Here is a 57,671-nt window from a genome sequence, read left to right as displayed (position 1 = left end):
GAAAGCGCGTGTGTCGATGCCGTGGAAGGTGATGGCTTCCGTGTCCAAAGATAACGGATTCCCTCAGGCTCATCCAGAGCTAGAGCAAGAAATCGCTGCGGTTGCGAACCAGGTTCCTGCACTGCATTACACGGGGCACCAGGGTCAGATTGACAATGTTTTGACGGCTATAGAGAACGGTCTGACGGATGTACTAGTCACAGGCCAAGAAGGCAGAAAAACACTCGAGCTCATTACAGCCATTTATCAATCTGCCAGCACGGGTACATCCGTACAGCTCCCGCTTAAGTCGGATAGCCCGTTCTATTCCCGCGAAGGAATTATGGCGAACGCTCCACGCTTTTATGATAAGAAAAACTCGGTTGTCGGTTTCAGCTCGAATGAAATCACAGTCAGCGGAGAGAAGAGATAAGGAGCTGGAAGCATGACCATAGAGTCAAAAATGAAGTTCTCCGTTACTTTAGATCATTCTGTTACGTCGCTGCCAACCGTGTTGAAGGTCGAATTGGACGATGGAACCTATAACAGGATTGCAACATGGGCCGGAGAGGCGGACATTTATGCCGTTGATGAGACTAACGGGGTTGAATTTGCTTGCCAGCTTAACCGGTTCGGTAATTCTGCAACACCATGGGAAGTAAAGCAAGAGCGGGCTCTCTATATCCTCTTAAAAGAAGCTCAATTGCAAACGAAGGCGATAGATTGTTTAATAACGAAGCCCCTCAGTCAAGGGACGCCCAAAGATCGGCAGTATAATCCTTGGCATGAACTACCGGGCGTTTATTTGGATCATCAGGAAGAGAACAGCCGGGTCGTTGTAAGCATTGAGGGCAAGCTGTTCACCCGCTATTTATATTCGCCGCAAGTTGGCAAGCCGTACTACTATCCCTTAATTGGGCCCCACGGCAAAACGCTGATTCAGGATGCGCCGGACGATCACCTGCATCATCACGGGCTTTGGTGGGGACACGACGATGTAAACGGGCATAAGCTTTACCATGAGTTTCGTGGCGAGGGCCGCCAAGTGCATAAGGCATTTATGGTCATGTCCGGCGGCCCGGTCTTTGGTCAACTGACAACGCTGATCGATTGGCAGGATGAGCACGGCAATCTTTTGCTGCAGGAGACTCGCAGTATGAGAATATACAACCTGCCTCCCGAATCAAGATATGTAGATCTAACGACACAACTTCATGCTGTTAACGGTGATGTGAAGTTCGGCGACACGAAAGAAGGAGGCTTCCCTTTCATTCGCGTTAACGAGCAAATCAACGGTCATCATACCGGGGTTATATCGGCTGCCAACGGAAAAATGGGGGAAGCTGAGATTTTTGGAACCGTCACGGAGTGGGTGGATTACAGTGGCAAGCTGTTTCGCAGTATGCGCAGCAAAGAGGGGACGGCTGTCAAGGAATATGCTGAAATGGGCATTGCCGTGTTCTCCCACCCAGAGAATGAGACTTATGCTTCCCAGTGGTTTGTTCGCGACTATGGCCCGTTCACGCCTGCCAACTTCCATTTCTGCGGCGGGAAAGTGCTAAGCAGCGGTGATAACATGACCATGAATCACAGGCTATTTATCCATCAAGGGGATGCGGCCGAAGGGAAGGTAGCGCAGCGGTACAAGGAATATGCCGCCGAATCTGTACAAGGAAATCTAGCATTTTATGAGCAAAAGACATGATTAATTTAAAATAAATGTGATGAGTCTGTCATGATGGCAGGCTCTTTTTCATATTGCGGGAACAATAATCCGCTATTTGCTAAGCAGGGAGCCATTTGGCCATTCAAAGGGAACTCCGTTCCGCTAATTTGCTCTTTTGAACCAGTAGGAAGGCTGTTCGGGGCAAATAAGACCCCCATAGTTCCTCCACCAAGCAGAAAATAGCCCGCCCAGCCCGAATAGCGCCCTGTAGTTCCCTATCCTTTGGGAAATTAACAAGAAAAAAATGCTGCAAAGTATGATATATTAGAAAAGCGCCAATGGTTCGAGTCATGTTATAAACCGTTTAGGGGAGAAACTAATGGTCAAGTGGAACCGCTTTCACTTACTCTTGTTCGCAGGCATTTTTCTTGGAACATTGCTTACTTCGTGCCTACATATGAACCCCCAACCCCAACCAAAAGATCAGCTTCCTCAGGGGGAAAGCAAAGTCAAATTAAGGATCGCATGGTGGGGCTCCCAAGAACGCCATGAGGCAACCATGTCCGTTTTACGCTTATATACACAGAAATTTCCCAACATTACGTTCGAACCGGAGTATTCCGGTCTGGAGGGCTACTTAGATAAGATTAATACTCAAGCCTTAGCGAAAAATCCGCCCGATATTGTGCAACTCGATGCAGGCTGGATCTCGGATTGGGCAAGCCGTCAAATATTGATTCCGCTGGACCCCGGCGTGAATTTGTCCAAGGTGGATCAGAAGCTTTTGTCTTCCGGGCAGTACAAAGGGATATCCTACGCGGTGCCATTAGGCTCTGTTGCTTATGGAATGATTTATGACCGTTCAGCCTTGGAGAAGCTAGGCATAGAGGCGCCGCAGAACGGATGGACTTGGGATGACTTCTTCCAAATGGCTAGGGAATCAAAGCCCAAGCTGCCGAAGGGCGTATATTTCACGAAAGATTTTGCCGGGGATTACTTCGCCTATTCCGCCTTTCAATACAGTAAAGGGAAGGATAAAGTGATGACGGACGGCGGGAAGTTCAACGTTGACGAGAATACTTTCCTGGAGTGGACCCAAACATTTGAGCAAATGCGCAAGGATGGCATTGTTCCCCCGCCGGAAATCAATCTCTCCGATAAGGAATTTGATCCCGGTCTGGATTTGATGGTGGCAGGAAAAATCACGATGAGAATGTCCTTCTCGAACAATTTGGGCGGCTGGGACAGTTTAAAAAGAGGCACATATGCGCTTGTCACCATGCCCAGGTCGCAGCAGGCGGGAGGCTGGCTCAAGCCCTCCATGTTCTTCGGAGTTTCTTCTGGCAGCAGTTATCCTAAAGAGGCTAAAAGGTTTATTGATTGGTTTATCAACGATCCGGAAGCGGGAGCCCTATTAAAGACAGTCCGTGGACTGCCGGTCAATCGTGAGATTGCCGCTTCTATTGAAAAATATATGAGCGAAATCGACAAGGCTGGACTCAGCATGTTTTATACGACTTTAACAAACGGTCAAACCTATAGTCCCGGTCCAAACGGCTGGATCAATTATGTTGACAGAGATTGGCCGCTGGTCAGGGATCAACTCAGCTTTGGCAAAATCACGCCCAAAGAAGCGTTTGAACAGCTGAAAGCCGCCGCGCATAAGTACGAGAAATAATGCTATATAGTATTGAAATGGCATTTCTAATCTTATATACTATACAATATATGCACTAGTATTACTAGTAACATCAAAATTTCAATATCTGCAAAGCTTGGCCGCTGTGAAGGGGAAGGTGAAGTATCTCCTTTGATGGGTTTCGCGTATCTGGTAGATTAATCATATTAGAGAACTCAAGAGGAGTGCTGCACTGTGGACATGAAACTTTCCGTTTCTTCGCGTGATAACAAAGGTCTGCTGATTAGGGATCATGTGTACAATACGCTGAAGAACAACATTATGGAGTTAAAGCTTGAGCCCGGCCGTCTCATTTCGGAGAAGGAAGTTATCGAGATGCTTCAAGTAAGCAAAACCCCCATTCGAGAAGCATTGGTTTTATTGGCTCAGGAAGATTTAATCGAGACCGTTCCTCAGAAGGGGACTTATATTTCACTGATTGATCTCGGTCTTGTGGAAGAAGCCCGTTTTGTACGAGAAACGATGGAAAGGGAAATTGTGCGAAGAGCTTGTCAAGATCTGAAGACCGAACAGGTTATGCAGCTGCAGCATCTTCATTCCCTTCAGCAGTTATGCGTCGACGAGAAAAATTATGAACGCTTTTTTGAATTAGATGAAGAGTTTCATAAGACCATTATTGTAGGCTGCGGTAAAACCCATACCTGGAGCATGCTGGAGCAAATGAACGTACATTACAACAGAGTTCGAATTTTGCGTCTTGCGGATGACGAAGACTGGGGGCTTATTCTTGAGCAGCATCAGGCGATTATCCAAGCGATTCGCGAGCGAGACCCGGATCGTGCGGAAACCGTTATGGGCGAGCATTTAAGCAAAGTGCGATTTGAAAAAGAAGAACTAAAGAAAAAATATCCAACTTATTTTAAATAACATGCTTACCTCGAAGACCTGTCGATCATCGGCAGGTCTTTGATTGCAAATAGCGTGAATTCCGAAGGAAGGATGGTCATCTATGCACAATCCGTTTAAAAAATATAGAATCGATCGATTGTTCTTTTACAGCTTTGCCACGCTAATCGTCATTGTGTTGGCTTCCACGGTCCTGATCAGCTTCCGAATGTCGTCCAATGAGCTGGCACAAACGACATCGCATTATCAGCATAAACTTCTTGTGGAGTTGAATAAGGAAATTTCCTCCCGGCTTCAAACGATTGAACAGATTTCCCTCTCGTTATCTCGGGACGAGCAGCTCATTTCATACTTAAGAGTGCAGAAGGATGAGTATCAGCGATATCAAGAGTCCAGGAACGTGGCGCAAACCTTGGCCAATGTTACCTACTCCATCCCCATGATTCAGGAAATTGATCTGTATATGGATCAACCTGTTTTCGGCGATTCCAAAAGTTACATCCAATTTATGGAGAGATCCGAGGCTTCCGGCCGAATATGGTTCGATGCTTTGCAAGATAATGATACAACTTGGTCTAGTGAGCATTTGATTCCCAGCTTCCAAGGGACGGTTCCTGTTATGAGTTATGCAAGGAAAATTATATATGATAACAAATATTTAGGCATTCTAGTTATCCAAATTAAGGCCGAAAGCATTCGATCTACGCTGGCAGGACAATCAACAGAGGCTAACCGTCTTATCCTGAGCGATACCGGCAAATTATTACTACATACGGGGGATATCTCCAACCATGTACAGTTATCTGAGTGGCTGGATCATAAAATAGAAGATTCCGGGTATACCCGGATTCGGGGCGAAGCCGGATTAGCAGATAATTTACTTGTGTATTCCAAGTCTCCAAACTCACAGTGGGTTCTGGTCGAGGTAACGCCATGGGAGCAAATTTCGGCCGGTGGATATAAGCTTGCTGAAGCAGTAGGAATCATAGGCGTAGTAGCTATTCTGCTGACTTTGATCCTTGCACTGTGGCTTAGCAAGCAGTTTACTAAACCTATCAAATATTTAATCAGTATGATGTCAGCCTATTCGTTAGGGGGAAAGAAAATTAATGTGCCCCAGGATTACGAAAATGAATTTGGGTATTTGTTTTTGGGATATTCCAAACAAAACGAACGGATAGAGGAGCTGTACGAATCGCTGCAGCGCCGTCATGAACAGCAGCGCAAAGCGGAGATTGAGGCCTTGCAAGCGAATATCAACCCTCATTTTTTATATAACACGCTGGATCAATTAAACTGGATGGCCATTACCCGGGGGCAGCATGAAATCAGCCGAATTATCGAACTCATGGGGCGAATGTTCCGCATAGGCCTTTCGAATGGAGAAAGCTTCGTGACACTGGCCGAGGAAGTGATGCATGTGGAAAGCTATTTGGAGATCCAGCAATTGCGCTGGAAAACCGGCCTGGAGTACTCCATTGCGATCAATAGCGACATCAAGCAGTTGTTCCTGCCCAAACTGATCTTGCAACCTTTTGTAGAGAATAGCATCATACACGGTTTTGCCGTTCGAAGTGAAGGACATATCCATATCCGCATTGAAGTAAACAATGATATATTGAGCATTGTTATTGAGGATGACGGGGTTGGATTGCAAAATCAAATGAAGCCGGACAGTCCGCACCAACGCCATACGGGAGGTTATGGGGTTCGGAATGTAAAAGAACGCATCAAGGTATACTTCGGGAGCAGGTACGGAGTTGCATTGACCCCCCGTGATGAAGGGGGAACGCGCGTTCACATCACATTGCCGACACTGACATCGCGTCCTGATCCGGCAGCATGGGGGAAGAACAATGATTAATCGGAATGGATTTTATAATAATTTGTGCATTAGCCGCATTTAAGCGTGTGTTAGATCATGTTATCATTCGATTAGGAGGACGCCGAACTATGTGGAGAATCGCAATCATCGATGACGACCGCCAAGTGCTTCAGGGCATGAAGTGCGCGATACCTTGGGAAGAGCTGAATGCAGAATGCGTCGGGGAAGCCCTGACCGGAGCAGACGGCCTGAAGATGGTATTGGAGGTTCAGCCGGATATCGTCATTACGGATATTTATATGCCTGTCATGAACGGTATTGATATGATTGAGCGGCTGAGAGAAGATGAATTTCGAGGCAAAATCATCATTCTGAGCGGATATTCCGATTTTGAATTTGCAAGGCAAGCCTTACGGTTTCAAGTAAGCGATTATGTATCCAAGCCCATTTCATTGCAAACGCTTAACTCTGTTCTTACCAAAGTGATTCGCGAGCTTACAGATGAGGAAGAACAGCGTATGAAGCAGGTTGATCTTGCGCAGAAACTATCGATGTACGAACCCTTTGTCCAAAAGGAGTGGGTGCAATCCGCAGTAGCGGGCACACTTAGCAGCAAATGGAACGAGTCTATGCTGCCGCCGCAGTTTCGTAATTGGCAAAATCAAACGCACCTTGTACTGGGAATCGAAATTGTCCGTGATTTACGTGCAAATGAAGTATTGTTGACCGATTGGAACTTATTCCGGTTTGCCGTTAGCAATATCGTGTCTGAGTTAGCAGGGGAGCAGTTTGAAGGATTCGAATATACCAATCTGCACAGCACACGCTCGGCGCTGCTGCTGCATCTGGAACCGGATGAAGAATACACCGACTCGTTAGAGAAGCTGAGTAAGCTCTCAACCCGAATCATTGAATCCATAAGAGCTCATTTAAAGTTGACCGTTCGGGTCGGTATTGGAACCATCAAATCGAATTGGACGGATATCCCTGATTCGACCGAAGAAGCATTCCGTGCCATGGATCTGAAGGAGCAGCGCCCCACCCCCATCTATGATGTATTCATGTATAACAGCGCAGCCAAAGGCGAAAAGGAAACTGCCAGCATTCGCCCGGTTAAATTTTATTCCGAGCTGGCCGGGGCGATTAAGGTATCTCAAGAGGTTAGGGCCTACGAGATTATCACGGCATATTTAGAAGTCATCAAGAGGGATATGGAGTCAATCACTCCGGATTATTTGCAGATGCTGGCCGGGGAGCTTTGGGGTATTTTTGCTTACTGCTTGTACGAAGTGGGGATGGTGCTTGATGATATGTTCCCCAACGAGCAAGTGGTGATGGAAATGGCCGGAATCACGAAGCCGGAGCATTTGGCGAAATGGCTTAACGATAAGATTTCGGTTATTTGCACAAGCCGAGAATTCAAGGGGAACAGCAAACATCAGCAAGTCGTCGATTCCATGATTCAGTATATCCACGAGCATTACATGGATGATATTAATCTCATTGATTTTACAAGCAAGGTGTACATTTCACGCAATTATCTCGCGATTATATTTAAAAATGCAACAGGAGAAACCTTTAACAATTATTTGACGCGCGTACGTATCGAGAAGGCTAAGGAGCTGCTCATGGAACGCAATATGTTGGTCTATGAAGTGGCCAAACGAGTCGGATACAAGAACGTTCCTTATTTTAGCAACTTGTTTAAGAAATATACCGGCATGAATCCAACCGACCTAGTGAAATGAATTGAAGCAATCTATCTTTTCTTAGGGGTGAATCCAATGTTTCTGCAGACTAATGATTTAAGCGGTTCCGCTCGAGACCAAGTATATGAAGCGCTGAAGGAAAACATGATTCAGTTGATATGGAAACCGGGTATGCTGATCTCGGAAACGATGGCAGCGGAAATGATGCTCGTAAGCCGCAGAATGATCCGCGAAGCTTTTGCCAGACTTTCCAAGGACAAATTAGTTGAAATTATTCCCCAGAAGGGCTGTTATATTACGAAAATCGATTTAGCGCATGTAGATGAATGCGGTTTCATACGGGAGCAGCTGGAGGCGGAAGTCATCCGTTTGGCTTGCATGCGGATGACCTCGGATCAAATTGCCATGCTGCAAACTTTGCTGGGTCAGCAGATGCGTGCCATCGAGGCGAAGCAATTTAACAAATTAATAGAGCTCGATGATCTGTTCCATCAATGGATTTTCATCGGAGGGAACATGGAGCGGACTTGGGCTGTGCTGCAGCAAAAATCAGTGAATAGCAACCGTGTCCGTTTTTTGATGGAGCCGAATGCAGGCTTCTGGGAAAGCATGGTAAGCGAGCATCAGGTAATCCTGCAGGCCATTCAAAGCAAGGACCCCGAGCAAGCGGTATGCATCATCAGGAAACATTTCAAGCTGCCGGGTTTTGATAAGCTTGCTTTATTACATAAATATCCGAACTATTTTAGTTCGTAAATGCGTATCTCATAAGAATCCATGCTTTACGAGGAGGGCGAGGGTAAGTAACTGGAAAATTTCCCTCTAATTGCTCGGATGATGACCACCTGACAAGCTTCTGCGGTCCATTTAGAGGGAAATTTTCCTGTATTTTTACAGAGCAGGAGCATAACTGCTGGGAAGGCTGTCCCATAAGTCATAGAAATGATTGGGGATAGCAGCTCATTTTTTTGTGAAAAACTCACCGGCTATGTCCAAATCTTCTAATGAGAGGCTGTTCCGCGGTCATTTTATGACTATTGGGACAGCCTCATTTGCGTCCGTTGATATTTCGCAACGGTGGCGATGACACGGATTGGCAGATTGCGACGTTTCAAGAGCGCACAGAACACGATAAGAAAAGATACCAAAAAATACAGACCAAATCCGAAGTTTCTTGCCTTTCCTTTATCTTGAAAGCCCTTACAAATGTTGAGACGACGAAGGCACAAAGGAGTTAAGCCGCTTATGTGCTTAACTCCTTTGTTACTGGCATCCATCGCTGCCTTCTTTATCTAGTGGCGACCCTTGGGCAGTGTGTTTGTGGGAACTATGATCCTCTATTTTCCGGGAAATCAACATTTCTGCAAACTGGAGAGAACTATGATCCGCTATATGATGTAAATTGGGCGAAATGGAAGTTTTCAGAGCTATTAAGACCCTGTAGTTTCCGTCTGCAGCCGAAAAACAGCCCGTTTAGCTCAAATAGCGCCCTGTAGTTCCCATTCCACAAACCATATACAAAAAGCAGCCCCTTTAAGCATATCGAAACGGATGCACATCCGGTCCGGTTATTCTCCCCCAATATCCGCAATAATGGTGCGGTTCCTACCGGATTCTTTAGCTTTGTACAAGGCCTGGTCGGCCAAATGAATCAGCTCTTCAGCCGAGTCTGAGTGGGAAGAATAATGGGCGATGCCCTGCGAGACCGTAATGGGCTTCCCTACAGGATTATCCCTATTTTGCAGCGTAATGCGAATTCGTTCGGCCACAAGATAAGCTTCTTCGGCATTCGCTTGTGGAATAAGGGCAATGAACTCTTCGCCTCCGAATCGGCAGCACACATCACTAGGCCGAACGGTTGAAGTCACTATTTTCGCGAAATGCTTCAACACTTCATCCCCTGCTTGATGTCCATACGTGTCATTAATTGATTTAAATCGATCAAGATCCATGATAATGACAGAGAAGGAAGTTCCTTCCTCTATCCACTTATGCATGATGGCTTCGAGCGTTCTGCGGTTTGTCAACCCGGTTAACGGATCTGTCATGGCATCGAGCGTCAATTGATCGGTCTGTTTTTTAATAGCCGTTAATGCATATCTGACTGCTGTCGATAACAAATCGACCTCACGGTTCCAGTGTTGCTTTCCTTCAGGCAGATCGACATGTTCCCGACCGATTTTGCCAACCAGATCGGCTAAGGAAATGAATGGCCGTGCTAACCTGCGCGCAAGCCCGATGACGATTAACATGAATATCGAGAACGGGAGCATCATGTACAACAGCATGGATTTTATATGACGTATTAATTGTTCATACACGACGCTGATTGGGGACACGACAACGACGCCCCAGCCATTTTCCGGAACCTTGACGTATCCCGCCAGCAAAGATTCGCCATGCAAATTGACCATCTGTTCATAGCCGCTTTGTCCTTGAATAAGCTTGCTAACGACTTGATTAGCGCTTATATTCTCGCCTAACCGTGTTGTGTCGCGATGGAACAGCAGATGACCGTCCGATCCGACGATGTAAAAATAGGAGCCTACTTTATCTGTCGGGTTGCTCCCGAAAATCATATTCAATATATTGTACTCCTGCAGGTAGAGCGTGCCCCCGATGAAACCGCGGTAAATACCTTCTTTGTCGAATAACGGCTCGCTCATAAAGACGATGAGGCGATTGGTGCTTGCAGCGATGTACGGTTTGGAGAGGTAGGGCTTTTGCGATGCCAATGCGGCTTTCGCCGCTTCTGTTGTAATATATTTTCCAGCAGTGCCAATGGACGAGGGAGACACATTCCGAACAAGGCCCGTCTCATCCACGATTGAAATGGAATTAAAGTAATTGCTGCTGTGACGCATTAATTCGAGACTAGCGTATACTTCATCTGGATTCATAGCGTTTACATTTGAAAAGATGCTCGACGAATATTGCAGACTGCTTCGCATGGATTTAAACAATGAGTTGATCGTCTGGCTCATTTTGCTTGCGCTTGAAAAGTTCAAAGTGAGCGTAGTGTCGATCAGCGATCTTTTTTTGGATTGATAGGAAGCAACGAGCAGAATGCTTACAGTCAAAAGGACGGAAAGGCAGACCAGCCCTGTCAGAAGCGTGGCTAAGCTGATTTTTTTCCTTTGGTTTGCTTTGATTTCGTGCAGCATAGGTACTGGATAACTCCTTTGGACTAAATAGACAAATATCGACGAGAAATCGACAAGTTTCGCCACATTTGAACTTCTATTATATACCAAATTTCCTGTAAAAACAGTACCCTACCACACGTAGTTTTCAAGAGTCCGTTAATGAAGATTTCATTACAGAGCTTAGTTAAGCTCTTTCAGCGGCTCAAAGTTCGGATAAATATAGGGTGAGCTTGGTGCTGCGATCTTTTCAATGTTAGTAGCTTTGATGACGAAAATATCGTTGTCATTGTAGCTGCCATTTTGAATAGTACCGGTGACCTTGACCCACATGTCTTTGGGGTAAGTCTGAGCTGTAGGGAAGTCGATCATGACACCGTAGGGCGTAGCATCCGCGGAACAGCAGCTAACGGCAAACCGCCCAACGACAAATTGATTGCTTGGCATGTTGTCTTCACGATAGACAAAGCCGGAGAGTTCAATTTTTTTACCGATAAAATTTTGTTTAAAAAGGTCAATCGACGAAAGGATTTCCATGTAGATTTCCGGTTTTACGACGATGGTATCCTTTTTATAAAGAATCATGCCGATTTTGGCAAAATCTTCGTCCCATTCGTTGTCCGCGTGGAATAATTTCTGCAGGTCGGCATCTGTTTCCGCGACAGCTGGCGTCTCCGAATTGGAAACGGATGGGGCTATTGCAGGCGCAGGCGTGGAAGCGGGAGCAGCCGTTTCTCCTTGGCCGGACGGATTTTCACCTGAGGGTATACTTGGCTTCGTGATCGATGTTTTGGCAGCGGAAAGATTCATCCCTTTGGCAGCAACCATCGCAGAGCTTAAGGCCGTATCCGGGAGCAGAAAGCCAATTAACAGCGGCAAAATTAGCAGCCCATAGGCAGCAGTATTACGCCATGCTGAGCGGGAAACAGGCTGTTCACATTCACAGGTTACCGGTTTCCCCCAATAGGCACGCAATGCCATATAACCTTGAAAGCAGGCAATGATATATAACACGACAGCAGCAACTTTTACAAAAATCATCATTCGCGGTGCTATGTAAAATTGGAGAGCGTCTGATTTGGCAAGGACCACGATATAGCTGGAAAATCCGAGCAAAATCAAGGTGCGAAAAAAATAATGAAAACTGATTAAGCGAACCTGACTCATGGGCATTCCTCCATCATAGCAAAAATAAATGTTCAAAAAGCAGTGAGCAAGCGAGCACCGTGATGATAATGAGCACAGAAAGAATGAGCACAAATTTGGATTTAAATACGGAGAGCAGCATGAGCGTGCTTTTGAAATCTAACATGGGACCAAATACTAAAAATGTAAGCAGAGAGCCGGATGTAAACGATGTCTGAAAAGATGAAGCTACGAATGCATCCGAGGTAGAGCATAAAGAAAGAATGTAGGCGAAACCCATCATAAACAAATGAGAGCTGAGCGGACCTTGGCCGATCGCAAGGAGACTTTCGCGCTGCATAAAAATTTGAATGAGTGCCGTAAGCATGGAACCGAAGACAAGATATTTGCCCATTTCGAAAAACTCATTGGAGGCATGTACGAAAAAGGTGTTGATTTTGCTGGAAATGCCTCCTCCTTGATGCTGATGACCTTCCCAATCTTCTTGATTCGAAAAGTTGGCGCGGCTGTTGCGCAGCGGATTGCGTTTGATAAACCGGTAGAGGATAAGTCCGATGATAACAGCCGCGGCAAAAGCCAGCCCCATCCGGGAATAGGCGATAGTAGGATGATTGCGGAATGCCATGAATGTCGCTGCAAAAACAACAGGGTTAATAATAGGCCCCGTAATAATGAAGACGACGGCAATGTAGACAGGCATTCCTTTGAGTATAAGCCTTCGTACAACGGGAATCATACCGCATTCGCACATCGGGAAAAGGATGCCGAGCAAGCAGGCAAACAAAATGCCGAGGATAGGGTTCTTCGGAATAAACCGGCGAATGGTTTGTTCAGATACAAACGTTTGCAGCAGCGACGAGAGCAGCACGCCAAGAATAATGAAGGGAATGGCTTCCAGCAGGATGCTGACAAAAATAGTTTTAAATGATTGCATTTGTTCGGTTTGCAGGAAATGAGCCAGAGAAACACTTGGCATAATGAGAAAACTCCTTACTGATAATTATTCCAGTCATCTTCAAGAGAATGCCTGTCCAGATCAAGGCCTATGAGGATCAGATAAGGCGTCCCTTGAAAAGCAGTCGGCTGCCAATGGGTGCGGTTGCCTGCAAATTGCATAAGATAAGCTTCGCGTTTATCGCCATTGCCGATTCGCAAATACCCTTTAGCCCGCAGAAGCGTCTTCCTCCATTTTGCCAAATAAAGTTCCACGGAGCGTTTTGTAATCAGTCGATCATCCTCAATGGGGATGGCAAGGGTTTGGATACGTGAGAAAGAAGCTGGACGTTCGGCCGTCTTGTTCGGTTCTTTTATCGTTTTCACAGCCTGCAGGCCCATGTTTTTGTTAAAAACGAGTGAGCTTGACGGCTGCTGCTGCCTGGATGACAGACCGCCGAAAATAAAGTTTAAATCAAACAGGCTGTGCGTCGTGTGCAATAATAGGGAGCGTTCATTGGATTTACGAACTGTTTTTTCGATGGACTTTAACTGCTTGTCTGTGACCAGATCGGTTTTATTAAGCAAAAGCAGGTCGGCCACTTCCATCTGTCTTCTAAGCGTATGAACGAGCTCCCGGTCCGATGCGAAAATACTGTTATATTCAAGCACGTGCTCAGCATCAAGCACAGTGACTACCTGATGAAGCTTCACATGAGGAAGCAGCGCAGGCTCAGTTAGCGCATCGACGATTTCTTCCGGGTTCGCGACACCTGTCAGTTCGATGAGAATGACGTCCGGTTTGCGCATTAACAGTTGTTTAATGGAACCGCTAATATCGCTTTTTTTGCTGCAGCAGATACAGCCATCGAGCAGTTTGGCCAGGTTAAGATCGGGAGAAGCCTCTTGCAGAAGGTGTCCGTCGACATCTTGCTTCCCTAACTCATTCATCAGAACCGCAGGCAAAAGTTGAAAGGCGGCGGCTTCCCGGAGCATGCGAAGAAGCAGGGTCGTTTTACCGCTGCCTAGAAATCCGCTGATTACGATGACGGGCACTTTACTCATAGAGGACTCCTTTGCTATCATTTATAAATGTAATTATTACGAATTAAATTGTAGTATAAAAGATGAATCCCTGCAAGGCTAAAGATTTCGTTGTTGACATCGTCATACAAAGAGGATATATTTGTCGTTGTAAACGTAAATATTACTATTAACGGCTGTTGTTCGTAAAAATTACAGGTGGCAATCATCGATTAGCTGCTGAGGGCATTCTTTTTTTGATGTTAATTCGTAATTCTTACATATAAATCAAAGGGGTTTGTGCGAATGTTAGTTGCTTCATTAAATCAGGTGGAATTTGGCTATAACGACATTCCCTGTCTGGAAGATGCTAATGTGGAGATCCAGTCCGGCGAGTTTGTAGTCGTGACGGGTCCTAACGGCGCAGCGAAGTCAACGCTGCTGAAGCTCATGTTGGGTTTAATTGAGCCATGGAAAGGGAGCGTCTTTCTTTCGCCAAAGAATATTGAGGGGAAGAAGCTTCGGGTAGGCTACGTTTCGCAGCAAATTGCAGCTTTTAACAGCGGGTTCCCAAGCACGATTCTTGAGTTTGTTCGTTCAGGCAGATACGCAAGCGGACCGTGGCTCCGTAAACTTTGTTCGGAAGACGATATGTTGACAGAGGCGGCGCTTCGGCAGGTAGGCATGTGGGATTTGCGAAAACGCAAAATTGGCGAGCTTTCTGGCGGCCAGAAGCAGCGAATATGCATTGCCAGAGCTCTTGCGCAAGAGCCGGATATGCTGGTGCTCGACGAACCGACGACGGGAATGGATCAAGATAGCCGGTTCAAGTTTTACGAACTGATGCATGGTCAAGTGAGAGATCACATGCGGACCGTTGTTATGGTGACGCACAATCTTGCCGAAGTAGCCCCTTATCTGGACCGGATGATTGAGTTGGAGAGAAGGGAGGAAGGCGGATGGAAATGCTGCACTACGACTTCATGCAGCGGGCATTTTGTGCCGGTGGGTTAATTGCCGTCATCGCTTCAGTTCTCGGTGTGTATTTGATGCTGCGGAGACAAGCGCTCATGGCCGACATGCTTTCCCATGTCTCCTTGGCCGGTGTGGCGGGCGGCGCTTATCTGCACATCAACCCTACCATAGCCGGATTTGTCGTAGCGACCTTGGGAGCGATAGCCGTTGAATATGTGAGGAGGTCCTATAAATCGTACAGTGAGATTTCTGTCGCGATTATTATGGTTGGAGGCTTGTCTTCCGCTGTGATTATCATGAGTCTCAACCAAAGTATCAACAAGGGATTTTCCGCCTACTTATTTGGTTCTGTTGTCGCCGTGAACGAAACGGAGCTTGGGCTCATGCTCGCCGTTGCCCTCGTCGGCGGTTTGTTCTTCGTGCTGTTTCGCCGGCCGCTGTATCAAATTACGTTCGATGAAGATACAGCCAAAACGAATGGACTGCCGGTGAAATGGATCTCGCTTGGCTTTAGCGTCATAACCGGCATGATTGTAGCCGCAGCTATGCCTATCGTTGGCGTGCTGCTGGTTTCCGCACTTATCATTCTTCCTGCTGCACTAGCTATCCGCATTGCGCCTAGCTTCACTTCGTCCCTGTTTATCGCGATGGGGATCGGACTGTTTGGCGTGTTTTCCGGGCTCACGGCTTCTTATGAACTGAGCACACCGCCGGGCGGGACGATAGCGATTCTATTATTAATCATTTTGCTTGCCGGCTTAGGCATCAAAAAATTCATACCTAAATGGAGGATTCAATAACATGAAACAATCTTGGCTAGTCAAATCACTCGCTTTCACCGCTTTATCAACGCTGCTGTTATCAGGCTGTGCCGCTAGTTCTTCTTCAAGCAATGGGAAACTTAGCGTGGTGACAACCTTTTATCCGATGTATGAATTCACCAAACAAGTAGCCGGCGATCATGCTGAGGTCATTGCCTTAATCCCTGCCGGTGCGGAACCGCATGATTGGGAGCCCAGCGCCAAAGATATGAAAAAAGTGAAGAATGCAGATGTGTTCGTTTACAACGGAATCGTTGAAGGCTGGGCGGAACAAGCGCTTTCGAGTGCAGGAAATCAGAAGCGGGTTGTCGTTGAAGCAAGCAAAGGCATCGAACTAATGGAAGGATTACCGGAGGAAGATGAGGATCATAAGGACAAAGACCATAAAGAGGCGGCTGAAGGCAAAAAGATGGATCCCCATGTCTGGTTAGATCCGGCGCTTGCGCAAAAAGAAGTGGAATCCATTGCAGCCGGCTTGTCTCAAGCGGATCCAGCGCACAAAGAGGATTACCGAAAAAATGCGGATGTATATATCGGGAAGCTTAAAGCATTGGATGAAAACTACCGTACAAGTCTTGGACAAGTGAAGCAGAAAGATTTCGTCACACAGCACGCGGCATTCGGTTATTTGGCCAAACAATATGGACTTACGCAAGTGCCAATCGCCGGACTTTCTCCTGAAGAAGAACCGTCCCCTGCCCAAATGGCCGATATTATTACATTTGCGAAAGCAAACCAAGTGAAAACGATTTTCTTTGAAACTTTAGTCGATCCGAAAGTAGCCCAAACCATCGCCAAAGAACTCAATGCGAAAACGGCTGTGCTGAATCCTTTGGAAGGATTGACGGATGAAGAAAAGAAGCAAAACTTGGATTACATCGGTATTATGACCAATAACCTGGAAGCATTAAAGAAAGCGTTGAATGAATAAAAGATACATCAGCAAACCGTCGGTTTGCTTGTTAATTCCGTATAAATCGTAAGAATTACAAATTAAAAGGAGAATCACGATGTCAGACCATAAAATTCCCGTCACCGTTCTAAGCGGTTATTTAGGAGCAGGCAAAACAACCTTGTTAAACCATGTCTTACATAATCGCGACGGCCTGCGAGTTGCCGTAATTGTCAATGATTTAAGCGAGGTCAATATCGATGCGGGGCTGATTCGGGAGGGCAACGGATTGTCACGGACGAATGAGAGCTTGGTTGAAATGTCCAACGGCTGTATCTGCTGCACCTTGCGCGATGATCTGTTGAAAGAAGTGGAGCGGCTTGCCAATGAGAATAAATTCGACTATATCCTGATTGAATCGACCGGTGTCGGCGAGCCGCTGCCGGTAGCCCAAACTTTCACGTATCAGGATGAGGCGCAGGGCATTGACCTCTCTCAATTTTGTCGTTTGGACAGTATGGTAACCGTTGTAGACGCCTACCGCTTCTGGACGGACTATTCCTCGGGAGAAACGCTGCTTGATCGAAGCCAAGCCGTTGGCGAAGAGGACACAAGGGAAGTTGTGGATCTTCTGATTGATCAAATTGAATTCTGCGACATCCTGATTTTGAATAAATGCGATATGTTGGATGAAGATGAACTGAACGAGCTGGAAGGCGTTCTGCGCACGCTGCAGCCTAGAGCCAAATTTATTCGTTCCGTCCATGGGCGGGTGGCGGCTGCGGAAATTTTGAATACGCATCTGTTTAATTTCGATGAGGCTAGCACATCCGCCGGCTGGATGAAGGAAATGGCGAAGGAAAGCCATACGCCGGAAACCGAAGAATATGGCATTTCCTCCTTCGTCTACGAAAGAGTTCGGCCCTTCGAGCCTTCGCGGCTGATGAGATGGATGGAAGATTGGCCTGCGGAAATCGTTAGAGCCAAAGGGATGATGTGGCTGGCTACCCGAAATGATTATGCGCAGAACCTGAGCCAGGCAGGACCTTCTGTTCGCTTCGGACCCGCAGGATATTGGGTGTCTGCACTTCCCGATGCGGAAAGAGAAGCTGTACTTGAAGAGGATGCTGATCTCATTACGCATTGGGACGCTGTTTATGGGGATCGCATCAATAAAGTCGTATTTATCGGCATGGAAATGGATCGGGCTGAAATTGTGGCTTCTTTGGATGCCTGCTTATTAACCGATGACGAAATGCTCGGGGATTGGAACCGTTTTGAAGATAAACTGCCGAATGCCATTATGGAGTTAGAGGAAGCTTGTCCATTGCCGTAATGCGAAGCCGGGAAAAAGTGAATAGAGTGTTCAAGGAGCTAAGCAGCTTATACGTGCTTAGCTTCTTTGTTTTTTGGCCTCTTCTGGGGGATTTCAACAGTTTTATCGGGTTTGCATTATTTTGTTTTGGGCGCAAACAGCGTGTTGGAAAGGCTTACAAAAATGTCCGATTGGCGGAAAATGCGCCAAGCCGCATACTGAATCTACACCGCTCGCGAGGCGATCAACTACTTGGAGGTGAAGAGGATGAAACGGGCAGCTGCACCTCATCCATTAGAAATTGCGCAACCCGCTACCCGTGAGCAAGCAATGCGCCGTTCCACGGTAATGGGACGATTGATCAAGGACAAATGGTTGTACTTGCTCTTAGCTCCGGGGTTGTTATATTTCATCATTTTCAAATATGTCCCGATGTGGGGCGTACTGCTTGCTTTTAAAAACTATCAGCCCTTCATAGGCTTTTGGAAAAGCGACTGGGTGGGGTTGGAGCATTTCCGTGTTTTTTTCACAAACCCTGAATTTTTCATGCTGCTTCGCAACACGCTTTTGCTTTCGTTATATAATTTGCTGTTTTTCTTCCCGGCACCGATCGTGTTGGCGCTGCTCTTAAATGAAGTGCGCTTGGCGATTTTCAAGAGAACCGTTCAGACGCTGATCTATGTGCCGCATTTTATATCCTTAGTTATCGTGGCCAGCTTGACGTATGTGTTTCTTACCACGCAAGGCGGGATTGTCAATGAAATGCTGCAGGAGCACACGGGTGCGAAAATCGATTTTCTGGCCAGTCCCCAGTGGTTCCGACCGATGATTATTATTCAAACGATATGGAAGGAATGCGGATTCGGCACGATCATTTTCCTTGCGGCTCTGGCGGGTGTTGACGTCGAACAATACGAGGCTGCCGTTATGGACGGGGCAAACCGCTTTCGCCAGATGTGGCATATTACGCTGCCTTCCATTCGAAGTACGATTGTCATTCTCCTCATTCTACGGATGGGGCAAGTCATGGATAACGGTTTCGAGCAAATTTTCTTGATGCTCAATCCTTTGAACAGGGAGACGGCGGAAGTATTCGATACTTACGTCTATATGATGGGGATTACGCAAGGCGCGTTCAGTTACAGCACAGCGGTGGGCTTATTTAAAGCTATCGTCGGCGTTATCCTCGTTCTCGGCACGAACTGGCTGGCAAAGCGCTTCGGCCAACCCGGGATTTACTAGCTGAAGGAGGAGAGGCACATTGTCTAAAAAATACAGAAGTTTCTCAGGAACCCTATTCGATGTAAGCAACTATATCCTGCTCGGTATTATCGGTATCGTGGCCATTCTACCCTTCATCTATGTGGTGGCCGGTTCGTTCGCTACGGATACGGAGTTAACGCAAAGAGCGGTCTTTCTGATTCCCAAAACGTTTTCCTTATCGGCTTACCAGTTTATTTTTTCAACGGATACGATTCTGAAAAGTATTTGGGTGTCGCTTTACGTAACGATCGTAGGTACAATCGTCAACCTGTTTTTTACCGTAACCATGGCCTACGCTCTATCCAAAAAAGGGCTTATGGGCCGAAATACTGTATTAAATATGATTGTTTTCTCGATGCTCTTCGGCGGCGGTCTGATTCCGACTTATATCGTTATTCGCGAACTGCATATGCTCGATACGTTTTGGGCTTTGATGATTCCCGGAGCCATCAGCGCCTTTAATTTGATCATCGTCAAAAACTTTTTTCAGGAGCTCCCGCAAGAGCTGGAGGAAGCGGCCAAAATCGACGGCTGCACGGAGCTCGGTCTGCTCTGGCGCATTGTTCTTCCGTTATCCATGCCGGTGCTGGCCACATTCACTTTGTTTTATGCGGTCGGCCACTGGAATAACTTCTTCTCGGCCCTGCTGTACATCAACGATCCGGCCAAATGGCCGCTTCAGGTCATGCTGAGACAAATCGTGCTGCTGTCGCAAATGGCGGCCGGCGATATGAGCACGGTCGATCCGCAGTTCGTGAAACAACAGGAGCAGCCGATCAAAATGGCGGTTATCGTTGTCGGCACCATCCCTATTTTGCTCGTCTATCCGTTCCTGCAAAAGCATTTTGCCAAGGGGGTCCTTATTGGATCGGTCAAAGGGTAAACGGATTGCGATAATGTATTAGTTTCTATTTTAAAGGAGGAGCGATCACATGAAAAAGAACTCAAAAAAATGGATTTCCGTTGCAGCAGTCAGTACGATGGCAATGACAACAATAGTAGGCTGCAGCAGCGGAGGGAAGGAAGCAGCAACCACTCCTTCGGCAGCGGCATCGTCCGCTCCGGCAGTCGCTACTCCTGCACAGCAGCAAGCACCGCTGGATCTTACGCTCATGCTCCCGATTTTCAAAACGAACTTCCCGAAAGACGATGGTCCCGTTGTAACGGAAATTGAGAAAAGGACCAATACGAATATCCACCTGGAGTGGGTGCCGAACGCATCTTATCCGGATAAATTCAACATCACACTCGCTTCCGGCAAGCTGCCCAGCATCATTTATGTGCCTGATGTGAAAAATCCGAGCTTTGTGAATGCGGCGAAGTCCGGCGCGTTCTGGGAAGTCGGCAAGTATTTGAAGGATTTCCCGTCCCTAAGTCAGGCGAACTCCGTCATTATGAACAACTCCTCCATCGATGGCAAAAACTACGGTGTTTACCGCGGACGCGCGCTTGGCCGAAACGGCATCAACTACCGTAAAGACTGGTTGGAAGCGGTCGGCATGCAGCCGCCAAAAACAATCGACGATTTCTACAACATGTTGAAAGCGTTTAAAGAGAAAGATCCGGATAAGAACGGCAAGGATGACACTTACGGTATGGTCATGGTGAAATGGACCGGTCAGTGGGCAAGCAGCTTTGACATTATTAAGCTTTGGTTCGGTTCTCCGAACAAATGGGGTGTTGTGGATGGCAAGCTGATGCCGGAGCATCAAACTGCGGAATATCTGGAAGCGTTGAAATTTATGAAAAAGCTGTATGATGAGAAGTTGATCAACCAGGACTTTGCCGTATTCGATTCGGCGAAATGGAACGATCCTGTCGTCAATAATCAAGCCGGCGTTATCATTGACGTTACGGACAATGCGGCGCGATTGGACGATAAAATCCACCAGGTGCTTGCGAAGGAAGGCAAGGACAAGCCGGACGTTCACTATATTGATAACATGATTGGCGTCACCGGCAAAGCAGGTCTCAAAGCACTGCCTACTTCCGGTTTCGCAGGCGTGCTCGCCATTCCGAAATCGTCCGTGAAAACGGAAGACGATTTGAAGCGCGTGCTGAAATTCCTGGATCAAATGAATTCACCGGAGCTCACCACAATAGCCGGATACGGTTTGGAAGGCAAGCACTATACGAAGGAAGGCGACGCCATTGTGCCTAGCAAAGATACAGCGCTTCTGGAGTCTGAAGTTGAAGGCTTGAACCAAATGCTGCCGTTCATTCCGGAAGATCGCGGGCTGAAAGTGAAACAAACGCCGCTTCGCCTGCAAACGACGAAAATTCAAAAAGAAGCGGAGCAGTTTATCGTGGCTAACCCTGCGGAGCCGTTTATTTCCCAAGTATACTCGCAAAAAGGCCAGCAGCTCGATAACATTGTCAACGATGCGCGAATCAAATTCATCGTCGGTCAAACGGACGAGGCTGGGTTGAAAGCTGCATTTGAGACTTGGAAGAAATCGGGTGGAGACGACCTTGTGAAAGAAATGAACGAACTTTATGCCGCTGTGAAAAAGTAATAGCCGAATAGTCTAGGCGAGGAGCCGCATTCAGGCACTCAGGTTCCGCTTGTTGACTGGCGGGACTTGGGTGCCTTACTTGCAGGATACAACAGTAAGAAGTCGGAAAAGTATGGGAAAAACTCTGAAATTTAACTTCCTCCCGTCTTGTTTCCGTTATAAGCTCGAAGTTATAGCGTCATTCGCTTGAAGGTAAACTAACGAATGGGTTGGTGAGAGCATGCTCCTAAGCGCCGTAAAAGCAAGATTCGGTAAAATGCAGGGCCGGACGGATGGCGGAAAAGGCCGCTTTTTTAGAAAAAGCCTGATCATGATTTTTATCGTTTCCGGCATTCCGGGACTCATTATGGGCGCATTGGTGTATTGGATCGCCGGCGGGCGCGTTGAAAGCGAGCTGCTGCAGCTGCATTACAGGCAAATCGAACAACGTTCCCAAAACATGGACGACCAACTGAGCAACCTGGAGCTGCTGCTATCCCACTGGGCGTTTGACAATAAATTCGATTACAGCTTGAACGGTTTCAACTTCGTGAGAAATTTCGAAAGAACGCAGGATATTACGAGAACGCTTATCGCGATGCAGGGCTCCAATGCGCTGGTGAAGAAGGCGGAGCTGTATATCGGCGGTTCGAGCTCCGTTCTTTTTAATCCGGAATATACCGTGCTCGATAACCAGACTTCATCCGGCATGTACGATAAGCTGATTCACGGCAAACATATTACCTACTGGACACAGTGGGCATTCGATACGAGCCACCCCGATACGAAGGATTTAACGCTTGTTCACCATATTCCGGGGGGCAGCTTGCAGCCTTTTGGCGTGCTGGTGTTTCGATTTGATAATGAGAAAATTGCTAACCTGCTGAAAACGATGACGCCATACGATGATGGGGAAACCTTTTTGCTGCAAAATGCCGGCGAGCTTTATGTCTCTGCTAGCGGAAGCGCTTCCAATTCTCCTTTCGTCATGGCCTTACGGGAAAAAATCGACTCTTTGGGCTCCCCCAAAGGCTCCTTCTTTTTAGATTATAAAGGGACGACCTACACGGTATCCTATGGCAGCTTGTCCAGAATCGCGGACGATTGGACGTATGTATCGGCATCTCCGATTACGAGCATCATCAAGCCTGTGGTGTTTATTTCCAAGCTGATCATCACCGTAAGTCTGGTCGCGCTCCTGCTGGCGGCTCTGCTCTCCTGGCTGGCGTCGCGTCGCATTTATTTGCCTGTCAAACGGCTCGTCACCCTGCTTGGCAGCCATGCGAACTGGGCCGGCCGGGAAGATGAGTTCAGCTTGATCGAAAAACAGTGGCAAAGCCTGCATAAAGAAAGCCTTGAGCTGAACACCAAGCTTGCGGAGCAGCTGCCACACGTAAAAGACAGCTTTTTGCACCAATTGCTGCAGGGCTACCTGAACGATTACTCCGAGGAAGATTTGCTGCGCCGCATGGAGCGGTTTAAATGGGATGTGAGAAATCGGCAATTTACTGTGCTGTATGTCCAGTTAGTCGGTATGGCCAGTATGGATGCGACATTCCGCCATGGCGACGAGGGGCTTGTAACGTTTGCGGCTGTCAACATGATCAAGGAACTTGCTTCCTGCCATTTCGAGCAGTGCGACACGCTGAATTTTCATGACCTCACAGCCGGACTCCTGCTCATCACACCGGAAAATCAATCCCTCGCGGGAGCGTTTGAAACGTTCAGTGAAGAATTGACGCAGTCTATCAACCGCATTCTGAAAATGCGCGTAACCATCGCGATCTCTCGTCCCGTTTCGTCCGTTTCGGATGTTCCGCTTGCTTTTGACAGGACGAAACAGGCAGTCAGCTACCGCTATTTTGAAAATGCAAACCAGATCATCGATATGGAGAAGGATTATCTCGAAGGCGATGAGGCTGCGGAGCCGCAATACCCGTTTGCGCTGGAGCGGGAGCTGATTCAGGCGCTTCGTACTGGCCGGGACGACGATGCGCACGCCATGCTGGCATCGTTCCTTGAAGCGCTTTCCTGCAAAGGAGCGAAGGAAATTGACGTGCAGCAAGGCATGCTGCATTTGCTTGGCAATGTCCAACACGCCATTATGGTGTCTGGCATTAACCCGAACCGGCTGTTTAAAGGGGCAAATTTGTATGAGCAGCTTTCCCAGATCCGGGAGCCTCAACGGATTCTGAAATGGTTCCAGGATAAGGTGATCGTCCCTTTCCAGAAGGAGCTGACAGGCCGCTCCGATGCACAGGTCAAGCGCATGATCGAGCAAGCGATGATTTATTTGCAGCAAAATTATATGAACGATATTTCTCTCGACAACTGTGCGGATCATACCGGCACCAACCCTTTTTTCCTCAGCAAGACGTTCAAACAGGTCACGGGAAAAAACTTTATCGACTACTTAACGGAGCTGCGTTTGGAGAAAGCGAAAGAACTTTTGCGCGAGTCTGAAATGAGGATCAGCGATGTCGCCGATCAAGTCGGCTATCAGCATAGTTATTTTAACCGGATTTTTAAAAAGCTGGAGGGCATGACGCCGACCCGCTACCGGGAGCTTAGCCGAAGCTCCTGAACCGATGAATCATAAGGGAGATGCATATAGATATGGCAACGGAAATGAAAGTGAAGCTGCACTGGTTATCGAAGGACACTATGGCGTCCATGCCGGTCGGCGTGACTTGGGGAATACCGTGGAGGGAGGGCGAGCTGCGCCGGTCGGAGTCCTTGCTTCTAGCGGGAGCAGGCGGCGAGAGCATCATCCCGCTGCAAAGCTGGCCGACAGCTTATTGGCCGGATGGCAGTGTCAAATGGTCGGCCCATGCGGCGGCAGTTCCAGACGGTTCGATAGACAACTTCTCCATTGTCAAAGGAAGCGGGCCTGCTCCGGACAGCGGTGTCATCGTTCGAGAGACGGACGATACGATTACGCTGGATACGGGAGTTATGGTTTGCACGCTGGGCAAACAGGGTGGGTATTGGCTTCGCAGCATTGTCCGCCAAGGAGCCGAAGTGTGCAGCGGAGGCGATTTGATCTGCTTGAAGGAAGCTCGCACAGAAGTGTCCGGGACTCGGACGCTTACGGAGGAGCCGTTCGAGAGCCGCATCCATCAGGCGGTTGTGGAGCAGGACGGCCCGGTCCGTGCCGTGGTGAAGCTCAGCGGCAGGCACCGCGCGGTGAACGGATCGCGGGAATGGCTGCCTTTTTCGCTGCGGCTGTATGTCTACGCAGGCCTTGAGTCAATCCGGCTTGTTCATACGTTCCACTATGACGGCAACCCGAACGAGGATTATATCAAAGGGCTTGGCATCCGTTTCAAGGTGCCGATGCGGGGTGCTCACTATAACCGGCATGTCCGCTTTGCCGGGGATAACGGGTACTTCAGCGAATCGCCGAAGACGCTGCATACGCGGCGGACGAAGGGGAAGTACCGGGAGCTTTTTGAGCGCCAGACACTAGGCAAGGAGGTTGTCTTTGACCCGCAGGATGACGCTTATTTCTTAAGCTTGCTGGATGATTCGGCAACGTGGAACAATTTTAAGCTGGTTCAGGATTCGTCGGACCACTACCGGATCTGGAAGCAGACGAAAGCGTCCTGCAGCTGGGTGAAGGTGACGGATGGGCGGCGTGCAGGCGGGCTCGGCTACGTTGGCGGTGAAGGCGGCGGCTTGGCTGCCGGGCTGCGCAACTTTTGGGAGAAGCACCCATCCGGCTTTGATGTGCACGGCATGGCAGAGGCGGAAGCGTCATTGACGGTGTGGCTGTGGTCGCCGGACTGTGCGCCGATGGATCTCCGCCATTACGATACCGAAACGCATGTGGAGTCGTCCTATGAGGGCGCGGAGGAGCTTCGGGCCACGCCGTACGGCATCGCGAATACGAGCGAGATGACGCTGTGGAGCCTGGCTGCCGCACCAAGTCCCGAGCTGCTGGATAGCATGTTGGCGCAGACGCAAGACCCATCTATGCTCGTCTGCGAACCGGAACATTATCATGCGGCTCATGCCTTTGGCTATTGGAGCCTTCCTGATCGGAGCAGCCCGGTGAAGGCAGCGCTGGAGCAGCGATTGGATGGCATCATTGCCTTTTACCAGGATGAGGTGGAGCAGCGCAAATGGTACGGTTTCTGGGACTTTGGCGATTATATGCATAGCTATGACCCGGTCCGGCACGTATGGAACTACGATCTCGGCGGCTGCGCCTGGCAAAATACCGAGCTGGCGCCCAATATGTGGCTGTGGATCATGTTTCTGCGCTCGGGACGGGACGATATTTTCCGCATGGCGGAGGCGATGACCCGGCACACGAGCGAAGTCGATGTGTACCATTTCGGCGAATATGCCGGGCTTGGCTCGCGGCATAATGTGGTTCATTGGGGCTGCGGCTGCAAAGAAGCCCGCATTGCCATGGCGGGGCTGCACCGCTATTACTATTATTTGACCGCTGACGAGCGGATCGGGGATATGATGGACGAAGTGAAGGATTCGGACTTCACGACGGTCAATTTGGACCCGATGCGGGCCTACTTTCCGAAGGATGAGCACCCGACCCATATTCGTGTAGGCCCCGATTGGGCGGCCTTCAGCTCCAACTGGATGACCCGTTGGGAGCGTTATGAAGACACCGCATACCAGGATAAAATTATGGTGGGAATCGAATGCATCAAAGGCGCGAACTATGGGTTGATCTCCGGTCCAACCTATGGCTACGACCCGAAAACCGGCGTTCTGACGCCGCTTGGCGATGATAACTGGGGGCGGCATTTGGCGATTTGTATGGGCGGCCCGCAGGTATGGTTTGAACTCGCCGGCATGCTGAAAGATCCGAAATGGGAGGAAATGCTAGCCGATTTCGGTGTGTATTATAACAAGTCGCAGGAAGAGAAGGATGAGCTGACGAAAGGAGATATCAGCACCAAGCATTTCGAACACCCTGTGCTTAGTGCGGCGATCGTTGCTTATGGCGCCCACTATAAGCAGGACAAAGAAACAGCACGTACATGCTGGTCCATTCTGCTGGGCAACCCGTTTGCCCGTGTCGATCTGCAAAAAGATTCCGCTGTTGTCTCGCATGTGGATAATCTCAAAGAGATCGATTGGATGAACACGAACGAGGCGGCACAATGGTCATTGAACACGATTATCGCGCTGGAATTCATTCCGGATACGATTCCGGAGGACTATCGCTAGTGGAAGGGGCGAATGACTCCTACTTTCGGCGATGTTATCCGGCGCAGCGACGCGATGAGGAGGATTTATCCATGAAAAGAGTCGTCATGTGTTTTCCCGAAGGGCGTCATAAAGCGCTGACCATGAGCTACGACGATGGCCGAAACGCCGACAAGCGGCTGGTGGACATTTTTAATCGCAGCGGTATTAAAGGTACTTTCCATATCAATTCAGGGTTATTCGGCATGCCGGATCGAGTATCGGAGGAAGAGGTGCGGACGCTTTACGCAGGTCATGAAGTGTCGGCGCATACGCTGACCCATCCGACGATTGCAAGGTGTCCTCAAGAGCTCATCCTTCATGAAGTTCTGGAAGACCGCAAAAATCTGGAACGCATTGTCGGCTATACGGTACGCGGCATGTCCTATCCGAACGGCTCCTACAACCGCCGAATCAAGGAACTGCTGCCGGGGCTCGGCATTGAATACGCAAGAGTCGTTCCCAGCTCAGGTCACTTCGGCATGCCGGACGATTGGCATGAATGGCAGCCGACCTGCCATCATAAACATGAGCTGATGCAACAAGCGGAAACGTTTGTCGGATTGCACAAGACGCAGTATTTGTACCTCATGTACGTATGGGGGCACAGCTACGAATTTGATCAGGACAACAACTGGGACGTTATCGAAAAATTTTGTTCTTATGCCGGCGGCAGGCCCGAAATATGGTATGCAACGAACATGGAGATCGTCGATTATACGAAAGCTTTTGAACAATTGAAATTCTCGGCAGCGATGGATTTCGTGTATAACCCGTCATTCCTGAGCGTTTGGCTCAGCGTTGACGGGCAGCCGCTAGAAGTGAAGGGCGGGGAGCAGAAGCAGCTGTAAAGATGTCATAAAAAGAACTGGCCCCGATTCGGAATCAGTTCTTTTTTGCATCTCAAAGTCAGCCGAAGCCATAATCCCCGTGTAGTCGATCATAGTGGGGGCGTTTCGGTTTAGGGGGAACTACAGGGCTTTATTTTGCCCAAAACAGCCTTTTGGGCGGGGGAGTGGGAACTAGGATCCGCTATTTCGCCATTTTGAGCAGGATGGAGTCACATTTCGCGATATAAGGCCCTGTAGTCCCCTCCAGCTCTTAATATTGGGCTGCTCGTCTAAATAAGGGAATAGAGTTCCCTTGAACGGTGCAGAACTGCAAGTACAGTAAGCCGAGCTTCTCCTTGATTGAAGGGAACGCAGCTGTTGCGAGCAAGAAAGTGGCAACCCGGCAAAAAAATGCATAGTCCCTTTTTGTGCGGTTCAAAAAAGTACGATTGTAGGCAGATGGAATGTTGTTTACGCTGTTTGTGCACGCGTTTATAACGTTTAAACGAGGGACCACCAACACAGGGAGGGATACGGGATGCAACAAACGTTGAAGGAACCACATCTCATTGGAAAAATCGATATTCGGGCGGCGGGTCCCCGCTGCAAAATGCTGCTGGGCGATCTGAACGGAGACGGCCGGATGGAAGTGCTCTTGGTGCAGCCTGACAACCGCCAGGATGTGCGGTACATTCCCCATCAGGTACAGTGCTTGACGGCGTTCGATTTGGAAGGCAATCTGCTTTGGCAAACCGGTAAACCGGACCCCGGAGCTGGAAGTCAAGGCTCGGATTATCCGGCGCAAATTGCCGATATTGACGGTGACGGCCGTTTAGAAGTCTTATGCGTGATGAACGATCGATTCGTCATCTTGGACGGTCAAGACGGACAGGTAAAAGCTATTCATGAGCTGCCTGGCGAGCAGGCTCATGATTGCATCATTGTAGCGAATTTGACCGGCGGGGATAGTGCTGGAGATATTATCCTGAAAGATCGCTACCACACGATGTGGGCGCTCGATCGCGAGTTTAATCTGCTGTGGAAACATGAAGGCAATCCGGGGCATTTTCCATGGGTTTACGATTTCGACGGTGACGGACTCGATGAGGTCATGGCCGGATATGACCTGCTTGATCACGATGGTCGGCTTTTGTGGAGCTGCCGGGATTTGGACGATCACGCAGACTGTATTTGGGTTGGCGACGTCAACGGAGACGGGGAGCCGGAGCTGGTGATCGGCGGCAGTGTCACAGTCATGTATGACCGCCATGGTCAAGAGCTTTGGCGTTATGAAGGCTCGATCGAGTCCCAGCATATCGCACTCGGACGGTTCCGCAGCGACTTGCCGGGACTTCAGATCGCCGGGCTGGATCGTCTCGTGCGTGAAGATGACGGCAAGGGCTTGAAAGGCAAAGACGCGCTGTTTCTTTTGGATAGCGAGGGTCAAGAGATCTGGAAGGAAGACCGCCAGACGGACGGCTGGCTGACCATCATTGAGCCTCTTCGCGGCTGGGAGCAGGGCGCGCCGGATTACATTTTAGCTTATCGGCGCGGTGGCGGCGTGTTTCCAACCTTGTATGACGGTGAGATGAATGCGGTGGTTTCGTTTCCGCTTGAGGGCTATGCCGTACATGCCGATTTGTTCGGCAGCGGAAGCGAGCAAGTAATTATTTTTAATGATGAGTCGATGGCGATTTATGCCAGCCAGCCTCATGATGTGACCGAGAAGCCGTCCGGAACTCCGCTGCCGCAGCCCAAAAGGTTGTCCAGCTCCACGCTGTACCCCGGCGGCGAGATCCCGATCTAATGGAGGAAGCGATGAACAAGAATTCGTATTTTCACCAAAATGAATCGATCGCTGGTAAAGCGAAATCTGACGCGCATATCTTGGCGACCGTTGCCGGAAGGTTTATCGGCGCTAATCCTAAGCATCCGCCGGTTTACCGGATATTCAGGGCGGAGGGCTTCCGGCGCGGGGCGGATTACCGCTACGAAATGGACCTGGCGCTGAGATGGCCGAAGCTGGAGGACGGGCAATTTGTCTACGTATGGGGAAAGCTGTGGAGCGACGGAGAGACTGAGCACCCGTTCAGCGTGAGCTGCTATAGTCCCGTACGAATCTTGGTGAATGGGACGCAGGCCTTTGCATCGAACCTGAATGATGACGTGTTCCCGGATCGAAGCAGCTATTTCCGTGCGGGGCTCGGCAAGGGCTGGAACCACATTGTTCTGGAATTTGTGAAAACCGCAACCGGCTGTGGCGGCAAGTTCGGAACGGGAAGCATAAAAGGCTTCCCGATGCACATTCTTGCCCCTGCAGCGGACCGGGACGGCCAAGAGGGATGGGTGTACAGCAGCCCGCAAACGGCAGCATGGGAAGTCATGCCTGGAGCCGGGGAGGAAAACGGTGCTGATGCAATCCTGGATCAATGGTATCCGCAAATGACATGGACGCCGCAGGAATGGAGTGCCGGGTGCTTTGCGCGAATTTATGGAGAGCGGCGAGGGCAGATCGCTTATGCTTGGACGAAGCTGGAAAATAGAAGCCCGAGTATGCAAACGGTCAGGTTTACAGGAGAGTACCAAGGTCTACTGACCGTGTACTTAAACGGCGCTCCGGTGTATGAGAGGCAAGAGCAGCCGTCCGCAGGTCCGCTGGACCTGATATTTCCGATCCCGTTCGGAATCCACGATCTCGTTGTCCGTTCCACTTGCGCGGGCGCGGCTTGGGGCGTCAGCCTGGAGATCAAAGGTGGAACGGGAGACGCAGCCGTTCCTGTGAGGCGAATCGCCCCTTACCCGGTTGAAGGGCTGCGGGACGGGTGGCTGTATGCGGGGCCTTTTTCCGCTGAGCACGCCCCTCCGCCATCGGTCATCACCCGTATGGATGCAGTGTTCGGCCCAGATGGAGAGCGCACATTCTGGCGTGCCGATATGCCCGGAGCCAGGATACGGCCGTATCTGGAGAATGCCATCTACGGCAAATGGAACTATCCGCTCGGGGTGACGCTTTACGGCATTTTGCGAACAGGCGAAGAGCTCAAGGATCCGCATTATACGAATTATGCCGCCGATCATATCGAACAGTGCACGTCCTTGCACGCCTACAGTGTTTGGGACCAAGAGCAGTATGAATCGCCGGGCGTGAATCACCAATTGGCGCTGATCGACAGTCTGGACGATTGCGGCTCATTCGGTGCGGCTATGCTGGAGGCTCACAAACTCCGGGCGCTGACAGGGGCAGAGGCGGCAGCCGAACGCATAGCCCATTACATCTCGCTGGAGCAGAGCCGCCTTGAGGATGGGACTTTGTACCGGACACGGGGAACGACCGATTTCATGAAGGACACGGTCTGGTGCGACGATTTATATATGAGTACGCCATTTCTCAGCAAGTACTATGAGCTTACAGGCGATTTGGCGTATCTAAATGATGCGGCGAAGCAGTTTTTACATTATAAAAAGCTGATGTTCATACCCGAGCTGGGCATTATGCATCATGTTTTCGATTTTAAATTCGGCAAAGGAAATGGCGTACCTTGGGGGCGGGGCAACGGCTGGGTGCTGTTTTCGTTAACGGAGCTGCTGGCCGTTATGCCGGCCGGGCATGCGGACCGCCCGGCGCTCATGGCTTTTTTCCGCGAGCTGTGCCAAGGCTACAAGCGGTTGCAGGGGACTCAGGGCCTTTGGCATCAAGTGCTGACAGATCCGCAGTCGTATGCGGAGACGTCTTGCACATCGATGTTCATCTACGCTTTCGCCAGAGGCGTCCGGTTCGGCTGGCTGGAAGAGGCAGCTCCGTATGTGGAGGCTGTGCTGAAAGGTTGGGACGGCTTGACGCGCTATGCGATCGACAAATATGGAAACGTGTATGGCGTCTGCCGGGGCTCGGGCTATTCATTTAATAAGCTGTACTACAAGGACCAGCTTTCGTGGCAGCTGAACGATACACATGGAATCGGCATCGTGCTGTTGGCCGGCATCGAGACGATGAAGCTGCGGAAACATGTTTCGGCGTTAAGTGGTTAATGAATCAAAGAAGCGACTGGAGCAAGGCTGCCGTTGATGGAACGGCGGTCTTTTTCCAATTGAAATTTTGCGAAGTATTCTTAGGTTGACCCATTTTAAGAGGGTGCTAAAATAAGGAAGTACATATTTTTATGAAAAATTAAAAATCTCGAAAGACCTGAAAGGGAACATGCAATGCTTGAAATTCATGATTTAGCTAAGCTTTCATACGATCAGGAAAATTCAAAATCTCCATACACATTTGCCGGTATTTCCGCACATATGCAGCAAGGAGAACGAATTTCTCTAATCGGTGCGTCCGGACAAGGCAAAAGCACACTTTTGCGCACATTGGCTTTGTTGAACACGCCTGATGAGGGAGATATGATTTATGAGCGGGCCTCTTTTCGAGAGGTGGGGCCACGACATTGGAGAAAACAAATTTGTTATGTTGCCCAGCAAGCCGTTATGCTGCCGGGCAGCATCGAGGACAATTTATGCGTGGCAAGCCGGCTGCACGGTCAGCCTTTTGACCGAAAGCTTGCAGACCAATTATTAGAGGCTTCGGGGCTTGAACATTTGGACATAAAAAAGCAAGCCAGCGATATGTCCGGTGGGGAAATGCAGCGAATTGCTCTGATTCGTTCCATGCTGTTGCGCCCAGGCGTGCTTCTTCTTGACGAGGTTACGTCATCATTGGACACGATTAGTACAAGGGCTGTAGAGAAATTGCTGCAGGGGTGGCATGCAAGTGAAGGAACAACACTGATTTGGGTTACACACGAGTTGGAACAAGCGGCACGTACCAGTGACCGGGTTTGGTATATGTCGAGTAACACTATTCTGGAAGATGCGCCCACTGCGGAATTTTTTCGAAAGCCGGCTACAGAGTCGGCAAGAACATTCATCCAGTACAACGAAAATGAGGTTCAGCCATGACATTGTTGTCCCTTAGCTTTACTTTGCTGTTTATTATGGCAACGATGCTAATTTCGTTTTGGCAGAAACTGGGGTTAGAAAAAGAAATCGCTATTGGCACGATCAGATCATCGTTGCAATTGCTATTTATCGGGTATGTCCTGCAGTATATTTTTCAAACCAATAATATTTGGTATTTATTGATCATCATTACTCTTATGATTTCCGTCGCATCATGGAACGCAGGCAAGCGAGGCGACGGAATGCGCGGAATCATTTGGCGGATCGCCTTTTCAATAACAACGATGGAGATCGTTATGATGGGTTTACTGCTGGGGCTGCATCTGATTCAACCGACTCCGCAATACATCATACCGCTTAGCGGGATGACGATCGGAAACGCCATGATTGTTTCAGGGTTGTTTGTTAACCAACTCAAAAGAGAAGTTCTGGCTTCGAGAGGCGAGATTGAAGCGTTATTATCGCTGGGAGCTACCGCAGGACAAGCCTTGCACGAAGTTAGAAAACGAGCGGTGAAATTCAGCATGATTCCGACGATCGACGGTATGAAGACGGTGGGCCTTGTCCAACTTCCCGGCATGATGACAGGAATGATCGTAGCAGGAGCCGAACCGGTTGAGGCCGTGCGCTACCAAATTTTAATCGTTTTCTCCTTTACCGGTTCTGCCGCTATTACTAGTATTCTTTTGAGCGTGCTCTGCTATAAGCTGGTGTTTACAAAGGATTTGCAGTTGAAATCATTTCGGGATAAGAGATAATAACCTCTGTACCTTTTTCGAGTTCACTGTGTATTTCAATGGTCCCTTGGTGTTGGTTGACGAGACGTTTAGCAATCGATAATCCTAAGCCTGAACCGCCCGTTTGCCGGTTTCTGGAACGGTCTACCCGATAGAATCGTTCGAAAACGAAAGGCAATTCCTCCGGTGGGATTCCGATTCCATCGTCCTTGATTCGAATGCTTATCGATGAATCTGTCTTGGTGAGATAGACTTCAATAAGCTGCTTGCCGTATTTCATCGCATTGTCCAGAATAATGAGGATCACTTGCTTCATTTTCATTTTGTCGGCTTCTATGATGAGATGATGTTCAGAAGAAATAAACCTGATTTCTTTGGAGGAAAGAGGCTGCAGCAGATGAATACTCTCTTTGCACAGAGCGGCAAGATCGAAACGGCTCATTGTGAGCTGCCCCTCATGCTCGAGGTCGGCTAATTCTAACAACTGATAAGTAACATGCTTCATTCGAATGCATTCCTCATGTATAGCGGTTAAGGCCTCCTTATGGAGGTCAATTTCCTCGAATCCCCATCTGCGAATTAACGAAGTATATCCTTCCAGAATCGTGAGCGACGTTTTGAATTCATGCGAGGCGTCCGAAATAAACTGTCTTTGTTTCTGCATGCTTGTCTCCACACGTTCCATCAAGTGATTGAATGTTTCGGATAATTGGTAAAGCTCATCCTTCGATTTATGATTCAATGGAAGTTTTTTGATTTGGAGATTCGTTTGGATCTCCTTCAACGTCTGAACCATGCGGGACAGCGGCATGAAGATCAGTTTGGACAATAAAAAACTTGCAGAAATAGAGATCAACATAGCTGTCAGCGTTACGACGCACATAATGCTGACTAAGCGGTATAAATTTTCTTTCAACTCGCTAGCTTCAGAGACGAGTTCCAACGTTCCGAGAATGTTCGCTCCTTGGCGAATCGGCGTTCGGACGATAAGTATGGTTTCATGATTCACTTCTTGCGAGTAAGATTCCGGGGAATCGGTATGTTTGGGAGGAACGACGAAAAATTCGAAAGTATGGGAAGCCAGGTTGATCACCTCTGAAGATCGATCGAGCGTCCGGATCATGGTGTGGTCAGGGAGGTACTTCCTTAGAATACGAGTATTGCCTTCTTGGAGCAATTCGGTTGGACTCGTATTTTCGAGAATGATATTCGCTGCACTCTCCAGAGTTGCGATTTCCTCCTCTTTCTCCATTCTGGCATAGAGAACATAGATAGCGAAGGTGAGAGGAAGCAGAATACTGATTAACCATACAAAAGACAGTAAAGAGGCTTTTGTTTTAATCTTCATCTCCGCTCACCTCCAAACAGTATCCGGTACCGCGAATTGTTTTAATTACGGGGTACGGGGCCAGCAGCTTTTTACGCAAGTATCTGATATAGACATCGACCAAATTCGAATTTCCCAAAAAATCGTATCCCCATACATCGTTCATAATCTGTTCGCGGCTAAGAACCTCATTCTGATGCTCAATGAAATAGAGTAGAAGTTCAAATTCTTTTGGCGTCAAATCGATATTCTTACCGTACTGCATCACTTGTCTTGTTCTAAGATTTATCGTCGTTTCTTTCAAAGAATAAGCCATGAAATCATGATGTTTAAGGTCTTTCCCCGTGTCATGCAATCGTTTATGATGGCGGATGCAGGCACGAATCCGAGCCAGCAGCTCCTCCATGTGAAAGGGTTTGGTGACATAATCATGTCCCCCCAAGTCAAATCCATTCACAATATCCTCCGTAGTCTTACAGGCGGTTACGACAATAATCGGCGTCTCGTTGTTCGCGGCACGGAATGCCTTAATGAGTTCAAAACCATTATGAACAGGCAGTAAAATATCGAGCAGGATGAGATCCCACAATCCTTGCGATGCTTTCTGCAGCCCTTCGGAACCATCCATAGCTATCTCGACTGTATATCCGGCGTGCGTAAGCTCTAGTTGCAGCAGCCGCGCTATTTTCTCCTCATCCTCAATGACCAGTATGTTATTTGCCATCCATAGCACCCTTTTCTAGCGGATATATAGGTCACGCGCCTTCATACATCTTATGCGTGCAAAAAGTTGGTTGTTCGTCGCGAAGGCTTTTGAATAGAAAGACACCTTAGTCTTCAGACTAGATGGTAACTATGTTTGGATGATTTCTCATTATTTTCTCATCCATTTGACTTATAATTAGAAAAATAACGCTTAGGGGAGATGGCTATGAAGAGAGTACTGCTCATTGAAGATGAAAAAAACATGGCCCGGTTCATTCAATTGGAATTGGAGCATGAATCGTTTGACGTGCACTCGGCTTACGACGGGAAAACGGGGTTGGACTTGGCCCTTCAAGATAACTGGGACTTAATATTGCTTGATGTGATGCTTCCGGGACTAAACGGAATTGAGGTCTGCCGGCGCATTCGCGCTGCCAAGAAGACTCCGATCTTGATGTTGACAGCCAGGGACAGCGTTGTTGATCGCGTCTCGGGCTTAGACAGCGGAGCCGATGATTATATGCCTAAGCCATTCGCCATTGAGGAATTGTTGGCGCGGGTAAGAGCTATTTTCCGGCGTATGGAGTTGGATGGAAATGGGCCGCATTCGTTGCTTTCTTTTCATGATATTACGGTGGATACGGATGCGCGCATTGTTTATAAGGATAAAAACATTGTTGAGCTGACGAAGCGTGAATTCGATCTCTTAGTGATGTTCATGAAAAACATTAATCTGGTGCTGACGCGTGATATGCTATTGGATCATGTGTGGGGGTATGATTCTTTGGTGGAGACGAACGTTGTCGATGTGTATGTCCGATATTTGCGGAATAAGCTGGATCAAGCTGGCGATAACAGTTTCATTCAAACGGTCCGGGGAATCGGATACGTCCTGCGATGATGGAACGAGTCTTGCGTTTTATTCGGCAGCTCCCCATTAAGTGGAAGCTCATGTTAGGAGCAACCACGCTCATTTTCCTTTTATTTGCGACGTATAATTTTGCCCAATATCTTGTTCTCAAGCAGTGGATGATGAACCAGGAGCGGGACAAAATTCAAGTTAGCATGGCACAGCTGCAAGACTATTTTCAGGAAAAATATAAGACGGACGATGCTTTTCAAATTGCGGAAAGCCGTGCTTATATTGAGAAAATGATGGGGAAAAATCAATTCGTGCGCATCATTGGCAAGGAGGGTGAACCTCTTCTAACGGTTTCCAATCATTTTAATGAAAATTGGGTTACACCGAAGCCGGTCATTGTGCCGGAGCTATTCGACACGACTCCTAATGAAGATCACGTTCTTATTTATCGAAGTCCAATCCAAACAGCAAAATTCGTTGGAACCATAGAGCTGGCTAGCAACTTAGAAACGTTTGACCATTTTAGCACGACATTATTGTGGGTGATGCTGATCGGCGGGGTGCTGGCGATTTTCATTAGCGCACTCAGCGGTTTAGCTCTTGCGAGGCAATTCATGCATCCTATCCGGGCACTAACCTCCGCCATTCGGAGCGTCAAAGAGAAAGGCCTCACGGAACGCGTAAGCAACATACAAAACGGTGATGAATTATCCAGTTTAGCGCAGCTGTTTAATGGATTAATGAATCAACTGGAAATCTCTTTTCGTCAGCAAAAGCAATTTGTAGAAGATGCCTCGCACGAGTTGAGGACACCGATTACGATTATGGAAGGCCACTTGTCTCTATTAAATCGTTGGGGCAAATCGAATCCAGAGGTCTTAGAAGAATCCTTGCAGGCTTCACTTCAAGAAATACGGCGAATGAAAGGGCTCGTCCAAGAACTGCTAACGCTTACGAGAGTCGAATCTCAACTTCTGACTGAAAATCATAATCCCATTTCGCCGGTTCCTCTCATTCTGGAGACGCTGGAAAGATTTAAGGTCCTCCATGCCGAGTTTGAATTTCAAGCGAATACAGAGAAAATGGAAGATGTTCTGATCTCTATAAGTCCGCTGCATCTAGAGCAGATTCTCTTAATCGTACTGGATAACGCTGTAAAGTATTCGACGAATGACAAAAGGATCGCTGTGGAGGGAGAGCGCTTGAAAAATGACGTGCAAATTACAGTGCGAGATTATGGCATCGGTATCCCGCAGGCGGATTTGCCCTATGTGTTTGACCGGTTTTACCGGGTAGATAAGGCAAGAAACTCGGAGATCGCAGGTACTGGACTAGGGTTATCCATTGCCAAGCAGTTTGTAAGCAATTATCAAGGTGAAATGACCATCCATAGCGAGGAGAACAAGGGGACAACCGTAAGCATCAAACTGCCTGTGAGCCAATCTGTTCAATAAAATAGGATTTCTCATGTTCTTCTCATCTTCATCATGTAAAGTCATTGTAAATGCCGCTGCCGGGCATTTAGTACAAAAAAAGGATGATGAAGATGGATTTTTCACAGGTGGATTATCAATGGTTTCAAACCATTAATCAATTAGGAGATACAATAGCTGTTCTGAACCCAATCATGCGTTTTTTTGCCTCTTATGCGGAATATGTGTTTTATTTGGGGATTGTCCTGTATTGGTTTACGAGGCAAGAAGTGAAGCGCCGAATGGTGGGCGAAGCCATCATAGCCGCATGCGCAGCATTCGCTTTCGGCGGACTGCTTTCGCACTTCTTCTACCGGGACCGGCCGTTTGTCGCCCATCAAATCATTCAACTGATCGCGCATCCGGCGAATGCCTCCTTTCCGAGCGATCACGCGATCGGGGCTTTCGTAATCGCTACTTCCATTTGGATATACCGGAGAAAAGACGGGAAGATCTGGCTTGCACTAGCAGCATGCATCGCTTTCTCAAGAATCTGGACAGGGGTTCACTATCCGTCTGATGTTTTGGCCGGAGCCTTGATCGGCAGCACGGCCGCGGTTCTCGTCCATCAATTATTTAAGCGCTCGACATTGGCGCAGAAAGTGATGATGACCGTCATCCAGGGGTATGAAACCGTCGAGTCCAAGATTTGGCGCAGGAACAGGGCGACCTCTTCGGTGAGCAAGAAATCCGTTTAGTTTCTAAACGGATTTTTCTTTTGACAAACGCGCTCCTCCCAATGGGAAGACGAAGTCGTTTTTCCTTGTTTGTGGGCAGAGAGTTAAGAAAGATTTAAGAAACGGTTCACAAGCGTTTCATTTTTAATGACTATGATGTTGTTGTAAGCCCATTAAGGAGAGATTTGAGATTCATTCAAAGATCCCTGAGAAGGAGAGGAAATCATGAAGAAGAAATGGTTAATGTTAGGCAGCGCTGTAGGAGTTAGCGGTATTGTCATGGTGACAACCGGGTTTAGTGCATTGGCGAGTACATCGGGGTATGACGCATATAAATCCGCGCTTAAGAACACCAAAACGGTTCAAAATGTAGCTGTACAAGCGGCTGCAGCCTTGCAAGATAACGGCAGCGTGCTTGTAAGTGCAAATGGAAGCTTCAAGATGAGCCTAGATACGGAAACGGCGAGCGGAAATGCAGAAGTTGTAGCAAACGGTACGCCGCAATCACTCATTTTCTATAAGCAAAAGGATCAAACCGTACTTAAATCTAGCGCCAGCGATGTGTATTTTGTGAAACAAGAAGGTGCGAAGAAGCATAAAGACGAGAAAAAGCTGAATGAGACAGAAATTCCTCAGCAAGTAGAAACGGTTATTGATGCTCTAGTCGGTAATCTGAAGGACTTCGTTGCCGTTGATGCGAACTCGGACGGAACGAAAGAAATTGCCATTCAGCTGGATAACGCTCAAATTCCTGCCGTAGTTAATGCTTTAGCGCCAATTGCGATAAAGGAAGCAACGAAGGCAGAGAACGACGGCGAGAAGAAGGATGATACGGCAGACGCAAATAAGCTGCCATTCCAAGAAGATTTCCTGAAAAATGCAGCTCCACAGTTAACGCAAGATATTAAAATTGAAAAAGTATCGATAAAGGCAACGGTAAATGCTAGCAATTATATCACTCATCAAGAAGCGGATTTAACGATCTCCGGTAAAGATGACAGCGGAGCTGCGCATCAAGTGAACCTTCACCTTCAAGCGGATTTGTCCGGCTTTAACAGCACGTCGCCTGAAACCATTGATCTTGCCGGTAAAACCGTACAAACGTTGAAGCAAGATCACCACGGAAAACAACACGGCAATAACGAGTAGTTGATTGTAAGGTAATAGCAGATAGGCTTTCTTATTGTGAGCCTATCTGCTATATCTCTTATGAAAAGAGGAGTCTAAATGGACATCATTTTAGAAACGGCTCATTTGACAAAAGTGTATGGCAACAATAGAGGAATTCATGATATGAGTTTGCAGCTGCATGAAGGTGACGTATATGGCTTACTCGGGCCGAATGGCGCTGGCAAAACAACATTTCTTAAGCTGATAACCGGTTTGATACGTCCTGATCAAGGAACGATTTCTTTGTTTAATGCCAATCTGGCTGAACAGTTCGAACAAGGTATGCAGCATGTTGGCAGCATGATAGAATCGGCGGATTTTCATGAGTTTCTAACCGCTTGGCAGTACTTAGAACTCGTCGCTCGGTTCTATCCTGCAGTCACTCCAAAGCGGATAGAAGAAGTCCTGGATCTTGTCGGCCTGCTCAAAGTTCGCAAAGAGAAAATAAAAGGTTATTCGACAGGGATGAAACAAAAACTCGCGCTTGCGGCGGCTATCCTGCCGGAACCGAAGTTTGTCATTTTGGATGAGCCTACGAATGGTTTGGATATCGAAGGAACCGTCATGTTTCGGAAGTTAATTAAACAGCTGTCCGAAGAAAAAGGGACGTCATTCTTAATCTCTAGTCATATGATTCACGAGCTGGAGCAGCTGTGTAATCGGGTGGGCATCGTTGTAGAGGGACATTTGAAAAAAGAGGGATACGTATCCGAGCTGCTGAAAAGCAATCAATCCTTAGAACAGTTTTATATTGATGAATTACAGCTTTCCAAGGAGGAGAAAGATTGTGCATAAATGGCGCGCGGGTTACTTCAATGAGCTCTATTTGCTGTTGTATCGGAAAAAAGTCGTTATGTTTGCTATATTTTCACTGATTCTTCCGGTCTTGCTGGCCATTTCACTGAGCGCCTTAAAGCCCGTCCTGGGGCTTATTGCCGTAAGCCAGTCCTTTCCGATCGAGATGTTAACTATTTATACAAGCATATGGATTCCGCTTTTTATCTTAACGATTACCGGTGATTTGTTTCCGGGTGAAGTGGCGACTAGAACGTTGAAACTTGCCTTGCTGCGTCCGAATTCACGCTTTCAAGTATTCGGCACGAAAGTTGCTGCTCTAGGCACGGGTATAGCCGGAATTTTGATTTTGCTTGGAATAATTACGTTTATTTGCAATATTTTTGCGGGAACATCCGCCAGATTCGTCGAATCTGTTCATATGATCGAGGCATATGCCGCGGCTTTTGTATCCATGATTGCTTTGTCCGCTATGTTTGTATTCGTTTCTCAGTTTTTCAAAAGCGCGAGCAGCTTTATGGTCTTTTCGCTCGTGTTATATGCGGCGGCCAAAATGGCTCCGTTCTTGCTCAGCTCCATTGCTGCTTTTTCGCCTGCTTCTTATACGAATTGGCATATGTTATGGCTCAGTCAAACCGTTTCCGCGGGTAAGCTTATGACAAGTTTGCTGTTCCTTCTTTCCAGCTGCATGTTGTTCTTGGCACTTGGCTACTATAGATTTGATCGAAAAGAAGTCTAAAAACGGGGAATCACTCATGTCTATTCGTCTGAAATTATTGCTTTCCTACGCAGCCATGCTGCTAATACCACTCGTTATGATGATGATTACGGCTGTTCTTTTAGTCGTTGTATTTCGCGGCGACTTTCAAAGTATCCGGGATCAACTGCATACAGGTGTCGGACTATTCGAAAATCAGAATGTGGAGCATACGTTTAAAGACCTGAAGCGAACATCGGAGAAGAATCCGTCTATCCTAGCGGAAGCAACGTATCTAGCAGATGTTGATCAAGAGCTGCAGCTAAATAATTCGAAGCTTGTTGTACGCAAGAATAATACGTTTGTCTATGTTTCTCCAACCTTGCAAGGGACGAACATCCTTCAGCAGCTGCCTGCTTTCAAACATCCCGGGCATCCGGAACGAGAAGATGCGAAGCGGTATGGGAAAGAATTGTTGGAGGTTAATTCCTTCGATTTTTATGATTCGGAACAACAGCCAGGCAGTGTTTTCATCGTGACGAAAGTGAATCCGATCGTTAATTTTACGCAAAAGTTTTTTCCCGCTCTTTTTATCACATTACTGATCATTTTGATACTTACGCACTCGCTGCTTACTTATTTTGTTTCAAGAAGCATCATCCAACCGCTGCAGAAGCTAAAGAATGCTATGAAAAGAATTCAATCGGGCGACTTGGAATTCCAGGTGCAGATCACAAGTAAGGATGAAATCGGTCAGCTCAGCATAGCATTTGAACAAATGCGCCAACAATTGCATGAGTCCATCCAGACTCAAATTCAGTATGAAGAGAACCGCAAAGAACTTATTTCCAACATCTCACACGACATCAGGACTCCACTTACAGCCATTAGAGGCTATGTAGACGGGTTAGGCGATGGCATTGCCGATACACCGGATAAGCAAAGAAAATATATTGAAATCATATCGTCCAAAGCGGAAGAGATGGATCATTTAATCGATGAATTATTTCTGTATTCCAAACTGGACTTGAAACGAGTTCCATTTCTTTTTGAAATCGTTGATTTCGGATCATTTTTAGGGGACTGGTCAGAAGAACTTGATTTTGAACTTGGCAAACAAGGCGTTCATTATAAGTCGGAAATCGCGTTGGAGCGGCAGATACAGGTCTCTATTGATCGGGATAAAATAAGACGCGTCTTTTCTAATATTATGGACAACTGCTTGAAATATATGAATAAAACCGAGAAGCGAATTACTTTGCAGGCCAGAACGACGGGATCACATGTCGTCATTGAAATTGCAGATAACGGTGCAGGTGTGAATGCCGAGGCGCTGCCTCATATCTTTGACCGTTTTTACCGGGCAGACCCATCCAGAAACAGCAACAATGGCGGGAGCGGGCTGGGATTAGCGATCTCGAAACAAATGATCGAAGGGCATGGAGGGACGATTGAAGCGAAAAGTGTGAAAGGCGAAGGGACTTGTCTGACAATCAATTTGCCACTCAGAAGGCATAAAGACGGTGAACATTTATGAAAAAGATATTAATCGTAGAAGACGAACAACTGATTGCTGAGCTGGAAAGAGACTATTTGGAAGTGAGCGGCTATAAAGCTGATATTGCGACGGATGGCGAGCAAGGGTTGAAGCTGGGACTCAGTGGAGAATATGATTTAATCATTCTAGATGTTATGCTCCCGTTAATAAACGGTTTTGAGGTGTGCAAGCAAGTACGCGAGAAATATCAAATTCCGATTCTGATGGTTACGGCCAAAAAAGAAGATATTGATTTGATTCGCGGTCTTGGTTTGGGAGCGGATGATTATATTACGAAGCCTTTTAAACCCGGAGAGCTTGTGGCTAGAGTCAAAGCGCATATGGCACGGTATGAGCGATTAATAGGAACGAAAGAAAACAAGGAAGAAATTCGTATACACGGACTTTTAATCGATTACGGTTCCCGCCGGGTTTTCGTTCATGAACAGGAAATGAACCTGACCACGAAGGAATTTGATTTGCTTTATTTTTTGGCCATCAATCCAAATCGTGTGTACAGCAAGGACCACCTCTTTGAACGTATTTGGGGATTTGATGCAATGGGAGATTCACAGACGGTGACGGTGCATATACGTAAATTAAGAGAAAAGATAGAAATAGACCCCTCCAACTCTCAATTCATTGAAACGGTCTGGGGAGCCGGTTATCGTTTCCGATTATAACAAAGCATATGACGAAAGGTGGTTTCTCTTAAACATGAGTATGAATCCTAGCGTATTAATTCTTACCGCCAGCTATGGCAACGGGCATCTTCAAGCGTCCAAAGCGCTGCTGCAGCAATGTTTGAAGCAAGGTATCGAACATGTCAAAATCGTCGATCTTATGAAAGAAGGCCACCCCGTCATCAATCTCATTACAACATCGCTTGTTAACCAAAGCACCAAAAGTTCACGCATAGGTCTCGACTATTATGGCTGGAGCTACTACTTAACCCGCGAATCCAAGAGGACCGCACTATTCCAGAGATCCATGACCTTTCTGGGCAAAAAGAAGTTAAGAGAACTTATTCATAAAGAGCGGCCTAATGTCGTTGTAAATACGTTTCCGTTCGGAGCATCGCCGGATGTGTGCAGTTCAATGGGCATAAGAAATGTCACGATACTTACGGATTATGCCTTACATGCCAGTTGGCTGCATCCGAATGTGGATAAATATTATGTAGCCACGGATGAGCTGAAACAGCAAATCATTTTCAAAGGGATCAGTAAAGAGCGCATTGAGGTAAGCGGAATTCCCGTACGGCAAGAGTTCGCAAGGTCGATGAGCACCGCGGATACGCATCCAAAGAAAATCATCCTGATTATGGCGTCAGACAGCGGGGTCAACAGCTATATTGAGGATATGATTACGAGCCTGTCCTATTTGGAACATTGTCAGTTGGTCGTTGTTTGTGGCCGCAATGAGAAGCTGATGCTTAGACTTAAAGACCATTTTGCCGCTTCTATGGGGGTTACTATTCTTGGGTATGTAGACAATATTCATGAATGGATGTCTCGGGCAACTTGCATTGTAACTAAGGCAGGAGGGTTAACGTTGACGGAAGCGATTGTCCAGCATCTGCCGATCTTCATCTATAAGCCCTATGCCGGGCAGGAAAAGGAAAATGCCTTATATCTTACGAGTCGTGGAATTGCTTCGATTTCCGTTCATTTGGAACAATTAACTTATAAAATAAACGCGTTAATAAGGAATCCCAGCTTGCAGGAAGAAATCAGGGAACGTATGAGAGCATTGCAGCGGAGCCAAGCTGCTGAACACATCGTAACTGATATGATGCATAGCATGAATGAGCGCGCCCTTTCGCTTTCGATTTAGGTTATAATCGCCAAAAAACCTCCTTCAAAATCATAGAAGGAGGTTTTTTTGGGGATGAAAAGATGATCAATTAGTTACACTAGTGGTAATGAGCTTTAGTTAATAACGCGGCGGGCTGTTTTGTAGTTTCTGCTCCACCAACCGGAGTTCATATCAGAAATCGTAACGCCAGGACTGCCGTACGTGTGCAGAATTTTTCCATTCCCTATATAGATACCAACATGGTGAATAGGGGAATAGAAGAAGACTAGGTCTCCGGGTTGAAGCTGACTTCTGGGAACATAGGTGCCTACCTGTGATTGCTGCTTAGATGAACGAGGGAGATTGATCCCATTCTTGCCATATACATATTGTGTAAAAGACGAACAATCAAAGGTATTTGTTCGGCCTTTCTGAGATCCGAATGAATATTTTACCCCAAGGTATTGTTCACCTGTAGAGATAATGCTGTTGGCTTTCCCTGACACAGCTGTAGAAGCTGCTGTTATTGAAGCCGTGCTGTTCGCTGCATGCGCGGATTGCGTTCCGACGAAAAGGTTCGCTGAGGCAAGTAAGGATACACTAAGTGTAATTCCTAATAGCGATTTACTAAGGCGGTTCTTTTTCATGTTGTTCATGATTGGACATCCTCCTTCAGGATCGTGTTTTAGGCTTCCACCTGGGATAACCTTACCACATCCGGAATGACCTATAGATTACCAATCGGGGAGAAACACTAGGGTAGATCATGCTCGGAGGACGATAATTAGAAAACCGTGAGAATCTGATGAGCAAAAAGACCTTGACAACAAGCGTGGAATGAAAATCATTTTTCTCATCTTCCTCTCATGCTCTTCTTTCTTAATTGTGATACGATCAATATGAGGTAGGTGAAGAAAGATGAATCATCATTCCATGATCACATTAATCAGCCATTACGGATATGCGGGCATATTTGTTTTACTTTTCATTGGAATCGTAGGCTTACCGCTGCCGATCGAGATTATCCTTTTAGGTGCAGGCTATATAGCGGTTAAAGCCAATCTTCATATAGGCGGTATTATCGGCTTTGCTTGGCTTGGAGCTAGCGCAGGGATGACACTTAATTATCTGCTTGGACAAAGTATTGGTTTGAAGCGAATCAGCAAAGTAACCAAATGGATTCATATTTCCGAGAGCCGTTTGGAGAAGTGGGCGGAGCAGTTTAAAAAGTATGGTGCGATTGTGCTTCTGATTGGTTATTATGTAGCTGGGTTAAGGCATGCGGCTCCCTTCATTGCAGGGGCAACGAAAATGCGGTATATCAAATTTATGTGTATTTCTTATGTTGGTGCCTTGGCTTGGATATTAGTCATTGTTCTACTCGGCCAAAAACTGGATAAAGCTTGGCGCCACTTCCATATACACTTCCATCATCCCTTATGGCTCATTGTCGCGGCGGGTATAGCCGCCATTGGCTTAATGGGAGTAAAGCGGATGGCTGCGCAGCGGCGGCTCTCCCGATAAAACACAAATAAACACCTCCAAATTCACCGGGTAATCGGGATTGGAGGTGTTTTAATTTGATGCGAAATCTACCTTGAATTATTTGCGCCGCCGTCTGGCAGGCAAAAATCGGCCGTTTGACCTCGCAAAGCGCAGCACTTTGAAGAACATTTTTTTCTCTTTCAGTTGATTGAATATAAAGGGATCTGGTGATGTGTTCACTTCTAATACCCATGGCTTCAATTTTTTGTCGACTCCATAATCAATACCGATTTCCTTGAATCCAGGATAAACTTTCTGGTAATGCACGGCGATTTTATAGCTCAGCTGACGCAAGAATGTGATATAATCATGTTTTTTCCGGTTTTGTAAGTAGGAGCCCAGCAGTAATTCTAATGGCAGCGGTTTGCCGCTATTATGAAAGTTCGTCACGATTTTGCGCGGATGAGCAACCCGGCCGATATATCCGGTAGCTTCCCAAGATTGTTTCGGGTTTTTCTGGACCATGATGCGTATATCGAATATTCGATTGTGATGAGTCAACAGGTGAATGCCTTGTTGGATCAGATAGGTCCTGTTTAACTTGGACTTGTTTAGCGCAGTGAATAACCCTTGAAACGTAGGAAAAGTTCTTCTGGTTTGTCCGTTTTGAAAGCTGTAATGCTTAGTTTTCTCTACGCGGATAACGCCATTGCCAGCAGAGCCAGTCGTTGGCTTGACATAAACCATCTTATGTTTATTTAGCATCGTAAGCAGATTTGCTTGATTGTAGATTTTTGTATCAGGGACAAAATTCCGAAGTTCTTTGTTCAATAAGAGAGCCTTTGTTTTGACCCATTTACTGCTTATTGATCTCCCACGGTACGCTGACATGACAGCACCTCATTTTGGAAATTTACTAAACATACCTCATACTGATTTGTTTATTATCATATTCCAATTGAGCTGATTGACATGGAGTAAAGTCTAGACGGCAAAATTAAAAAAAATTCATAGGTTTGGATCTTGGCTGTTTGCAACTGAAAGTTGCGCCAATTATTATGAAGAAACATGCAATTATCGGCAAGTACCTATTTTTAAGTGAGAGAGTATCAAATCGTATACGAAGGAGTCGTTACCCTATGGGAGATCAACGCTTTAAGAGCTCGGTAGAAATGACCTTGAAAGTAATTGGCGGCAAATGGAAGCTGGTCATTCTATGCCATCTGATGGATGGCGTCAAACGCTTTGGCGAATTAAAACGGGGGATGCCTGATATCACGCAAAAAATGCTAACCCAACAGCTTCGTGAATTAGAGGATGACGGCATTATCCATCGGAAGGTCTTCGTTCAAGTGCCTCCGAAAGTCGAGTATTCCTTAACGGAATATGGCCAAACGATGGAGGTAGTGCTGCATGTGATGGCCGATTGGGGCGAGAAACATCAGGAACGAATTGAAGTTTAAACGAGTTATGCTCGGATTTGGAACTATCACGAATTTACTTATGGGATAGCCTCCTTCTTGTCGTTCATAGTATCCAAATGGGTACTACGTCACCAAATAGTGCGTACTTCCTTTTTGAAAAGTATCGGCGTACAATAGGCTCCGTGAACAACATAATAGAAGGAGTGACTCATCCATGGAACTTCAATTAGCGTTAGATCTTGTCAACATCCCACAAGCCAAACAATTGGTGAAAGAAGTGGAACCTTATGTAGATATCGTCGAAATTGGCACCCCGGTTGTCATTAATGAGGGGCTTCGCGCCGTTAAGGAAATCAAAGAAGCTTTTCCAAACTTGAGAGTGTTGGCTGACTTGAAAATTATGGACGCTGCCGGTTATGAAGTCATGAAAGCATCCGAGGCAGGAGCGGACATTATTACCGTATTGGGAGCTTCGGAAGACATGACGATCAAAGGCGCTGTAGAAGAAGCGCGGAAACAAGGCAAACAAATCTTGGTGGACATGATCTCCGTGAAAAATCTTGAGCAGCGTGCGCAAGAAATCGACGCACTTGGCGTGGATTATATCTGTGTGCATACAGGTTATGACCTGCAGGCTGTAGGTAAAAACTCATTTGAAGATCTACTGACGATCAAACGTGTCGTCAAACAGGCCAAAACAGCAATTGCTGGAGGCATTAAATTAAGTACGCTGCCGGAAGTCATCAAAGCGAGTCCAGATCTTGTTATTGTCGGTGGAGGGATTACCGGACAAGAAGACAAGCAGGCCGCTGCCGCTGAGATGCAGAAATTGATTAAACAAGGATCTTAATGCCGATGAGAACGAATGAGTATGCAGCTGTCATCCTTGAGGAGCTGCAGCAGGCAGCCCACCGATTGGATGCCGTACAAGCTGATCTGCTTGTAGAGCGAATACTGGCATCCAGAAAGGTTTTTCTAGCCGGGGCCGGCAGATCCGGCTTGATGGCCAAAGCTTTTGCCATGAGGCTGATGCACATGGGCATGGACGCTTACGTTGTGGGAGAGACGATCACGCCTAACATAACAGCGAGCGACATGCTCATCATCGCATCAGGTTCCGGAGAAACCAGAAGTCTCATATCCATGGGGGAGAAAGCCAAAAGCTTGCAAGCCACTGTCGCGGCAGTGACGATATTCCCGGAATCAACGATTGGGCAGCTGGCGGATCTAACGGTCAAGCTCCCCGGCTCTCCCAAAGATAAGTCGAATAGCCAGTACTCCACGATACAGCCTATGGGCTCGTTATTTGAGCAGACTCTTTTGTTATTTTTTGACGCGGTCATTCTGCGGTTAATGGAGAAAAAAGGGTATGATTCCACGACCCTGTTTGACCGTCATGCCAATTTGGAATAATCAGCATAGATCCCAAAACGATCTCATTCAAGTCCACTCGTGCAACCGCACAGAGTGGACTTTTTTTATTAGGGGATGTCAATAATATGGCGTATGATCTATGAGAATAGTCATGCTATATTGTAATAATGGGAAAAAAGACCTAATATAGTAATGACATATTCATGCAGTTTTCTAATTGATAAAGGCAAACCCATTAAAAAATGGGGACGCAAAGCTATAGGGACTAAAGGAGTCAATCCCATGTCAGCCAGCTACCGATATACCACTTCAACTTTGTGTCGTCCAACAAAAGTGGCTTGCTCGGTAAGTATACGAGTAAGCTGCTTTTTTTTGCAAGCTATAAATACTAGAAGATATAAGGTGATGGTACATAAATGAAATTATTTAAAAAGAACTCATCAAAAAAAGATCCTGAAGATCACAATAATCATCAAATTGATCTGCCGTCAAGCGAATCGATTCTCGAAAATATTACGAATGGTTTTCTTATATTAGACCGTAATTGGCGCTTAAAATATACCAATAAGTCCATGGAGTACTTTGTAAGAAAAACACGCGACGAACTTATTGGGCATAATATTTGGGATGTACTCCCCGAGGCAGTAGGCACCAAGTTTTATCATAATTATCATAAGGCGATGGCAGAGCAAATTCCCGTTATTTTTGAGGATTACTATGAACCGACAAAAGAATGGCTCGAGATTAGCGTTTTCCCGTCTGAAGAAGGTTTAATTGGATACGCATTCAATATTACGGAGCGAAAGAATCATGAGCAAATTATTGAACATATGGCTTATCATGATTATTTAACCGACTTGCCTAATCGCAGATTTTTTGAAAAAAAACTAGAACAATTCATCGAGCAAGCGAATGAAAAACAATACGTCATAGCACTTATTTATATCGACATGGATAGATTTCAAAATATAAACGATACGCTTGGACACGGTTTGGGAGATCAATTGATCAAGGAATTTTCGGTTAGATTGGTTCAATATATAGATGATAAAGGTTTCGTTGCCCGTTTAGGGGGGGATGAATTTGCCGTCGTGCTGGACAAGCAGTTCGATAACAAGGAAGAAGTGGAGAAGCTTGCGGACAGCATCATTAAACATATTGAAGCAAGCCCTTTTCTGAATGATGATTATGAGCATTATATTACGGCTAGTTTAGGTATTAGCTTTTACCCACAGCATGGAATGGATGCGCAAACATTGGTGAAAAATGCAGATATAGCCCTCTACCGGTCAAAAGAAAAAGGAGGAAATCGATGTACGTTTTATAACCCCATCATGGATATTGACAGTTTCAAAAGATTCACATTGGAAAAAGATCTCCGGTTAGCCATCCATGACAATAAGCTGGAATTGTATTTTCAACCGCGAATTGATTTGAAATCAGGGAAAATTGTGAGTGCGGAATCTTTGGTCCGTTGGAACCATCCGGAATGGGGAATGCTATCACCGGCGGAATTTATCCCCCTGGCAGAGGACACGGGCCTAATTCTTCCTCTTACGCATTGGGTAGAGCTGACCGTTTGCAGTCTGATCACATCCTGGCAAGCAGAGGGGATTTCTTATGTGCCAATTTCGATTAATGTATCTGCCCGTCAGTTTTTATCCAAAAATTTCATCCAAAGTTTAAAGCAAATACTACAGGAAACACAAGTTGACGGCCATTGGCTCGAAATCGAAATCACCGAAACATCTATCCTGGAAAATCAAAAATTAGTTGAGTCAACCATTTCAGAGCTAAAGACACTCGGCATTAAAGTTTCTTTAGATGACTTTGGTACAGGCTATTCTTCGCTTGCTTATTTAACGCAGTACAACGCTGATGTATTGAAAATTGACAAGTATTTTATTCGCGATGTAACAACCAACCCTTCTAATGCTGCGGTTGTAAAATCCATTATCCATTTGGCTCAAGGTTTAGGGCTGAAAGTTGTTGCTGAGGGTGTCGAAACAATGGATCAACTGACGTTTTTAAAACAATATGAATGTGATGAAATCCAAGGATACCTATTTAGCAAACCAGTCCCGGTTACAGAATTTAAAAAACTACTAGCGAAAGAAGTGCTCATTCCTAGTGAAATAAATCAACGGATTGAAACAGACACTAGGCAGAACTATTTTCAGGATCATCTTATTTTCCCAATAAGCTCACAAATGACGATCATTAAAATCAAAGACAAAGTGCTGAGTTTAGGGAAGACAGAGGTGCTGATTGAAGAAATTGGGGCTCAAGGACTTCATTTCTTAACTCATTTAGCTTTAGCGGTAAGTAAAGACATTATTTTTGAATTTGAGATCGAGGTTTTCACTGAAGTCATCCGTGTATATGGCTATATCGTTTGGAAGGAAGAAGTAGAGAATAACAGGAACCGGTATGGTTTGGAATTCACGAAAGATGACAATGACCACCTTCATCACCTGGTTCAATTATTAATGTAGATGGACGAACCTATGTCTCTGCGTTTAGACTGGATAAAGGTAAGAGGCAATTTACCGAGGAATCTATGAAGGCAACGGAGTGATCGAAATGAGTAAAGGCAAGGGAACTGGCAGAGGAACGGATAAAAAAGGATGGAACAGATGGCAGGTAAGTGCCAACAGAGCAAAGAGCGCGCCCAAACCGTATAAAAGCAAAGGTTTAAAAAAAGGCGATGACAACATAACAACAGGCAGCAAAACCTAATTCCGGGATAATCATAAAAAAAGCAAAGTCGCCGGGAGCCTCCCAGGCGACTTTACTTTTTACAACGATTAGCGGCTGTAGCCTTGTAATTGCTGCTCCGCAATTTGGACAAGACGTCTCGTAATGTTGCCACCTATGGAACCTGCATCACGCGTAGCGAGGTTTCCATTGTAGCCGTTTGGTTGAAGTTGAATGCCCAACTCTTGAGCAACTTCATATTTCATTTGGTTCAGAGCCGCTTTTGCTTGAGGTACTACTAAAGTATTGTTGTTGTTAGCCATGATCTGATCACTCCTTCTTTTGGTGTAATCGTAGTTTGTGGAGTGTAAGGAAGTCTTATACATGAATAAACATTTATCTGAAAACAGCCAACACGGTAGGGAGAAAAAGGGTCATGCCAGCAAGCAGAGCGATGCCAACCGCTCCTCGATAGTTTCTCTGTTTCCAGAGCGAAGGGGCAAGACTTCCGATATAGACGCTGCCCCAAAGAGAAAAGAATGCGGCTGGACCAAAATGAGTAAGGATCTCAATCACGCGACGCATCTCCCTCAATAGCAGGACCTACTTGGTCACCGTACCTGCGCATTTTAAAGCTGACGTTCGCCTCATATTCAACGTCCTTAATATGTTCTCTCCAGTTGAAGTCTTCCCATTCTTTGAGGGTGGAGAAAGTCGATTTGAGATAGTTGTTGATTCGGAAACAATCGCTTTCCCATTTATGCAGCAGCTTGCTTATCAATTGGTTGGATTGTTCCAGCAGTTGTTTTTGAACTAAGCTTTCCAATTTCTTGGTGTTCTCGGGCTTTGTGAAGTCTACTTTGGATTGAACGCTAACCAAGTCTCCTTCCATGTCGATATCAAAGTCTATATGAACTTTGTCATTTTTCCGCTGTACATGCATGCGGGTCTGTTTCTCAGGGCTTACGATCATGCTGATATTCAGGCTGCTGTCCGACGGGTCAGGGAAATCCCAAATGGACTTCTTAAAACTGCCGGTTAGCATATTCAGGATAAGTGTCTCTGAACCGTCAAGGAAGCCTGCGAGTTTACTGCCCTTATATATCGCGGAGCCATAGAACTCTAGAGGAATCTCACCATACCTTCGTATTTTGCCGGCATTTTGTTTTCCAATGATGGGTTGCGAAGTGCCGGAGCTTGAAGAATCGCTTCCCTCAGATGGTATCTGGGAAAGACCCTTTCGGATATCGAGCCGAGGAGAGGCTTGAATTGTAATGGCTCCGGTTCCAGCCGATTCAATATCCAAGATGAAGTCGTTGAAGCGGGATTTGATCGGGATCAGGGAGCCCATATCATTGGGATCCAATTCGAGCTCAATCCAGAGACTAATATCGGTTTCTGTGGTCGGCAATATGTTTTGAATAAAGGTTTCTGCATCGCCCCGTGTCGTCATCACATACATTGAGCGGCGAAATTCACGATTGCGTACAACTTCGCTCAGAATCGGCATGAGACCTGTGCGGGCGATACTTTCGCCAAAAATAAATGCTTTTGCATGAATAAGCGTCAGCCTGCGAGCGATAAAACTTTGACTTGCTACTAAGGCTGATGCGATATTTGAGCTTTCCACCGTGTACACGGTAATTAATTTTTTATTGGTGGGACTTTGACTGCCTCCGCCGGCCGCATTCACGGGTTTGGGCACAGCAAGAGCAAAAGTGAACAAGTAATCGTTCTTAGGACCCGGATCTACGCCAATTGCGACAATGAAAGCCATGTTCTCAGGATCAACCCGGTCCCAGCAGCCGGACAGCAGCGGTACCGACAGTGCCAGGATGAGCATCATTTTCAGCGTTCGTACCATGCTCTTCACGTCTTTCTCCGCCTATTTCGCACTTCGCCTACGATCCATGTAAGGATAGGCAGGCATATGGAAATAATAGCCCCATATTTGCGCAGCAGCTCTGTATCCCAAGCTATTGCGGTCATTTCGCTTTTCGGCGTCAGTGAGAGACTGAAGGCAAGAATGGAAAGCGGAAAGATCAGCGGTTGATGCGTGGGAAGCCGCAGTATTTGTGCTAATGTAGAGGAGCTGCAATAAAGGCCTATGGCCAGCTTGATGACCGTACATAGCAGCCAAACAACCAGAAACAACACTTCAACCCGCTGAATCCAGCGTCCGAAATTAATAATACGGCTGATTTCGAAAAGCGGAGTGTTAATCCTTGAAAGGGTAGGGTATGGAAATACATAAAGGCTGACAATCATTACACATAAGAAAACGAAGGAAGAAATGGTTAAACACCACCAGGCAGTGCGTGCCCATTCCGTTTCTTTCCGCATTTTTGGCATCAGATAGCCGAGAACTAGAAGTTCGGAAAATAATGAGCTCTTAACAAGCCCCATTTGAAATACCCGGGATTTGCCCGTTCCCCAGAAAGGGGCTAAGGCATTTGGCTCTGTATGCGTATACAGTCCCCCCAGAAGCAGCACAACGATGCTGGCCAGGACCAGACCAATAAAAAACCAAGATATTCGTCCGATCGTTTCAATCCCATAAAAAGCCACGAAGGAGATGGGAATGAGCAAAGACAACATGGTCACGTTCAAAGGGGTTCTTGGCAGGATATCCGTTGCCAGTATTTCTGAAAATTCACGAAGCACGATAAACGTGATCAAAAAAAAGAAGAAGAAGTAGGCTAAATTAATCAAATTACCCAGATAAGGGCCTAAAATCTCTTCGGTCGCTGTGATGAGCGAGGATCCCTTGCGTCCGTTGCTGATCACGCCGCGGATACCCCACCAAGACAAGGGACTGAGCAGCGCGCTGATGAGAACGATGATCCAGGCAGCTGTTCCTCCCAGTTCAGCCATGGAGCGGGGAAAGGGCAGGAATATTTTGGTGATGATAAATAGGATTCCTATGGAAGATGCCTCACGAACCCCAATGTGATGCTGTCTCACGTTTGATCCTCCTCTAGCTTAAGTGATGCGCTTGGACTTTCGGTTGGCGAATCGGTCGTCTTGCGAAGAATTTTGGGCCGAATGGAAAATGGCCGGAACTTCTGCTTGGTTATGGCTCCCCGGATTAACGTATCGTCGCTCTGCCGATGGGGGGTGATCGGTGAAAGCAATGGCACGCCAAAAGAGTGGGTTGATGCCCGGTAGGACAGAAACAGGATCGAGACCAGGACAACACCGACCAAACCGAGAAAAGAAGCGGACAACAAATAAATAAAGCGCAGGATCCGTGAGGCAAACTGCAAATTGTAGTTCGGAATTGTGTAGGAGGCCAAAGCTGTCGTAGCTGTGATTATAACTACGATCGGACTGACAATATTTGCTTGCACCGCTGCTTGGCCAAGAATTAACGCACCGACGATGCCGATGGTCGGACCAATGACACTCGGTATCCGTACGCCTGCTTCGCGAATCAGTTCGAACATGCTTTCCAGCATAAAAGCTTCTGCCGCAACCGGAATCGGTACAGTCTCCCGAGTACCGGCAATAGCGGTAATCAGGGGAGTCGGAATCATTTCTTGATGGTAATTGGCGATTCCCACATAAATCGCGGGTAAATATAACGACAGAAAGTACCCGATCATTCGAATAATGCGTATAAAACTGCCATAGGTCCACCGGAGGTTAGCATCCTCTGCGGTTTGCAGAAAGAGGGGGAGATTGGCAGGAACAATCAGAGCAAAAGGAGAATTGTCGACAATGATGCTGACATAGCCTTCTGCAATTTGTGCCGCCGCTCGATCCGGCCTTTCTGTGCTCATGACCGTAGGAAACAAGGAATTAGGGCGGTCCTCGATGAATTGTTCAATCGTACCGCTATCGCTGATGTAATCGTACTGGATACCAGTTATCCGCTTCCGCGTTTCTGCGACAACTTCGGCGTTGGCAATCGATTTCAAATAGACGATAGCAACTTCGGTTTGCGAAAGAGTTCCCACTTGCTGCCATTCCACCATGAGGTCTGAAGTGCGAAGTCTTCGCCGGATCATGGACAAATTCGTTTGGATATCGTCGGTAAACCCTTCAAGAGATCCGCGGACAACGGTTTCAGTAATCGGTTTATCGATGCTCTTTTTTTCCCAACCTTTGATTTCCGCAATAACGGCTGTATCCAATCCGTCGACGAAAATGGCTGCAAAGCCCATCAGAATATAGTTTTCAATATTGATGCACGTATTTGAGGCGGTGACCTGACCTTCCGTTACGATTTCCTCAATAAGCGAAGTTGCATCAAAGGATATAACGTCGTCCATTATGTCCAGCGTAATTAAAGGCACTAACACGGTGGCGTTTAAATGTTCCCAGTCTACTTGTCCGTCTATGTAGATGACGGCGGCTTGAAAGGATGAGCGTCCGAGCTTAAACCGGCGAACAACAAGACCTTTGCTTTGAGGATAGGAAAAACGCTGCTTAAACCAAACGATATTGGTTTGGAGATGAGACGACAGATAACCGGGGTCTGCTTTGACGGCGTCCTGAGGTGTGGCCATTTCGGGAACATCGCCGTTTGCTTGAGCATCCGGCTCGTCGCCCCATCCTCCTATAGAGAAAGCATTTTTATCCGAAGACAAATCCGCAATGATATATTTTTTGAGTGCTTTCCATCTGCTCATATGTCCGACTCCTGTAGCAGCAAGCTAGTTGGTTGATTTGCGTAACATTCCCAATTAACGGGAAAATTATGTGCGTTTTGCGTGAGGTACGGAGCGCCTATCTTTTTAAAATTTGAGGAGGATTGCGAATGGAGACGCTGTTGGATTCCTTTTTACAAGAGTTAATGGACAAATATAAAGCTTTGAATATCCCCCATAAATTTTCGTTACTGGAAGCCGATCGCATTTTAAAGGAAAAATATTTGGCTGTCGAGCTGGATAAAAAGGAGTTTGAGGATCTAAAAGGCGACATCCATGTCTGTTACGAAAATATCAGCAAGTGTTATACCATTCATAATGAAGAAGTCCTTAACCGCTTATACAGTGCCAAAGAAAAAATCTCCCATTTTATAATGATTGAATTTTTAAAAAAGCAAACTTTTCATCACGAGGATATGGAGAAGGATAAAGCGGAAATGTGGCTTGAAATGCAGCAGGGAAAAAGAATAAACGTTATCCTTGAAAGCGAAAACGAATATATCACTAGCTTTACGCTACAGGGAGGAAGCGACAAATTGCTTAATGAGCTTATTGTATTTAAGGGAATTGATGCAGATAAATGTTCACTGGATAATCAAGAGTATCTATACTATCTTCAAGCTTTGACGCAGGCAGGATATCTATAATGGAGATTAGAAAACTGAATGCAAACGAAAATCACCCAATGGAACTGTTGTTATTAGCAGACCCTTCCCGGCAGCTTGTGGAGGAATACGTCAAACGGGGAGACTGTTTTGTTGCAGAAGAAGACAATCGATGTACGGGCACTTATGTGCTTTTGCCTACAAGACCTGAGACCGTTGAACTGGTGAACATTGCAGTTGTGGAAGAGATGCAGGGGAGAGGGATAGGGAAGCAGCTGGTCTTACATGCAATTCAGACAGCCAAGACAAGAGGATATAAAACAATTGAGATCGGCACAGGAAACTCAAGCATAGGGCAATTAGCCTTATATCAAAAGTGTGGCTTTCGAATTGTTGGCGTTGATCTGGACTTTTTCATACGACACTACGATGAAGAGATTTATGAGAACGGCATACAGTGCAGGGATATGATTCGATTGAGTCAGGATTTATGATACAAAAGAAAGGCGCAGTGGTCCGATGGAAGCTGCAAATGAAAAGTACTTGTTTTACGTAGACGTACATGGTATATTATGAAACCTGTCTTATTGCATGTTGATTTGACAGGTTGAATACCACGAAAAATTAATTTTAAAAAAGTACTTGCAAAAGAAAAAACAACATGGTATATTACTTCTCGCTGCTTCGGTAACGCGGCAGTGAGCGAAAGACATTGATCTTTGAAAACTGAACAACGAGTGAGTAAGCACAGTCGAGTAATCGACTATAAATGAGATGAATAATCTCGCTAGCAAGTCAATGAGTACAAATCAACAACCCTTAGGGGCCCTCGGAAAGTCGGGGAAACTTTATGGAGAGTTTGATCCTGGCTCAGGACGAACGCTGGCGGCGTGCCTAATACATGCAAGTCGAGCGGATTCATCCTTCGGGATGA

The 57,671-nt window shown here is 46.8% G+C and carries 51 protein-coding genes, 1 rRNA gene and 1 riboswitch (1 of these 53 running past the window's edge); of the genes, 40 read left to right on the top strand and 12 right to left on the bottom strand.

The window, feature by feature from the left end:
- From GC097_RS28680 to GC097_RS28650, 7 genes are all read left to right on the top strand, one after another.
- Window positions 1–412, top strand: the end of a protein-coding gene (locus tag GC097_RS28680; RefSeq protein ID WP_171686698.1) for a Gfo/Idh/MocA family protein. Its footprint begins 743 nt before the window's first position; 412 of the gene's 1,155 nt are visible here — the last part of the coding sequence; its start codon lies off the left edge, out of view; its stop codon occupies window positions 410–412.
- 12 nt (window positions 413–424) lie between these two features.
- On the top strand, window positions 425–1,684 hold the full coding sequence (locus GC097_RS28675) for a DUF6807 domain-containing protein (RefSeq protein WP_171686697.1): 1,260 nt from the start codon (window positions 425–427) through the stop codon (window positions 1,682–1,684).
- A gap of 520 nt (window positions 1,685–2,204) precedes the next feature.
- A complete protein-coding gene (locus GC097_RS28670; protein WP_246294515.1) occupies window positions 2,205–3,323 on the top strand; it encodes an ABC transporter substrate-binding protein in 1,119 nt (372 codons plus the stop codon).
- A 201-nt stretch (window positions 3,324–3,524) separates the two neighbouring features.
- A complete protein-coding gene (locus GC097_RS28665) occupies window positions 3,525–4,211 on the top strand; it encodes a GntR family transcriptional regulator (protein ID WP_171686730.1) in 687 nt (228 codons plus the stop codon).
- A gap of 82 nt (window positions 4,212–4,293) precedes the next feature.
- Entirely contained in the window at window positions 4,294–6,054 is a 1,761-nt protein-coding gene (locus GC097_RS28660) for a cache domain-containing sensor histidine kinase (RefSeq protein ID WP_171686695.1), read from the top strand.
- Window positions 6,055–6,143: 89 nt separating this feature from the next.
- Window positions 6,144–7,763, top strand: a complete 1,620-nt coding sequence (locus tag GC097_RS28655) for a response regulator transcription factor (RefSeq protein WP_171686694.1) — start codon at window positions 6,144–6,146, stop codon at window positions 7,761–7,763.
- Between the two features lie 36 nt (window positions 7,764–7,799).
- The gene (locus GC097_RS28650) at window positions 7,800–8,480 is read left to right on the top strand and encodes a GntR family transcriptional regulator (protein ID WP_171686693.1); all 681 of its coding nucleotides are present in this window, start codon (window positions 7,800–7,802) and stop codon (window positions 8,478–8,480) included.
- Between the two features lie 812 nt (window positions 8,481–9,292).
- On the opposite strand, the gene GC097_RS28645 is transcribed toward GC097_RS28650, so the two are convergent.
- The 4 genes from GC097_RS28645 to GC097_RS28630 all read right to left on the bottom strand — a co-directional run bounded on the left by GC097_RS28645 (window position 9,293) and on the right by GC097_RS28630 (window position 14,011).
- Window positions 9,293–10,888: a sensor domain-containing diguanylate cyclase gene (locus tag GC097_RS28645; RefSeq protein ID WP_171686692.1), complete on the bottom strand. Its 1,596-nt coding sequence runs from the start codon at window positions 10,886–10,888 to the stop codon at window positions 9,293–9,295.
- 162 nt (window positions 10,889–11,050) lie between these two features.
- Entirely contained in the window at window positions 11,051–12,034 is a 984-nt protein-coding gene (locus GC097_RS28640; protein ID WP_171686691.1) for a TIGR03943 family putative permease subunit, read from the bottom strand.
- A gap of 13 nt (window positions 12,035–12,047) precedes the next feature.
- Window positions 12,048–12,989 (bottom strand): permease, encoded by a 942-nt coding sequence (locus tag GC097_RS28635; protein WP_171686690.1) that lies wholly within the window; start codon window positions 12,987–12,989, stop codon window positions 12,048–12,050.
- Between the two features lie 14 nt (window positions 12,990–13,003).
- Window positions 13,004–14,011: a CobW family GTP-binding protein gene (locus GC097_RS28630; protein WP_171686689.1), complete on the bottom strand. Its 1,008-nt coding sequence runs from the start codon at window positions 14,009–14,011 to the stop codon at window positions 13,004–13,006.
- A 264-nt stretch (window positions 14,012–14,275) separates the two neighbouring features.
- On the opposite strand from GC097_RS28630, the gene GC097_RS28625 reads away from it, so the two are divergent.
- The 14 genes from GC097_RS28625 to GC097_RS28560 all read left to right on the top strand — a co-directional run bounded on the left by GC097_RS28625 (window position 14,276) and on the right by GC097_RS28560 (window position 33,482).
- Window positions 14,276–14,983: a metal ABC transporter ATP-binding protein gene (locus GC097_RS28625; RefSeq protein ID WP_171686688.1), complete on the top strand. Its 708-nt coding sequence runs from the start codon at window positions 14,276–14,278 to the stop codon at window positions 14,981–14,983.
- The gene (locus GC097_RS28620; protein ID WP_171686687.1) at window positions 14,929–15,744 is read left to right on the top strand and encodes a metal ABC transporter permease; all 816 of its coding nucleotides are present in this window, start codon (window positions 14,929–14,931) and stop codon (window positions 15,742–15,744) included. Before GC097_RS28625 ends, GC097_RS28620 begins: the two co-directional genes overlap by 55 nt.
- Before the next feature lies 1 nt (window position 15,745).
- Window positions 15,746–16,696: a metal ABC transporter substrate-binding protein gene (locus GC097_RS28615; protein WP_171686686.1), complete on the top strand. Its 951-nt coding sequence runs from the start codon at window positions 15,746–15,748 to the stop codon at window positions 16,694–16,696.
- A gap of 79 nt (window positions 16,697–16,775) precedes the next feature.
- Window positions 16,776–17,993, top strand: a complete 1,218-nt coding sequence (locus GC097_RS28610) for a GTP-binding protein (RefSeq protein WP_171686685.1) — start codon at window positions 16,776–16,778, stop codon at window positions 17,991–17,993.
- Window positions 17,994–18,302: 309 nt separating this feature from the next.
- The gene (locus GC097_RS28605; protein WP_246294521.1) at window positions 18,303–19,214 is read left to right on the top strand and encodes an ABC transporter permease; all 912 of its coding nucleotides are present in this window, start codon (window positions 18,303–18,305) and stop codon (window positions 19,212–19,214) included.
- A 19-nt stretch (window positions 19,215–19,233) separates the two neighbouring features.
- Entirely contained in the window at window positions 19,234–20,118 is an 885-nt protein-coding gene (locus GC097_RS28600) for a carbohydrate ABC transporter permease (RefSeq protein WP_171686683.1), read from the top strand.
- 49 nt (window positions 20,119–20,167) lie between these two features.
- Entirely contained in the window at window positions 20,168–21,751 is a 1,584-nt protein-coding gene (locus tag GC097_RS28595) for an extracellular solute-binding protein (protein WP_171686682.1), read from the top strand.
- 220 nt (window positions 21,752–21,971) lie between these two features.
- The gene (locus tag GC097_RS28590; protein WP_171686681.1) at window positions 21,972–24,314 is read left to right on the top strand and encodes an AraC family transcriptional regulator; all 2,343 of its coding nucleotides are present in this window, start codon (window positions 21,972–21,974) and stop codon (window positions 24,312–24,314) included.
- Window positions 24,315–24,346: 32 nt separating this feature from the next.
- Window positions 24,347–26,929: an exo-rhamnogalacturonan lyase family protein gene (locus GC097_RS28585; protein ID WP_171686680.1), complete on the top strand. Its 2,583-nt coding sequence runs from the start codon at window positions 24,347–24,349 to the stop codon at window positions 26,927–26,929.
- A 71-nt stretch (window positions 26,930–27,000) separates the two neighbouring features.
- A complete protein-coding gene (locus tag GC097_RS28580; RefSeq protein ID WP_171686679.1) occupies window positions 27,001–27,798 on the top strand; it encodes a polysaccharide deacetylase family protein in 798 nt (265 codons plus the stop codon).
- Window positions 27,799–28,315: 517 nt separating this feature from the next.
- Window positions 28,316–29,584: an FG-GAP-like repeat-containing protein gene (locus GC097_RS28575; protein WP_171686678.1), complete on the top strand. Its 1,269-nt coding sequence runs from the start codon at window positions 28,316–28,318 to the stop codon at window positions 29,582–29,584.
- A gap of 11 nt (window positions 29,585–29,595) precedes the next feature.
- Entirely contained in the window at window positions 29,596–31,806 is a 2,211-nt protein-coding gene (locus tag GC097_RS28570) for a glycoside hydrolase family 88/105 protein (RefSeq protein ID WP_171686677.1), read from the top strand.
- Window positions 31,807–31,980: 174 nt separating this feature from the next.
- Window positions 31,981–32,724 carry an ABC transporter ATP-binding protein gene (locus GC097_RS28565; RefSeq protein WP_171686676.1) on the top strand — a complete coding sequence of 248 codons (744 nt, stop codon included), beginning with the start codon at window positions 31,981–31,983 and terminating at the stop codon, window positions 32,722–32,724.
- The gene (locus tag GC097_RS28560) at window positions 32,721–33,482 is read left to right on the top strand and encodes an ABC transporter permease (protein ID WP_171686675.1); all 762 of its coding nucleotides are present in this window, start codon (window positions 32,721–32,723) and stop codon (window positions 33,480–33,482) included. Before GC097_RS28565 ends, GC097_RS28560 begins: the two co-directional genes overlap by 4 nt.
- Here GC097_RS28560 and GC097_RS28555 read toward each other — a convergent pair.
- Together GC097_RS28555 and GC097_RS28550 are read right to left on the bottom strand one after the other, a co-directional pair.
- A complete protein-coding gene (locus GC097_RS28555) occupies window positions 33,439–34,809 on the bottom strand; it encodes a HAMP domain-containing sensor histidine kinase (RefSeq protein WP_171686674.1) in 1,371 nt (456 codons plus the stop codon). The two genes, GC097_RS28560 and GC097_RS28555, sit on opposite strands and share 44 nt — an antisense overlap.
- Window positions 34,799–35,512 (bottom strand): response regulator transcription factor, encoded by a 714-nt coding sequence (locus tag GC097_RS28550; protein WP_171686673.1) that lies wholly within the window; start codon window positions 35,510–35,512, stop codon window positions 34,799–34,801. The genes GC097_RS28555 and GC097_RS28550 overlap by 11 nt, the downstream gene beginning before the upstream one ends.
- A gap of 207 nt (window positions 35,513–35,719) precedes the next feature.
- Here GC097_RS28550 and GC097_RS28545 point away from each other — a divergent pair, with 207 nt between their 5' ends.
- The 9 genes from GC097_RS28545 (at window position 35,720) to GC097_RS28505 (ending at window position 44,539) form a co-directional block, all read left to right on the top strand.
- Entirely contained in the window at window positions 35,720–36,394 is a 675-nt protein-coding gene (locus GC097_RS28545) for a response regulator transcription factor (protein WP_171686672.1), read from the top strand.
- Window positions 36,391–37,809, top strand: coding sequence for a HAMP domain-containing sensor histidine kinase (locus tag GC097_RS28540; protein ID WP_246294514.1), 1,419 nt, complete (start codon window positions 36,391–36,393; stop codon window positions 37,807–37,809). The genes GC097_RS28545 and GC097_RS28540 overlap by 4 nt, the downstream gene beginning before the upstream one ends.
- 83 nt (window positions 37,810–37,892) lie before the next feature.
- Window positions 37,893–38,525: an undecaprenyl-diphosphatase gene (locus GC097_RS28535; RefSeq protein WP_246294513.1), complete on the top strand. Its 633-nt coding sequence runs from the start codon at window positions 37,893–37,895 to the stop codon at window positions 38,523–38,525.
- Window positions 38,526–38,729: 204 nt separating this feature from the next.
- Window positions 38,730–39,653 carry a hypothetical protein gene (locus GC097_RS28530; RefSeq protein WP_171686671.1) on the top strand — a complete coding sequence of 308 codons (924 nt, stop codon included), beginning with the start codon at window positions 38,730–38,732 and terminating at the stop codon, window positions 39,651–39,653.
- Window positions 39,654–39,731: 78 nt separating this feature from the next.
- A complete protein-coding gene (locus GC097_RS28525) occupies window positions 39,732–40,469 on the top strand; it encodes an ABC transporter ATP-binding protein (RefSeq protein WP_171686670.1) in 738 nt (245 codons plus the stop codon).
- Window positions 40,462–41,208 (top strand): ABC transporter permease, encoded by a 747-nt coding sequence (locus GC097_RS28520; RefSeq protein WP_171686669.1) that lies wholly within the window; start codon window positions 40,462–40,464, stop codon window positions 41,206–41,208. The genes GC097_RS28525 and GC097_RS28520 overlap by 8 nt, the downstream gene beginning before the upstream one ends.
- Before the next feature lie 16 nt (window positions 41,209–41,224).
- Window positions 41,225–42,703, top strand: a complete 1,479-nt coding sequence (locus GC097_RS28515) for a sensor histidine kinase (protein WP_171686668.1) — start codon at window positions 41,225–41,227, stop codon at window positions 42,701–42,703.
- The gene (locus GC097_RS28510; RefSeq protein ID WP_171686667.1) at window positions 42,700–43,386 is read left to right on the top strand and encodes a response regulator transcription factor; all 687 of its coding nucleotides are present in this window, start codon (window positions 42,700–42,702) and stop codon (window positions 43,384–43,386) included. Before GC097_RS28515 ends, GC097_RS28510 begins: the two co-directional genes overlap by 4 nt.
- Before the next feature lie 34 nt (window positions 43,387–43,420).
- The gene (locus GC097_RS28505) at window positions 43,421–44,539 is read left to right on the top strand and encodes an MGDG synthase family glycosyltransferase (protein WP_171686666.1); all 1,119 of its coding nucleotides are present in this window, start codon (window positions 43,421–43,423) and stop codon (window positions 44,537–44,539) included.
- A gap of 95 nt (window positions 44,540–44,634) precedes the next feature.
- Here GC097_RS28505 and GC097_RS28500 read toward each other — a convergent pair whose 3' ends face one another.
- Window positions 44,635–45,147, bottom strand: coding sequence for a C40 family peptidase (locus tag GC097_RS28500; RefSeq protein ID WP_171686727.1), 513 nt, complete (start codon window positions 45,145–45,147; stop codon window positions 44,635–44,637).
- A 271-nt stretch (window positions 45,148–45,418) separates the two neighbouring features.
- Between GC097_RS28500 and GC097_RS28495 the strand changes: the two genes are divergently transcribed.
- A complete protein-coding gene (locus GC097_RS28495) occupies window positions 45,419–46,024 on the top strand; it encodes a DedA family protein (RefSeq protein ID WP_171686665.1) in 606 nt (201 codons plus the stop codon).
- 78 nt (window positions 46,025–46,102) lie between these two features.
- Here GC097_RS28495 and GC097_RS28490 read toward each other — a convergent pair whose 3' ends face one another.
- Entirely contained in the window at window positions 46,103–46,876 is a 774-nt protein-coding gene (locus GC097_RS28490; protein ID WP_171686664.1) for a YheC/YheD family protein, read from the bottom strand.
- A gap of 248 nt (window positions 46,877–47,124) precedes the next feature.
- On the opposite strand from GC097_RS28490, the gene GC097_RS28485 reads away from it, so the two are divergent.
- The 5 genes from GC097_RS28485 (at window position 47,125) to GC097_RS28465 (ending at window position 51,522) form a co-directional block, all read left to right on the top strand.
- Window positions 47,125–47,448 (top strand): winged helix-turn-helix transcriptional regulator, encoded by a 324-nt coding sequence (locus tag GC097_RS28485; protein WP_171686663.1) that lies wholly within the window; start codon window positions 47,125–47,127, stop codon window positions 47,446–47,448.
- A gap of 175 nt (window positions 47,449–47,623) precedes the next feature.
- Window positions 47,624–48,259 (top strand): 3-hexulose-6-phosphate synthase, encoded by a 636-nt coding sequence (hxlA, locus tag GC097_RS28480; protein ID WP_171686662.1) that lies wholly within the window; start codon window positions 47,624–47,626, stop codon window positions 48,257–48,259.
- Between the two features lie 5 nt (window positions 48,260–48,264).
- Window positions 48,265–48,822 carry a 6-phospho-3-hexuloisomerase gene (hxlB, locus tag GC097_RS28475; RefSeq protein ID WP_171686661.1) on the top strand — a complete coding sequence of 186 codons (558 nt, stop codon included), beginning with the start codon at window positions 48,265–48,267 and terminating at the stop codon, window positions 48,820–48,822.
- 176 nt (window positions 48,823–48,998) lie between these two features.
- Window positions 48,999–49,084, top strand: a riboswitch (cyclic di-GMP riboswitch).
- Window positions 49,085–49,199: 115 nt separating this feature from the next.
- Window positions 49,200–51,278 carry an EAL domain-containing protein gene (locus GC097_RS28470; protein WP_171686660.1) on the top strand — a complete coding sequence of 693 codons (2,079 nt, stop codon included), beginning with the start codon at window positions 49,200–49,202 and terminating at the stop codon, window positions 51,276–51,278.
- Between the two features lie 88 nt (window positions 51,279–51,366).
- Window positions 51,367–51,522: a DUF3934 domain-containing protein gene (locus GC097_RS28465; protein ID WP_216625931.1), complete on the top strand. Its 156-nt coding sequence runs from the start codon at window positions 51,367–51,369 to the stop codon at window positions 51,520–51,522.
- A gap of 68 nt (window positions 51,523–51,590) precedes the next feature.
- Here the strand turns inward: GC097_RS28465 and GC097_RS28460 are convergent, their stop codons facing one another.
- The gene (locus GC097_RS28460; protein ID WP_171686659.1) at window positions 51,591–51,803 is read right to left on the bottom strand and encodes an alpha/beta-type small acid-soluble spore protein; all 213 of its coding nucleotides are present in this window, start codon (window positions 51,801–51,803) and stop codon (window positions 51,591–51,593) included.
- 61 nt (window positions 51,804–51,864) lie between these two features.
- Between GC097_RS28460 and GC097_RS28455 the strand changes: the two genes are divergently transcribed.
- A complete protein-coding gene (locus GC097_RS28455; protein ID WP_171686658.1) occupies window positions 51,865–52,077 on the top strand; it encodes a hypothetical protein in 213 nt (70 codons plus the stop codon).
- On the opposite strand, the gene GC097_RS28450 is transcribed toward GC097_RS28455, so the two are convergent.
- The 3 genes from GC097_RS28450 to GC097_RS28440 are packed head-to-tail and all read right to left on the bottom strand — an operon-like array spanning window position 52,049 to window position 56,114.
- Window positions 52,049–53,344, bottom strand: a complete 1,296-nt coding sequence (locus GC097_RS28450) for a Ger(x)C family spore germination protein (protein WP_246294519.1) — start codon at window positions 53,342–53,344, stop codon at window positions 52,049–52,051. The genes GC097_RS28455 and GC097_RS28450 overlap by 29 nt on opposite strands.
- 5 nt (window positions 53,345–53,349) lie before the next feature.
- Window positions 53,350–54,444, bottom strand: a complete 1,095-nt coding sequence (locus GC097_RS28445; RefSeq protein WP_171686656.1) for a GerAB/ArcD/ProY family transporter — start codon at window positions 54,442–54,444, stop codon at window positions 53,350–53,352.
- Window positions 54,441–56,114, bottom strand: a complete 1,674-nt coding sequence (locus GC097_RS28440) for a spore germination protein (protein ID WP_171686655.1) — start codon at window positions 56,112–56,114, stop codon at window positions 54,441–54,443. The genes GC097_RS28445 and GC097_RS28440 overlap by 4 nt, the downstream gene beginning before the upstream one ends.
- Before the next feature lie 128 nt (window positions 56,115–56,242).
- Between GC097_RS28440 and GC097_RS28435 the strand changes: the two genes are divergently transcribed.
- The 3 genes from GC097_RS28435 to GC097_RS28425 form a co-directional block, all read left to right on the top strand.
- Window positions 56,243–56,779, top strand: coding sequence for a hypothetical protein (locus GC097_RS28435; protein WP_171686654.1), 537 nt, complete (start codon window positions 56,243–56,245; stop codon window positions 56,777–56,779).
- Window positions 56,779–57,231 (top strand): GNAT family N-acetyltransferase, encoded by a 453-nt coding sequence (locus GC097_RS28430; protein ID WP_171686653.1) that lies wholly within the window; start codon window positions 56,779–56,781, stop codon window positions 57,229–57,231. Before GC097_RS28435 ends, GC097_RS28430 begins: the two co-directional genes overlap by 1 nt.
- 353 nt (window positions 57,232–57,584) lie before the next feature.
- Window positions 57,585–57,671: ribosomal RNA gene (locus tag GC097_RS28425) — 16S ribosomal RNA — on the top strand; the annotation flags it as partial.

The sequence above is a fragment of the Paenibacillus planticolens genome (genome assembly GCF_013141725.1).
Classification (GTDB): Bacteria; Bacillota; Bacilli; order Paenibacillales; family NBRC-103111; genus Paenibacillus_E; species Paenibacillus_E planticolens.
This window is presented reverse-complemented; position numbering and strand designations above follow the sequence as displayed.

Bases quoted from the DNA above. Each gene is read 5' to 3' on its own strand.
- GC097_RS28670 (WP_246294515.1), top strand. From the start codon at position 2,205: ATGTCCGTTTTACGCTTATATACACAGAAATTTCCCAACATTACGTTC.
- GC097_RS28510 (WP_171686667.1), top strand. From the start codon at position 42,700: ATGAAAAAGATATTAATCGTAGAAGACGAACAACTGATTGCTGAGCTG.
- hxlB (WP_171686661.1), top strand. From the start codon at position 48,265: ATGAGAACGAATGAGTATGCAGCTGTCATCCTTGAGGAGCTGCAGCAG.
- GC097_RS28500 (WP_171686727.1), bottom strand. From the start codon at position 45,147: ATGAAAAAGAACCGCCTTAGTAAATCGCTATTAGGAATTACACTTAGT.
- GC097_RS28570 (WP_171686677.1), top strand. From the start codon at position 29,596: ATGAACAAGAATTCGTATTTTCACCAAAATGAATCGATCGCTGGTAAA.
- GC097_RS28540 (WP_246294514.1), top strand. From the start codon at position 36,391: ATGATGGAACGAGTCTTGCGTTTTATTCGGCAGCTCCCCATTAAGTGG.
- GC097_RS28470 (WP_171686660.1), top strand. From the start codon at position 49,200: ATGAAATTATTTAAAAAGAACTCATCAAAAAAAGATCCTGAAGATCAC.
- hxlA (WP_171686662.1), top strand. From the start codon at position 47,624: ATGGAACTTCAATTAGCGTTAGATCTTGTCAACATCCCACAAGCCAAA.
- GC097_RS28590 (WP_171686681.1), top strand. From the start codon at position 21,972: ATGCTCCTAAGCGCCGTAAAAGCAAGATTCGGTAAAATGCAGGGCCGG.
- GC097_RS28620 (WP_171686687.1), top strand. From the start codon at position 14,929: ATGGAAATGCTGCACTACGACTTCATGCAGCGGGCATTTTGTGCCGGT.
- GC097_RS28565 (WP_171686676.1), top strand. From the start codon at position 31,981: ATGCTTGAAATTCATGATTTAGCTAAGCTTTCATACGATCAGGAAAAT.
- GC097_RS28465 (WP_216625931.1), top strand. From the start codon at position 51,367: ATGAGTAAAGGCAAGGGAACTGGCAGAGGAACGGATAAAAAAGGATGG.
- GC097_RS28505 (WP_171686666.1), top strand. From the start codon at position 43,421: ATGAGTATGAATCCTAGCGTATTAATTCTTACCGCCAGCTATGGCAAC.
- GC097_RS28450 (WP_246294519.1), bottom strand. From the start codon at position 53,344: ATGGTACGAACGCTGAAAATGATGCTCATCCTGGCACTGTCGGTACCG.
- GC097_RS28595 (WP_171686682.1), top strand. From the start codon at position 20,168: ATGAAAAAGAACTCAAAAAAATGGATTTCCGTTGCAGCAGTCAGTACG.
- GC097_RS28430 (WP_171686653.1), top strand. From the start codon at position 56,779: ATGGAGATTAGAAAACTGAATGCAAACGAAAATCACCCAATGGAACTG.
- GC097_RS28660 (WP_171686695.1), top strand. From the start codon at position 4,294: ATGCACAATCCGTTTAAAAAATATAGAATCGATCGATTGTTCTTTTAC.
- GC097_RS28650 (WP_171686693.1), top strand. From the start codon at position 7,800: ATGTTTCTGCAGACTAATGATTTAAGCGGTTCCGCTCGAGACCAAGTA.
- GC097_RS28530 (WP_171686671.1), top strand. From the start codon at position 38,730: ATGAAGAAGAAATGGTTAATGTTAGGCAGCGCTGTAGGAGTTAGCGGT.
- GC097_RS28610 (WP_171686685.1), top strand. From the start codon at position 16,776: ATGTCAGACCATAAAATTCCCGTCACCGTTCTAAGCGGTTATTTAGGA.
- GC097_RS28655 (WP_171686694.1), top strand. From the start codon at position 6,144: ATGTGGAGAATCGCAATCATCGATGACGACCGCCAAGTGCTTCAGGGC.
- GC097_RS28495 (WP_171686665.1), top strand. From the start codon at position 45,419: ATGAATCATCATTCCATGATCACATTAATCAGCCATTACGGATATGCG.
- GC097_RS28545 (WP_171686672.1), top strand. From the start codon at position 35,720: ATGAAGAGAGTACTGCTCATTGAAGATGAAAAAAACATGGCCCGGTTC.
- GC097_RS28630 (WP_171686689.1), bottom strand. From the start codon at position 14,011: ATGAGTAAAGTGCCCGTCATCGTAATCAGCGGATTTCTAGGCAGCGGT.
- GC097_RS28635 (WP_171686690.1), bottom strand. From the start codon at position 12,989: ATGCCAAGTGTTTCTCTGGCTCATTTCCTGCAAACCGAACAAATGCAA.
- GC097_RS28515 (WP_171686668.1), top strand. From the start codon at position 41,225: ATGTCTATTCGTCTGAAATTATTGCTTTCCTACGCAGCCATGCTGCTA.
- GC097_RS28440 (WP_171686655.1), bottom strand. From the start codon at position 56,114: ATGAGCAGATGGAAAGCACTCAAAAAATATATCATTGCGGATTTGTCT.
- GC097_RS28640 (WP_171686691.1), bottom strand. From the start codon at position 12,034: ATGAGTCAGGTTCGCTTAATCAGTTTTCATTATTTTTTTCGCACCTTG.
- GC097_RS28665 (WP_171686730.1), top strand. From the start codon at position 3,525: ATGAAACTTTCCGTTTCTTCGCGTGATAACAAAGGTCTGCTGATTAGG.
- GC097_RS28580 (WP_171686679.1), top strand. From the start codon at position 27,001: ATGAAAAGAGTCGTCATGTGTTTTCCCGAAGGGCGTCATAAAGCGCTG.
- GC097_RS28585 (WP_171686680.1), top strand. From the start codon at position 24,347: ATGGCAACGGAAATGAAAGTGAAGCTGCACTGGTTATCGAAGGACACT.
- GC097_RS28525 (WP_171686670.1), top strand. From the start codon at position 39,732: ATGGACATCATTTTAGAAACGGCTCATTTGACAAAAGTGTATGGCAAC.
- GC097_RS28460 (WP_171686659.1), bottom strand. From the start codon at position 51,803: ATGGCTAACAACAACAATACTTTAGTAGTACCTCAAGCAAAAGCGGCT.
- GC097_RS28435 (WP_171686654.1), top strand. From the start codon at position 56,243: ATGGAGACGCTGTTGGATTCCTTTTTACAAGAGTTAATGGACAAATAT.
- GC097_RS28675 (WP_171686697.1), top strand. From the start codon at position 425: ATGACCATAGAGTCAAAAATGAAGTTCTCCGTTACTTTAGATCATTCT.
- GC097_RS28615 (WP_171686686.1), top strand. From the start codon at position 15,746: ATGAAACAATCTTGGCTAGTCAAATCACTCGCTTTCACCGCTTTATCA.
- GC097_RS28560 (WP_171686675.1), top strand. From the start codon at position 32,721: ATGACATTGTTGTCCCTTAGCTTTACTTTGCTGTTTATTATGGCAACG.
- GC097_RS28625 (WP_171686688.1), top strand. From the start codon at position 14,276: ATGTTAGTTGCTTCATTAAATCAGGTGGAATTTGGCTATAACGACATT.
- GC097_RS28575 (WP_171686678.1), top strand. From the start codon at position 28,316: ATGCAACAAACGTTGAAGGAACCACATCTCATTGGAAAAATCGATATT.
- GC097_RS28550 (WP_171686673.1), bottom strand. From the start codon at position 35,512: ATGGCAAATAACATACTGGTCATTGAGGATGAGGAGAAAATAGCGCGG.
- GC097_RS28645 (WP_171686692.1), bottom strand. From the start codon at position 10,888: ATGCTGCACGAAATCAAAGCAAACCAAAGGAAAAAAATCAGCTTAGCC.
- GC097_RS28490 (WP_171686664.1), bottom strand. From the start codon at position 46,876: ATGTCAGCGTACCGTGGGAGATCAATAAGCAGTAAATGGGTCAAAACA.
- GC097_RS28605 (WP_246294521.1), top strand. From the start codon at position 18,303: ATGCGCCGTTCCACGGTAATGGGACGATTGATCAAGGACAAATGGTTG.
- GC097_RS28555 (WP_171686674.1), bottom strand. From the start codon at position 34,809: ATGAAGATTAAAACAAAAGCCTCTTTACTGTCTTTTGTATGGTTAATC.
- GC097_RS28455 (WP_171686658.1), top strand. From the start codon at position 51,865: ATGAATAAACATTTATCTGAAAACAGCCAACACGGTAGGGAGAAAAAG.
- GC097_RS28485 (WP_171686663.1), top strand. From the start codon at position 47,125: ATGGGAGATCAACGCTTTAAGAGCTCGGTAGAAATGACCTTGAAAGTA.
- GC097_RS28535 (WP_246294513.1), top strand. From the start codon at position 37,893: ATGATGAAGATGGATTTTTCACAGGTGGATTATCAATGGTTTCAAACC.